Origin of the sequence: Variovorax sp. V213 (assembly GCF_041154455.1) — a bacterium.
Taxonomy (GTDB): Bacteria; Pseudomonadota; Gammaproteobacteria; order Burkholderiales; family Burkholderiaceae_C; genus Variovorax.
The window spans coordinates 3,689,012-3,743,161 of sequence record NZ_AP028664.1 but is presented as its reverse complement, the minus strand read 5'-3'; the positions used below and the strand labels follow the sequence as shown (position 1 = coordinate 3,743,161).

61 protein-coding genes (2 of these 61 only partly in view) are annotated in these 54,150 nt (G+C 66.6%); 32 read left to right on the top strand and 29 right to left on the bottom strand.

Annotated features, from left to right (window positions below; all coding sequences use genetic code 11):
* The 9 genes from ACAM55_RS17865 to ACAM55_RS17825 all read right to left on the bottom strand — a co-directional run.
* Positions 1-547: the 5' portion of a LysR substrate-binding domain-containing protein gene (locus ACAM55_RS17865; RefSeq protein WP_369652823.1), read on the bottom strand. Its footprint begins 407 nt before the window's first position; 547 of the gene's 954 nt are visible here — the first part of the coding sequence; it begins with the start codon at positions 545-547; its stop codon lies beyond the left edge, outside the window.
* Between the two features lie 193 nt (positions 548-740).
* Positions 741-881: an entericidin A/B family lipoprotein gene (locus tag ACAM55_RS17860; RefSeq protein ID WP_055804275.1), complete on the bottom strand. Its 141-nt coding sequence runs from the start codon at positions 879-881 to the stop codon at positions 741-743.
* A gap of 146 nt (positions 882-1,027) precedes the next feature.
* Positions 1,028-2,338 (bottom strand): citrate synthase, encoded by a 1,311-nt coding sequence (gene gltA, locus ACAM55_RS17855; protein WP_369652822.1) that lies wholly within the window; start codon positions 2,336-2,338, stop codon positions 1,028-1,030.
* 24 nt (positions 2,339-2,362) lie between these two features.
* Positions 2,363-2,686 (bottom strand): succinate dehydrogenase assembly factor 2, encoded by a 324-nt coding sequence (locus tag ACAM55_RS17850; protein WP_055804281.1) that lies wholly within the window; start codon positions 2,684-2,686, stop codon positions 2,363-2,365.
* An 18-nt stretch (positions 2,687-2,704) separates the two neighbouring features.
* Positions 2,705-3,406, bottom strand: coding sequence for a succinate dehydrogenase iron-sulfur subunit (locus ACAM55_RS17845; protein WP_012746572.1), 702 nt, complete (start codon positions 3,404-3,406; stop codon positions 2,705-2,707).
* A gap of 27 nt (positions 3,407-3,433) precedes the next feature.
* Complete coding sequence (gene sdhA, locus ACAM55_RS17840) at positions 3,434-5,242, bottom strand: succinate dehydrogenase flavoprotein subunit (RefSeq protein WP_012746573.1); 1,809 nt, start codon at positions 5,240-5,242, stop codon at positions 3,434-3,436.
* A gap of 7 nt (positions 5,243-5,249) precedes the next feature.
* Positions 5,250-5,615, bottom strand: a complete 366-nt coding sequence (gene sdhD, locus ACAM55_RS17835; protein ID WP_369652821.1) for a succinate dehydrogenase, hydrophobic membrane anchor protein — start codon at positions 5,613-5,615, stop codon at positions 5,250-5,252.
* 13 nt (positions 5,616-5,628) lie between these two features.
* Entirely contained in the window at positions 5,629-6,075 is a 447-nt protein-coding gene (gene sdhC / locus ACAM55_RS17830; RefSeq protein WP_369652820.1) for a succinate dehydrogenase, cytochrome b556 subunit, read from the bottom strand.
* 233 nt (positions 6,076-6,308) lie between these two features.
* The gene (locus ACAM55_RS17825; RefSeq protein WP_369652819.1) at positions 6,309-7,067 is read right to left on the bottom strand and encodes a GntR family transcriptional regulator; all 759 of its coding nucleotides are present in this window, start codon (positions 7,065-7,067) and stop codon (positions 6,309-6,311) included.
* Positions 7,068-7,251: 184 nt separating this feature from the next.
* Here ACAM55_RS17825 and ACAM55_RS17820 point away from each other — a divergent pair, with 184 nt between their 5' ends.
* The 5 genes from ACAM55_RS17820 (at position 7,252) to ACAM55_RS17800 (ending at position 13,262) form a co-directional block, all read left to right on the top strand.
* Positions 7,252-8,238, top strand: a complete 987-nt coding sequence (locus tag ACAM55_RS17820) for a malate dehydrogenase (RefSeq protein ID WP_369652818.1) — start codon at positions 7,252-7,254, stop codon at positions 8,236-8,238.
* A gap of 14 nt (positions 8,239-8,252) precedes the next feature.
* Positions 8,253-9,029 (top strand): trans-aconitate 2-methyltransferase, encoded by a 777-nt coding sequence (tam, locus tag ACAM55_RS17815; protein ID WP_369652817.1) that lies wholly within the window; start codon positions 8,253-8,255, stop codon positions 9,027-9,029.
* Positions 9,026-10,024, top strand: a complete 999-nt coding sequence (locus ACAM55_RS17810; protein ID WP_369652816.1) for a CoA ester lyase — start codon at positions 9,026-9,028, stop codon at positions 10,022-10,024. The genes tam and ACAM55_RS17810 overlap by 4 nt, the downstream gene beginning before the upstream one ends.
* Positions 10,025-10,055: 31 nt before the next feature.
* Positions 10,056-10,595 (top strand): hypothetical protein, encoded by a 540-nt coding sequence (locus ACAM55_RS17805; RefSeq protein ID WP_369652815.1) that lies wholly within the window; start codon positions 10,056-10,058, stop codon positions 10,593-10,595.
* A 78-nt stretch (positions 10,596-10,673) separates the two neighbouring features.
* Positions 10,674-13,262: a bifunctional aconitate hydratase 2/2-methylisocitrate dehydratase gene (locus ACAM55_RS17800; protein WP_369652814.1), complete on the top strand. Its 2,589-nt coding sequence runs from the start codon at positions 10,674-10,676 to the stop codon at positions 13,260-13,262.
* A 66-nt stretch (positions 13,263-13,328) separates the two neighbouring features.
* On the opposite strand, the gene ACAM55_RS17795 is transcribed toward ACAM55_RS17800, so the two are convergent.
* Positions 13,329-14,174, bottom strand: a complete 846-nt coding sequence (locus tag ACAM55_RS17795; protein ID WP_369652813.1) for a helix-turn-helix domain-containing protein — start codon at positions 14,172-14,174, stop codon at positions 13,329-13,331.
* A 132-nt stretch (positions 14,175-14,306) separates the two neighbouring features.
* Between ACAM55_RS17795 and ACAM55_RS17790 the strand changes: the two genes are divergently transcribed.
* The 7 genes from ACAM55_RS17790 (at position 14,307) to ACAM55_RS17760 (ending at position 22,128) form a co-directional block, all read left to right on the top strand.
* Complete coding sequence (locus ACAM55_RS17790; protein WP_369652812.1) at positions 14,307-14,720, top strand: hypothetical protein; 414 nt, start codon at positions 14,307-14,309, stop codon at positions 14,718-14,720.
* A 190-nt stretch (positions 14,721-14,910) separates the two neighbouring features.
* Positions 14,911-17,778: an aconitate hydratase gene (locus tag ACAM55_RS17785; protein ID WP_369652811.1), complete on the top strand. Its 2,868-nt coding sequence runs from the start codon at positions 14,911-14,913 to the stop codon at positions 17,776-17,778.
* Positions 17,775-18,233 (top strand): metallophosphoesterase family protein, encoded by a 459-nt coding sequence (locus ACAM55_RS17780; protein ID WP_369652810.1) that lies wholly within the window; start codon positions 17,775-17,777, stop codon positions 18,231-18,233. Before ACAM55_RS17785 ends, ACAM55_RS17780 begins: the two co-directional genes overlap by 4 nt.
* Positions 18,234-18,390: 157 nt before the next feature.
* Positions 18,391-18,699 carry a ferrous iron transport protein A gene (locus ACAM55_RS17775; protein ID WP_369652809.1) on the top strand — a complete coding sequence of 103 codons (309 nt, stop codon included), beginning with the start codon at positions 18,391-18,393 and terminating at the stop codon, positions 18,697-18,699.
* Positions 18,692-20,587: a ferrous iron transporter B gene (locus tag ACAM55_RS17770; RefSeq protein WP_369652808.1), complete on the top strand. Its 1,896-nt coding sequence runs from the start codon at positions 18,692-18,694 to the stop codon at positions 20,585-20,587. Before ACAM55_RS17775 ends, ACAM55_RS17770 begins: the two co-directional genes overlap by 8 nt.
* 63 nt (positions 20,588-20,650) lie before the next feature.
* Positions 20,651-20,938: a DUF6587 family protein gene (locus ACAM55_RS17765; RefSeq protein WP_369652807.1), complete on the top strand. Its 288-nt coding sequence runs from the start codon at positions 20,651-20,653 to the stop codon at positions 20,936-20,938.
* A gap of 5 nt (positions 20,939-20,943) precedes the next feature.
* Positions 20,944-22,128, top strand: a complete 1,185-nt coding sequence (locus ACAM55_RS17760) for an FAD-dependent monooxygenase (protein ID WP_369652806.1) — start codon at positions 20,944-20,946, stop codon at positions 22,126-22,128.
* A gap of 20 nt (positions 22,129-22,148) precedes the next feature.
* Here ACAM55_RS17760 and ACAM55_RS17755 read toward each other — a convergent pair whose 3' ends face one another.
* From ACAM55_RS17755 to ACAM55_RS17720, 8 genes are all read right to left on the bottom strand, one after another.
* Positions 22,149-23,399 (bottom strand): SMI1/KNR4 family protein, encoded by a 1,251-nt coding sequence (locus ACAM55_RS17755; protein ID WP_369652805.1) that lies wholly within the window; start codon positions 23,397-23,399, stop codon positions 22,149-22,151.
* A gap of 57 nt (positions 23,400-23,456) precedes the next feature.
* Positions 23,457-24,293 carry a tryptophan 2,3-dioxygenase gene (kynA, locus tag ACAM55_RS17750; RefSeq protein WP_369652804.1) on the bottom strand — a complete coding sequence of 279 codons (837 nt, stop codon included), beginning with the start codon at positions 24,291-24,293 and terminating at the stop codon, positions 23,457-23,459.
* Between the two features lie 16 nt (positions 24,294-24,309).
* Complete coding sequence (locus ACAM55_RS17745) at positions 24,310-24,795, bottom strand: hypothetical protein (protein WP_369652803.1); 486 nt, start codon at positions 24,793-24,795, stop codon at positions 24,310-24,312.
* Between the two features lie 13 nt (positions 24,796-24,808).
* The gene (gene kynU / locus ACAM55_RS17740; RefSeq protein WP_369652802.1) at positions 24,809-26,095 is read right to left on the bottom strand and encodes a kynureninase; all 1,287 of its coding nucleotides are present in this window, start codon (positions 26,093-26,095) and stop codon (positions 24,809-24,811) included.
* Between the two features lie 11 nt (positions 26,096-26,106).
* Positions 26,107-26,757 (bottom strand): arylformamidase, encoded by a 651-nt coding sequence (gene kynB / locus ACAM55_RS17735; protein ID WP_369652801.1) that lies wholly within the window; start codon positions 26,755-26,757, stop codon positions 26,107-26,109.
* A gap of 75 nt (positions 26,758-26,832) precedes the next feature.
* A complete protein-coding gene (locus tag ACAM55_RS17730) occupies positions 26,833-27,141 on the bottom strand; it encodes a YkgJ family cysteine cluster protein (RefSeq protein ID WP_369652800.1) in 309 nt (102 codons plus the stop codon).
* Positions 27,142-27,161: 20 nt separating this feature from the next.
* On the bottom strand, positions 27,162-28,097 hold the full coding sequence (argF, locus tag ACAM55_RS17725) for an ornithine carbamoyltransferase (protein ID WP_369652799.1): 936 nt from the start codon (positions 28,095-28,097) through the stop codon (positions 27,162-27,164).
* Positions 28,094-29,302: an aspartate aminotransferase family protein gene (locus tag ACAM55_RS17720; protein WP_369652798.1), complete on the bottom strand. Its 1,209-nt coding sequence runs from the start codon at positions 29,300-29,302 to the stop codon at positions 28,094-28,096. The genes argF and ACAM55_RS17720 overlap by 4 nt, the downstream gene beginning before the upstream one ends.
* A gap of 161 nt (positions 29,303-29,463) precedes the next feature.
* Here ACAM55_RS17720 and ACAM55_RS17715 point away from each other — a divergent pair, with 161 nt between their 5' ends.
* Complete coding sequence (locus tag ACAM55_RS17715; protein WP_369652797.1) at positions 29,464-29,793, top strand: DUF3579 domain-containing protein; 330 nt, start codon at positions 29,464-29,466, stop codon at positions 29,791-29,793.
* Between the two features lie 133 nt (positions 29,794-29,926).
* Here ACAM55_RS17715 and rpsT read toward each other — a convergent pair whose 3' ends face one another.
* Positions 29,927-30,241 (bottom strand): 30S ribosomal protein S20, encoded by a 315-nt coding sequence (rpsT, locus tag ACAM55_RS17710; RefSeq protein ID WP_007831346.1) that lies wholly within the window; start codon positions 30,239-30,241, stop codon positions 29,927-29,929.
* Between the two features lie 106 nt (positions 30,242-30,347).
* Here rpsT and murJ point away from each other — a divergent pair, with 106 nt between their 5' ends.
* The 6 genes from murJ to ACAM55_RS17680 all read left to right on the top strand — a co-directional run bounded on the left by murJ (position 30,348) and on the right by ACAM55_RS17680 (position 35,631).
* On the top strand, positions 30,348-31,901 hold the full coding sequence (gene murJ / locus ACAM55_RS17705) for a murein biosynthesis integral membrane protein MurJ (RefSeq protein ID WP_369652796.1): 1,554 nt from the start codon (positions 30,348-30,350) through the stop codon (positions 31,899-31,901).
* A 109-nt stretch (positions 31,902-32,010) separates the two neighbouring features.
* Entirely contained in the window at positions 32,011-32,862 is an 852-nt protein-coding gene (locus tag ACAM55_RS17700; RefSeq protein ID WP_369652795.1) for a SirB1 family protein, read from the top strand.
* On the top strand, positions 32,862-33,290 hold the full coding sequence (locus ACAM55_RS17695) for a bleomycin resistance protein (protein ID WP_369652794.1): 429 nt from the start codon (positions 32,862-32,864) through the stop codon (positions 33,288-33,290). The genes ACAM55_RS17700 and ACAM55_RS17695 overlap by 1 nt, the downstream gene beginning before the upstream one ends.
* A gap of 130 nt (positions 33,291-33,420) precedes the next feature.
* Complete coding sequence (locus ACAM55_RS17690; RefSeq protein WP_369652793.1) at positions 33,421-33,849, top strand: YciI family protein; 429 nt, start codon at positions 33,421-33,423, stop codon at positions 33,847-33,849.
* Between the two features lie 29 nt (positions 33,850-33,878).
* Positions 33,879-34,298, top strand: coding sequence for a YciI family protein (locus tag ACAM55_RS17685; protein WP_369652792.1), 420 nt, complete (start codon positions 33,879-33,881; stop codon positions 34,296-34,298).
* 16 nt (positions 34,299-34,314) lie between these two features.
* A complete protein-coding gene (locus tag ACAM55_RS17680; RefSeq protein ID WP_369652791.1) occupies positions 34,315-35,631 on the top strand; it encodes an RNA polymerase sigma factor in 1,317 nt (438 codons plus the stop codon).
* Positions 35,632-35,651: 20 nt separating this feature from the next.
* Here the strand turns inward: ACAM55_RS17680 and ACAM55_RS17675 are convergent, their stop codons facing one another.
* The 5 genes from ACAM55_RS17675 to purM form a co-directional block, all read right to left on the bottom strand.
* Positions 35,652-36,647, bottom strand: coding sequence for a GlxA family transcriptional regulator (locus ACAM55_RS17675; RefSeq protein ID WP_369652790.1), 996 nt, complete (start codon positions 36,645-36,647; stop codon positions 35,652-35,654).
* Complete coding sequence (locus ACAM55_RS17670) at positions 36,617-37,243, bottom strand: DJ-1/PfpI family protein (protein ID WP_369652789.1); 627 nt, start codon at positions 37,241-37,243, stop codon at positions 36,617-36,619. The genes ACAM55_RS17675 and ACAM55_RS17670 overlap by 31 nt, the downstream gene beginning before the upstream one ends.
* On the bottom strand, positions 37,240-37,824 hold the full coding sequence (locus tag ACAM55_RS17665; protein ID WP_369652788.1) for a cysteine hydrolase family protein: 585 nt from the start codon (positions 37,822-37,824) through the stop codon (positions 37,240-37,242). Before ACAM55_RS17665 ends, ACAM55_RS17670 begins: the two co-directional genes overlap by 4 nt.
* Positions 37,825-37,931: 107 nt before the next feature.
* Positions 37,932-38,996, bottom strand: coding sequence for an AI-2E family transporter (locus ACAM55_RS17660; RefSeq protein WP_369652787.1), 1,065 nt, complete (start codon positions 38,994-38,996; stop codon positions 37,932-37,934).
* A 41-nt stretch (positions 38,997-39,037) separates the two neighbouring features.
* Positions 39,038-40,078: a phosphoribosylformylglycinamidine cyclo-ligase gene (gene purM, locus ACAM55_RS17655; protein WP_369652786.1), complete on the bottom strand. Its 1,041-nt coding sequence runs from the start codon at positions 40,076-40,078 to the stop codon at positions 39,038-39,040.
* A 132-nt stretch (positions 40,079-40,210) separates the two neighbouring features.
* Here purM and hda point away from each other — a divergent pair, with 132 nt between their 5' ends.
* From hda to ACAM55_RS17630, 5 genes are all read left to right on the top strand, one after another.
* Positions 40,211-40,897, top strand: a complete 687-nt coding sequence (gene hda / locus ACAM55_RS17650; RefSeq protein WP_369656420.1) for a DnaA regulatory inactivator Hda — start codon at positions 40,211-40,213, stop codon at positions 40,895-40,897.
* 18 nt (positions 40,898-40,915) lie between these two features.
* Entirely contained in the window at positions 40,916-42,553 is a 1,638-nt protein-coding gene (pcnB, locus tag ACAM55_RS17645) for a polynucleotide adenylyltransferase PcnB (RefSeq protein ID WP_369652785.1), read from the top strand.
* Positions 42,550-43,200, top strand: coding sequence for a 2-amino-4-hydroxy-6-hydroxymethyldihydropteridine diphosphokinase (gene folK / locus ACAM55_RS17640; protein ID WP_369652784.1), 651 nt, complete (start codon positions 42,550-42,552; stop codon positions 43,198-43,200). The genes pcnB and folK overlap by 4 nt, the downstream gene beginning before the upstream one ends.
* Before the next feature lie 119 nt (positions 43,201-43,319).
* Positions 43,320-43,964 (top strand): DUF47 domain-containing protein, encoded by a 645-nt coding sequence (locus ACAM55_RS17635; RefSeq protein WP_021006205.1) that lies wholly within the window; start codon positions 43,320-43,322, stop codon positions 43,962-43,964.
* A 13-nt stretch (positions 43,965-43,977) separates the two neighbouring features.
* Positions 43,978-44,988, top strand: a complete 1,011-nt coding sequence (locus ACAM55_RS17630) for an anion permease (RefSeq protein WP_369652783.1) — start codon at positions 43,978-43,980, stop codon at positions 44,986-44,988.
* 27 nt (positions 44,989-45,015) lie between these two features.
* Here ACAM55_RS17630 and ACAM55_RS17625 read toward each other — a convergent pair whose 3' ends face one another.
* Both ACAM55_RS17625 and ACAM55_RS17620 read right to left on the bottom strand, forming a co-directional pair.
* Entirely contained in the window at positions 45,016-45,462 is a 447-nt protein-coding gene (locus ACAM55_RS17625) for an NINE protein (protein WP_369652782.1), read from the bottom strand.
* Positions 45,459-45,983, bottom strand: coding sequence for an N-acetyltransferase family protein (locus tag ACAM55_RS17620; protein WP_369652781.1), 525 nt, complete (start codon positions 45,981-45,983; stop codon positions 45,459-45,461). Before ACAM55_RS17620 ends, ACAM55_RS17625 begins: the two co-directional genes overlap by 4 nt.
* Before the next feature lie 183 nt (positions 45,984-46,166).
* On the opposite strand from ACAM55_RS17620, the gene rpsP reads away from it, so the two are divergent.
* From rpsP to hisC, 7 genes are all read left to right on the top strand, one after another.
* Positions 46,167-46,430 carry a 30S ribosomal protein S16 gene (gene rpsP, locus ACAM55_RS17615; protein ID WP_028259818.1) on the top strand — a complete coding sequence of 88 codons (264 nt, stop codon included), beginning with the start codon at positions 46,167-46,169 and terminating at the stop codon, positions 46,428-46,430.
* 16 nt (positions 46,431-46,446) lie between these two features.
* Positions 46,447-47,001, top strand: coding sequence for a ribosome maturation factor RimM (rimM, locus tag ACAM55_RS17610; protein WP_354398125.1), 555 nt, complete (start codon positions 46,447-46,449; stop codon positions 46,999-47,001).
* Positions 47,002-47,028: 27 nt separating this feature from the next.
* Positions 47,029-47,775 carry a tRNA (guanosine(37)-N1)-methyltransferase TrmD gene (trmD, locus tag ACAM55_RS17605; RefSeq protein ID WP_369652780.1) on the top strand — a complete coding sequence of 249 codons (747 nt, stop codon included), beginning with the start codon at positions 47,029-47,031 and terminating at the stop codon, positions 47,773-47,775.
* A gap of 133 nt (positions 47,776-47,908) precedes the next feature.
* Positions 47,909-48,283: a 50S ribosomal protein L19 gene (rplS, locus tag ACAM55_RS17600; RefSeq protein WP_028259815.1), complete on the top strand. Its 375-nt coding sequence runs from the start codon at positions 47,909-47,911 to the stop codon at positions 48,281-48,283.
* Positions 48,284-48,429: 146 nt separating this feature from the next.
* Positions 48,430-49,149 (top strand): CoA pyrophosphatase, encoded by a 720-nt coding sequence (locus tag ACAM55_RS17595; RefSeq protein WP_369652779.1) that lies wholly within the window; start codon positions 48,430-48,432, stop codon positions 49,147-49,149.
* A 49-nt stretch (positions 49,150-49,198) separates the two neighbouring features.
* Positions 49,199-50,200: a CobD/CbiB family protein gene (locus tag ACAM55_RS17590; protein WP_369652778.1), complete on the top strand. Its 1,002-nt coding sequence runs from the start codon at positions 49,199-49,201 to the stop codon at positions 50,198-50,200.
* Between the two features lie 17 nt (positions 50,201-50,217).
* Positions 50,218-51,306 (top strand): histidinol-phosphate transaminase, encoded by a 1,089-nt coding sequence (gene hisC, locus ACAM55_RS17585; protein WP_369652777.1) that lies wholly within the window; start codon positions 50,218-50,220, stop codon positions 51,304-51,306.
* On the opposite strand, the gene rsgA is transcribed toward hisC, so the two are convergent.
* From rsgA to ACAM55_RS17570, 3 genes are read right to left on the bottom strand one after another with little or no spacing between them, the layout of a single operon-like run.
* The gene (gene rsgA, locus ACAM55_RS17580) at positions 51,300-52,253 is read right to left on the bottom strand and encodes a ribosome small subunit-dependent GTPase A (RefSeq protein WP_369652776.1); all 954 of its coding nucleotides are present in this window, start codon (positions 52,251-52,253) and stop codon (positions 51,300-51,302) included. The genes hisC and rsgA overlap by 7 nt on opposite strands.
* Before the next feature lie 12 nt (positions 52,254-52,265).
* Entirely contained in the window at positions 52,266-52,616 is a 351-nt protein-coding gene (locus ACAM55_RS17575; RefSeq protein ID WP_369652775.1) for a 4a-hydroxytetrahydrobiopterin dehydratase, read from the bottom strand.
* 28 nt (positions 52,617-52,644) lie between these two features.
* On the bottom strand, positions 52,645-53,910 hold the full coding sequence (locus tag ACAM55_RS17570; RefSeq protein ID WP_369652774.1) for a M48 family metallopeptidase: 1,266 nt from the start codon (positions 53,908-53,910) through the stop codon (positions 52,645-52,647).
* 60 nt (positions 53,911-53,970) lie between these two features.
* On the opposite strand from ACAM55_RS17570, the gene orn reads away from it, so the two are divergent.
* Positions 53,971-54,150 carry the 5' end (the start) of an oligoribonuclease gene (gene orn / locus ACAM55_RS17565; RefSeq protein ID WP_369652773.1) on the top strand. It continues 417 nt past the right edge of the window, so 180 of the gene's 597 nt are visible here — the first part of the coding sequence; it begins with the start codon at positions 53,971-53,973; the stop codon falls past the right edge of the window.

Genomic DNA, 54,150 nt, shown 5'->3' with positions numbered 1-54,150 from the left:
CGGCGGGCACGATCAGCGTCAGCCGGTCGTGGCGGTAGGGCAGCGTCTGCAACTCGTTGGTGCCGCCCGGAACGTGGCAGATGCCGAGGTCGGCGGCGCCTTCCTGCACCGCGCGCACCACCTCGTTGCTGAGGTGCTCTTCCAGGTCGATCTTGATCGCGTCGTGCTCGCGCGTGAAGGCACCGAGATCCTCGGGGAGAAACTGCACGATGGCCGAGATGTTGGCATGCACCCGCACATGGCCGCGCACGCCCTCGGCGTATTCGCTGAGTTCGCCCTGCATCTTCTCGAGGCTGTAGAGCACCGAGCGCGCATGGTGCAGCAGGCTTTCGCCTGCGGGCGACAGATCGACTCCGCGTGCATGGCGGTAGAGGAGGGTGGTGCCCAGGGTCGCTTCCAGGTCCGACAGCCGCTTGCTGACGGCCGAGGCCGCGATGAATTCGCGTTCCGCCGCCCGACCGATACTGCCGAGCTCGCAAACGGCCACGAACAGCTGCAGCGACGTGAGGTCGATGCGCCGGGCGAAATTGCGTTCGGAAGTGCTCATGGGGCTTTGGACATCGCGTCTGGCGATGAGTTCTGCATTTTCCCTGGGTTTTGATGCATCTGCCATCGTCATGTGCGATGGGTTCGTTGCCCTGGGGCGACGAGTCCCGGCCGCCCCGCACGACAACACGCCCCGCGCCTCGCTTGGCAGCGAGGGGCGGGGCGTGCGTTGGTGTGCGCCGAAGGCCCGGTGCCTACTGGCGCTTCTTGGCGGCGTCCTCGACCTTTTCGCCACCCTTCTGGATGTCCTGGCCGGCACCCCTGAAGGTGTTGCAGCCACCCAGCGGGACGGCGAGTGCGAAAGCGACGGCGATCAGCGCGGCAATTTGCTTCATGACGGGTCTCCTGAAGGCGTTGAAAAAGGCGACCCGAAGCCGGGCCTCCAATGCACAACGTACCGATGCCGCGCCGCGGGCCCTGTCAGCCAAGACGCAAAAAAGCTGCCCGAGGGCAGCTTTCCAGGTTGAGCGGCGGGGCGCCTTCAGCGTTGGCCGATGGGCTTCACGTCGCGCTTGGGCGAGCCTTCGAACAGCTGGCGCGGGCGGCCGATCTTGTACTCGGGGTCGCCGATCATCTCGTTCAGCTGGGCAATCCAGCCGACCGTGCGGGCCAGCGCGAAGATCGCGGTGAACAGCGGCACCGGGATGCCGATGGCGCGCTGCACGATGCCCGAATAGAAGTCGACGTTCGGGTAGAGCTTGCGCGACACGAAGTACTCGTCTTCCAGGGCGATCTTTTCCAGTTCCTTGGCCAGCTTGAAGAGCGGATCCTGTTCCAGGCCCAGCTCGGTCAGCACTTCGTTGCAGGTTTCCTGCATCAGCTTGGCGCGCGGGTCGTAGTTCTTGTACACGCGGTGGCCGAAGCCCATGAGCTTGACGTTCGAGTTCTTGTCCTTGACCTTCTTGATGAACTCGCCGATCTTCTCCACGCCGCCTTCCTTCTGGATGTCGTAGAGCATGTTGAGCGCCGCTTCGTTGGCGCCGCCGTGGGCCGGGCCCCAGAGGCAGGCCACGCCGGCCGCAATGGCCGCGAAGGGGTTGGTGCCCGACGAGCCGCACAGGCGCACGGTCGAGGTCGATGCGTTCTGCTCGTGGTCGGCGTGCAGGATGAAGATGCGGTCGAGCGCGCGCTCGAGCACCGGGTTCACCTTGTACTCCTCGCACGGCGTGGCAAACATCATGTGCAGGAAGTTGCCTGCATAGCTCAGGTCGTTCTTCGGGTACATGTACGGCTGGCCGATCGTGTACTTGTAGGCCATGGCCACGAGCGTGGGCATCTTCGCGATCAGGCGGATCGCGGCGATCTCGCGGTGCTCGGGATTGTTGATGTCCGTGCTGTCGTGATAGAAGGCCGACAGGGCACCCACGAGGCCGGTCATGATGGCCATCGGATGCGCGTCGCGGCGGAAGCCGCGCAGGAAGAACTGCATCTGCTCGTTGACCATCGTGTGGTTGGTCACGAGCTTGGTGAAGTTGGTCTTCTTGGCCTGGTCCGGCAGCTCGCCGTACAGCAGCAGGTGGCAGGTTTCGAGGAAGTCGCAGTTGGTGGCGAGCTGCTCGATGGGATAGCCGCGATACAGCAGTTCGCCCTTGTCGCCGTCGATGTACGTGATGGCCGACTGGCACGCAGCGGTCGACATGAAACCCGGGTCGTAGGTGAACATGCCGGTCTGCGCGTACAGCTTGCGGATGTCGATCACGTCGGGGCCGACCGTGCCCTTGTAGATCGGCAGTTCGACGCTGTCACCACCGTTGCTGAACGACAGCGTGGCCTTGATATCGGAAGCTTTCATTTCGGGTTTCTTTCAGAGGAGTATTCAGGAGGGCGAAGAGGAAACGGAGGTTGCGGGACGCTGTGCGCCGTCGGTGCGCATCAACTGCAGCAGTTCGACCACCTCGGCCCCGGCCCATGCGGGCTCGGGCTCCTTTCTTCGCAGCAGAAGATCGAGGAGGTCGTTGTCCGACAGGTCCATCAGTGTCTCCATCGCTCCCGCCTGACCGTTGGTCATGTGGGATTCGTGCCGCTCGAAGAAGCGGGCGATGAACAGGTCGTTCTCTAGCAGGCCGCGCCGGCAGCGCCATTTCAGCTTGCTCAGCGCTCGTTCGCTGATCGGCTGTGCGAGTTCGGCGGCGGTTTGCATGGTTTCTCTAGCAAAAGTTCAGATGGCGCGGCGCACCATCAATTCCTTGATCTTGCCGATCGCCTTGGTCGGATTCAGGTTCTTGGGGCACACGTCGACGCAGTTCATGATCGTGTGGCAGCGGAACAGGCGGTACGGGTCTTCGAGGTTGTCCAGGCGCTCGGCGGTGGCTTCGTCGCGGCTGTCGGCGATGAAGCGGTAGGCCTGCAGCAGACCGGCTGGGCCCACGAACTTGTCGGGGTTCCACCAGAAGCTCGGGCAGCTGGTGGAGCAGCTTGCGCACAGGATGCACTCGTACAGGCCGTTGAGCTCGTCGCGCTCTTCGGGCGACTGCAGGCGCTCCTTCTCGGGCGGCACGTTGTCGTTCTGCAGGTACGGCTTGATCGAGTTGTACTGCTTGAAGAACTGCGTCATGTCCACGATCAGGTCGCGGATCACCGGCAGGCCCGGCAGCGGCTTCAACACGATCGTGCCCTTGAGCGTGAGCATGTTGGTCAGGCAGGCGAGGCCGTTCTTGCCGTTGATGTTCATCGCGTCGGAACCGCAGACGCCTTCGCGGCACGAGCGGCGGAACGACAGCGTGGGATCTTGCGCCTTGAGCTTCATCAGGGCGTCGAGCAGCATGCGCTCATGGCCGTCGAGCTCGATCTCGACCGTCTGCATGTAGGGCTTGGCGTCCTTGTCCGGGTCGTAGCGGTAGATCTGGAATGTGCGCTTCATCGTGAAACCTTGTGATGTTGTTCTTGTTTAGAACGTACGGACCTTGGGAGGAACGGAGTCGACCGTCAGCGGCTTGAGGTTGACGGGCTTGTAGGAGAGGCGGTTGTCCTGGCTGTACCAGAGCGTGTGCTTCATCCAGTTGGCGTCGTCGCGGCCGAGCGGTGCGACCGGGTCGTCGGCCGGGCGTTCGTAGTCTTCGACCGTGTGCGCGCCGCGGCATTCCTTGCGGGCGGCTGCCGAGACCATCGTGGCTTGCGCCACTTCGATCAGGTTGTCGACTTCGAGCGCTTCGATGCGCGCGGTGTTGAACACCTTGGACTTGTCCTTCAGGCCGATGGCGTTGACACGCTCGCGCACGGCGGCGATCTTGACCACGCCTTCGTCCATCGAGGCTTGCTTGCGGAACACGGCGGCGTGCTGCTGCATGACGGCGCGGATTTCGCCCGCCACGTCCTGCGCGTACTCGCCGCCGGTGGCTGCCTCGAGCCGGTTCAGGCGCTCCAGCGTGCGGTCGGCGGCATCGGCCGGCAGCGGCTTGTGCTCTTTCAGCTTGTCGTTGAACTCGACGATGTGGTTGCCGGCCGCGCGGCCGAACACCAGCAGGTCGAGCAGCGAATTGGTGCCCAGGCGGTTGGCGCCGTGCACGCTCACGCAGGAGCATTCGCCCACCGCATAGAGGCCGTTCACCACGGCGCTGTTCTGTTCGCCCTGCTGGACCACGACCTGGCCGTTGATGTTGGTGGGGATGCCGCCCATCTGGTAGTGGATGGTCGGCACGACAGGGATCGGCTCCTTGGTGATGTCGACGTTGGCGAAGTTGACGCCGATTTCGTACACCGAGGGCAGGCGCTTGTGGATGGTCTCGGCACCGAGGTGGTCGAGCTTGAGCAGCACGTAGTCCTTGTTGGGACCGCAGCCGCGGCCTTCCTTGATTTCCTGGTCCATCGAGCGCGAGACGAAGTCGCGCGGTGCCAGGTCCTTCAGCGTGGGCGCATAGCGCTCCATGAAGCGTTCGCCGTTGCTGTTGAGCAGGATGGCGCCTTCGCCGCGGCAGCCTTCGGTCAGCAGCACGCCGGCTCCGGCCACGCCGGTCGGGTGGAACTGCCAGAACTCCATGTCCTGCAGCGGAATGCCCGAACGCGCGGCCATGCCCAGGCCGTCGCCGGTGTTGATGAAGGCGTTGGTCGAGGCCTGGAAGATCCGGCCTGCGCCGCCGGTGGCCAGCAGCACGGTCTTGGCCTGCAGGATGTGCAGGTCGCCGGTTTCCATTTCGAGCGCCGTGACGCCGACCACGTCGCCTTCGGCGTCGCGGATCAGGTCGAGGGCCATCCACTCGACGAAGAACTGGGTGCGGGCTTCCACGTTCTTCTGGTAGAGCGTGTGCAGCATGGCGTGGCCGGTGCGGTCGGCCGCGGCGCAGGCGCGCTGCACGGGCTTTTCGCCGTAGTTGGCCGTGTGGCCGCCGAACGGACGCTGGTAGATCGTGCCGTCGGGGTTGCGGTCGAAGGGCATGCCGAAGTGTTCGAGCTCGTACACGACCTTCGGGGCTTCGCGGCACATGAACTCGATCGCGTCCTGGTCGCCGAGCCAGTCGGAACCCTTGATCGTGTCGTAGAAGTGGTAGTGCCAGTTGTCCTCGCTCATGTTGCCGAGCGATGCGCCCACGCCGCCCTGGGCAGCCACCGTGTGCGAACGGGTCGGGAACACCTTGGAGAGCACCGCCACGTTCAGGCCCGCGCGGGCCAGTTGCAGCGAGGCGCGCATGCCGGAGCCGCCGGCGCCGACGATCACGACGTCGAACTTGCGCTTGGTGATTTGTTCTTTTGTGTAGGTCATGGTGGGGTCAGATCTTCCAAAGCACTTGAATGGCCCAACCCGCACAACCGACAAGCCAGACGATGGTGAAAATTTGCAGGGCGAGGCGAATGCCGACGGGCTGGACATAGTCCATCCACACGTCGCGCATGCCAACCCACACGTGATAAAGCAGGGAAGCGATCACGGAGAAGGTCAGTACCTTCATCCACTGCGCGGCGAAGATGCCGGCCCAGAGGTCGTAGCCGATGGGGCCACGCGTGAAGATCAGCTGCGCGAGCAGGATGATCGTGAAGAGCGCCATCAGGCCGCCCGTGATGCGCTGGCTGAGCCAGTCGCGCAAACCGTAATGTGCACCGACGACGATGCGCTTGGAGCCGTAATTCACAGACATGGGTGGCTCCTTCTCAGTACAGGCCGAACAGCTTGGCGCCGAGCACCACGGTGAGCAAAACGCTCAGGACCAGCGTGACCAGGGCGGAGCTGTGTCCGAACTCCTTGGTGACGGCGGCGTGGCTCACGTCCATCCAGATGTGGCGCAGGCCGGCGATGAAATGGTGCAGGTAGGCCCAGATCAGCGCGAGGACCACCAGCTTCAGGAACCACCCCGGAACGAAACCAAGGCCGCTGCTGAAGGCGGCCTTGAACCTGGCGAACGAATAATCGGACGAGAGCGAGGTGTCGAACATCCAGATGATGAACGGCAGCAGCAGGAACATGATCACGCCGGCGACGCGATGCAGGATCGACACGATGCCGGCCGGCGGCAACCGGTAGGTCGTGAGATCGGTGAAGGCGTTGATGTTTCGGAATTCGCGGCGCGGTGGCCGGGGAGGGGTTGCAAGCTCTGACATTGGGGGAAGGCTTTCGTGGCTTGGTGGCTTGTTCTGATGTTCTGAGAGCGAACGCTTTTGTTTCTTCTGCGGAATGCAAACAACGCAAAATTCTATTGCAATGCACCATTGCCCGGCGGAGGAGCCCGTGTCGGGGCAGCGCTGCAGTCGGATGCTATTGAGTTCGTAGCGTGCTGCGCACGGCTCGCGGGCGCTTCGATGCGGGTCGGTCGTGAGGCCATCTGGATGCGATCTCAGCCGAGCTGGTTGCGGTAGTGGTGCGTATCGGTGCGATAGAGGCCGCGGCGCAATTCCATCGGCATGTCGTGGTACGTATGCGCCAGGCGCTCCACGCTGAGCAAGGGCATCTGCAACGACACGTCGAGCAGTGCCGCCTGCTCCGCATCGGGCAGCACGGCGCGGATCTTTTCTTCCGCGCGCACCATGCGCACGCCGAATTCGGTTTCGAACATCGCGTACATCGGGCCCGGCCAAGCCCTCAGCCGCTCGGCGGTCAGGCCCTTGAAGGGCGCGCCGGGCAGCCAGAGATCCTCGAGGATGGTGGGCACGCCGCCATAGGCGAGCACGCGCCGCACCTGCAGCACCGCATCGCCGGTGCGCAGGCCCAGCGCGCGCGCCACGTCGGCCGAGGCGCGCTGGCGGCGGCAATCGACGATGGTGCGTTCGGCAGGGCCCTCGGTGCTCGGGGTGCCGACATCGGGCACGAGCTTGAGGAAGCGGTATTGCACGTGCTGCTCGGCATGCGTGGCGACGAAGGTGCCCTTGCCCTGGCGGCGTACCACGAGGTTTTCGGCCGCGAGTTCGTCGATGGCCTTGCGCACCGTGCCCTGGCTCACGCGATAGCGCACCGCCAGGTCCATCTCGCTCGGAATGGGCTCGCCCGGCTTCCACTCGCCGGCCTGCAGGCTCTGCAGGATCAGTGTCTTGATCTGCTGGTAGAGCGGACTGAAGGAGGGCGTCGCAGATTCTTCGAGGACGGAGGGGGCATTCATGGCAGCGGTGGGGTGCGCCGTGGCGGACCCTCCGAGCATATCTTATATAAGACATAAGACGACGCTCATCGAATCGGCTTAAAATGCGGGCCGGCCTGCGCCGCGGGAAGGATTCCCGCCCTGCAGGACCATCGGCGCCCCGCGCGCCCGCCGATACCGTTTCACTACCTTCTGGAGTCTTCCCATGAGCAAAAAGCCCGTCCGCGTTGCCGTCACCGGTGCCGCCGGTCAAATCGGTTACGCCCTGTTGTTCCGTATCGCGTCCGGCGAAATGCTCGGCAAAGACCAGCCGGTCATCCTTCAGCTGCTCGAAATCCCCGACGAGAAGGCCCAGAAGGCCCTCAAGGGCGTGATGATGGAGCTCGACGATTGCGCCTTCCCGCTGCTGGCCGGCATGGAAGCCCACGGCGACCCGATGACCGCCTTCAAGGACGCCGACTACGCCCTCCTGGTCGGTTCGCGTCCGCGCGGTCCGGGCATGGAGCGTGCCGAGCTGCTGGCGGTCAACGGCGCGATCTTCACCGCGCAGGGCAAGGCGCTGAACGCCGTTGCCAGCCGCAACGTCAAGGTGCTGGTGGTCGGCAACCCGGCCAACACCAACGCCTACATCGCGATGAAGAGCGCCCCTGACCTGCCGCGCAAGAACTTCACCGCCATGCTGCGCCTGGACCACAACCGCGCCGCCAGCCAGATCGCTGCCAAGACCGGCAAGCCCGTGGCCGACATCGAGAAGCTCGTCGTGTGGGGCAACCACTCGCCCACGATGTACGCCGACTACCGCTTTGCCACCATCAACGGTGACAGCGTCGCCAAGATGATCAACGACCAGGAATGGAACGCCAACACCTTCCTGCCGACCGTCGGCAAGCGCGGCGCGGCCATCATCGAAGCACGCGGCCTGTCGTCGGCTGCCTCGGCCGCCAACGCCGCCATCGACCACATGCGCGACTGGGCCCTGGGCACCAACGGCAAGTGGGTCACCATGGGCATTCCGTCGGACGGCCAGTACGGCATTCCGAAGGACACGATGTTCGGCTTCCCGGTCACCTGCGAGAACGGCGAGTACAAGCTGGTCGAAGGTCTCGAGATCGACGCCTTCAGCCAGGAACGCATCAACAAGACCCTGGAAGAGCTGCAAGGCGAACAAGCCGGCGTTGCGCACCTGATCTAAGCAGATTGGCCGGCATGCTCGACTGGAACCCCGCGCTCTACCGTCGCTACGAGAACGAGCGCACCCGACCCGCACAGGAACTCCTGGCGCGGGTGCCGTTGCCGGAGGCCGTCCGCGTGGCCGACCTCGGCTGCGGGCCGGGCAATTCCACCGAGCTGCTGGTCCATCGGTTCCCGAAGGCGCACGTCGTCGGGACCGACAACTCCGAAGCCATGCTGGCCAGTGCGCGCGAGCGCCTGCCGCAGGCGCGCTTCGAGTTGAGCGACATCGCGACCTGGGCGCCGCAAGAAGCGCCCGACCTCATTTATGCCAACGCGGCCCTGCAATGGGTGCCGGACCACCAAAAGCTGATCCCGCGCCTGTTCGCTGCGCTGGCCCCGGGTGGCGTGCTTGCCATCCAGATGCCCGACAACCGCGAAGAGCCCACGCACCGCCTGATGCGCGCCGTGGCGGCCGAGGCCCCATGGGCCGAGCCCATCGGCGATGCCGACCGGCTGCGCACGCTGCTGCTTCCGCTCGGCGGCTACTACGACCTGCTGGCGCCCGATGCGGCCAAGGTCGATGTGTGGCACACCATCTACCAGCACCCCATGGCCGATGCCGCGGCCATCGTCGAATGGGTGCGCGGCACGGGCCTGAAGCCTTTCGTCGACCGGCTGCCGGCCGACCTGCGGGCCAGCTATCTGGCCGAGTACGAGCGCCGCGTGGACGAGGCCTATCCGGCCCGTACCGACGGCAAGCGATTGCTGGCCTTTCCGCGCATGTTCATCGTGGCGCAGAGAAAAGCATGACGAAGTCCGTTCATCCCGGCGAAGTGTTGCTCGGCGCGCAGGCCGGGGCCGTGACGCTGCCGGTGTGCGACCATTACAGCGGCGTCGAAGCGCGCATGAAGAAGAGCCTGGCGCTGCAGGCCGAGATGGCCGACGAATTCGGCGCCTGCGTGTTCGACGTCACCCTCGATTGCGAAGACGGCGCTCCCGTGGGCGGCGAGGCGGAACATGCCGCGCTCGTGACCGAACTCGCGCTGGCGGCCAGGCCCGGCATGCGCGTGGGCGTGCGCGTCCATCCGGTCGATCACCCGGCGTTCGCGGGCGACGTGATCACCATTGCGGGCGGCGCCGGCCACAGGCTCAGCCACCTGATGGTGCCCAAGGTCGAGTCCGTGGCCGACGTGGTGCAGGCGGTGGCGGCACTCGAGGCCGCGGATGCCGACGCGCTGCCGCTGCACGTGCTCATCGAATCGCCGCTGGCCGTGCACAACGCGTTCGAGATTGCGGCGCATCCGCGCGTGCAATCGCTGAGTTTCGGCCTGATGGATTTCGTTTCCGCCCATGCGGGCGCCATTCCCGCCGATGGCATGGGGGCCGTCGGCCAGTTCACGCACCCGCTGGTGGTGCGCGCCAAGCTGGCCATCGCATCCGCGGCGCATGCGTACGGCAAGGTGCCGTCGCATTGCGTGGTTACCGAGTTCAAGGACACCGACGCCATGCGCATGGCAGCCCGCAAGGCGGCCACCGAATTCGGCTACACACGCATGTGGAGCATTCATCCGAACCAGATCCGGCCCATCCTCGAGGCTTTTGCGCCGGACGAGGCGCAGATTCAAATTGCCACAAAAATCATTACAAATGCGGCCCTCGCAAATTGGGCGCCGACCCAAATCGATGGCACATTGCACGACCGCGCGAGCTATCGCCATTTCTGGCAAGTGCTGACGCGTGCCCACGCAACAGGGCGCGTGTTGCCTCCAGAGGCAAAAGCCTGGTTTGCACTCGCGGCCTCCTGAAACTCCTGAATCCAGCCTCAAGGAAACACCCATGAAGAAAATTGTTCTGATCGCAGCCCTGGCCCTGGCGCTCCCGTTTGCCGCCTCGGCGCAGACCACGCCCGCCAAGGCCGAAGCCAAGAAGGCGCCGCCCAAGAAGCAGGTCACCCGCAAGGCCGCCAAGGCCGTCGAGGAAGTCACGCCCATCGCCGATGAAACCAATATCGTGCTGACCGACGCCGACCTCGAAGTCGCCAAGCGCGTTTCGCTCGGCAAGGCCCAGTGCGAACTCGGCGCCGACGTGACCGTGGCGGCCGACGAGAAGAAGCCCGGCTTCTTCAACGTGACGACCAAGGGCCTCAAGTACCGCATGCACCCGGTCGAAAGCCGCACCGGCGCCATCCGCCTCGAAGACCCCCGCGCTGGCGCCATGTGGCTGCAGCTGGGCAACAAGTCGATGCTGATGAACCAGAAGGCCGGTCTGCGCATTGCCGACGAATGCCAGACGGCCGAGCAGGTCGCGTTTGCCGAAGAAATGAAGAAGAACCCGCCGAAGAGCCTGTTCGAAGGCGCTGACGCAGCCAAGAAGTAAGAGTCCCGCAAAGGGGTGCGGCGCGGCTCTTGCTTGCCGTACCGCACGCCCGCCAGCCCAGTTTCCGGAGAAAAGAAGATGTTGCAAGCCTACGTTGACCATGTTGCCGAACGCGCCGCGCTCGGTATTCCGCCGCTGCCATTGAGCGCGAAGCAAACCGCCGAAGCCATCGAGCTCCTCAAGAGCGCGAATGCCAAGGACGGTGCTTTCCTGCTCGATCTGCTCACCTATCGCGTGCCCGCCGGCGTCGATGACGCGGCCAAGGTCAAGGCGAGCTATTTGGCAGCCGTGGCTCACGGTACCGAGAAGAACGCGTTCATCTCGCGCGCCCGTGCCACCGAATTGCTCGGCACCATGCTCGGCGGCTACAACATCAGCCCGATGATCGACCTGCTCGACGACGCCGAAGTCGGCGCCGTGGCGGCCGAAGGCCTGAAGAAAACCCTGTTGATGTTCGACCAGTTCCATGACGTCAAGGAAAAGGCCGACAAGGGCAACGCCAACGCCAAGGGCGTGCTGCAGAGCTGGGCCGACGCCGAATGGTTCACCAGCCGTCCCGAAGTGCCCGAGAGCATCACGGTCAGCATCTTCAAGGTGGCCGGTGAAATCAACACCGACGACCTCTCTCCCGCACCCGACGCCACCACGCGTCCCGACATTCCGATGCACGCCCTGGCGATGCACAAGAACGCCCGCCCCGGCATCGTGCCCGAAGAAGACGGCAAGCGCGGCCCGGTGAAGTTCATCGAAGACCTGCGCGCGCGCGGCCACCTCGTGGCCTATGCCGGCGACGTGGTCGGCACCGGCTCTTCGCGCAAGAGCGCCACCAACTCGGTGCTCTGGTTCACCGGCGAAGACATTCCCTTCGTGCCCAACAAGCGCTTCGGCGGCGTCTGCCTCGGCGGCAAGATCGCTCCCATCTTCTACAACACCATGGAAGACTCGGGCGCGCTGCCCATCGAGCTCGACGTGAGCCAGATGAACATGGGCGACGTGGTCGAACTGCGTCCCTACGACGGCAAGGCTTTCAAGGACGGCAAGGTCATCGCCGAGTTCAAGGTCAAGAGCGACGTGCTGTTCGACGAAGTGCGCGCCGGCGGCCGCATTCCGCTGATCATCGGCCGCGGCCTCACGGCCAAGGCGCGCGAAGCGCTGGGCCTGCCGGCTTCGACGCTGTTCCGCCTGCCGCAAAGCCCGGTCGACACCAAGAAGGGCTTCTCGCTCGCGCAGAAGATGGTCGGCCGCGCCTGCGGCCTGCCCGAAGGTCAGGGCGTTCGCCCGGGCACGTATTGCGAACCCAAGATGACCTCGGTCGGCTCGCAGGACACCACCGGCCCGATGACGCGCGACGAGCTGAAGGACCTGGCCTGCCTGGGTTTCTCGGCCGACCTCGTGATGCAGTCGTTCTGCCACACGGCGGCGTACCCGAAGAAGGTCGACGTCAAGATGCACCACGAACTCCCCGAGTTCATGGCCAACCGCGGCGGCGTTTCGCTGCGCCCCGGCGACGGCGTGATCCACAGCTGGCTCAACCGCCTGCTCACGCCCGACACCGTCGGCACCGGCGGCGACAGCCACACCCGTTTCCCCATCGGCATCAGCTTCCCCGCGGGCTCCGGCCTGGTGGCCTTCGCGGCCGCCACCGGCGTGATGCCGCTGGACATGCCCGAATCGGTGCTCGTGCGCTTCAAGGGCAAGATGCAGCCCGGCGTCACGCTGCGCGACCTGGTCAATGCCATTCCGCTGTACGCCATCAAGAGCGGCCTGCTCACGGTCGAGAAGAAGGGCAAGAAGAACATCTTCTCGGGCCGCATCCTCGAAATCGAAGGCCTGCCCGACCTGAAGGTCGAGCAAGCCTTCGAACTGAGCGACGCCTCCGCCGAACGCTCGGCCGCCGGCTGCACGGTGCACCTGAACAAGGAGCCGATCATCGAGTACATCAACAGCAACATCACGCTGATGAAGTGGATGATTGCCGAGGGCTACGCCGACGCCCGCACGCTGGCCCGCCGGATCGCCGCGCAGGAAGCCTGGCTTGCGGACCCGCAGCTGCTCAAGGGCGATGCCGACGCCGACTACGCCGCCGTCATCGAGATCGACCTGGCCGAGATCCACGAACCCATCGTGGCCTGCCCGAACGACCCTGACGACGTGAAGACGCTGAGCGACGTGGCCGGTGCGGCCATCGACGAAGTGTTCATCGGTTCGTGCATGACCAACATCGGCCACTTCCGCGCAGCGTCGAAGCTGCTCGAAGGCAAGCGCGACATCCCGGTCAAGCTGTGGATTGCGCCGCCCACCAAGATGGACGCGCAGCAACTCACCGAAGAAGGCCACTACGGCGTGTTCGGCAATGCCGGTGCGCGCACCGAAATGCCGGGCTGCTCGCTGTGCATGGGCAACCAGGCACAGGTGCGCGAAGGCGCCACGGTGATGTCGACCAGCACCCGCAACTTCCCCAACCGACTGGGCAAGAACACCAACGTGTACCTGGGCTCGGCCGAACTGGCCGCGATCTGCTCGCGCCTCGGCCGCATCCCCACGCGGGAAGAGTACATGGCCGCGACGGGCGTGCTCGATGCGTCGAGCGCCCAGATCTACCAGTACCTGAACTTCGACAAGATCGACGACTACAAGACCGAAGCGAACGCCGCGGCCGTGGCCTGATCCGCGCGCAGCTTTCGCAATCAGAAGAAGAGCCCCGCTTCGGCGGGGCTTTTTCATGTGCGGCGCTCAGCCGGCCGGCGGTGCGGCGAGTGCAGCGAGCGCCGCGGCCGTCTGCGCATCCGCCGGAAAGAACGACTCTACCGCCAGCTCCTGCAGCGTGACGTCCACCGGCGTGCCGAAGATGGTCGTGGTGCTGATGAAGCTCAGCACACCGTTCGGCGTGGCCAGTTGAAAGGGCACCACGACACCCGAGAGGTCGGTGTCCGCGGCGGGTGTGTCATGGCTCACCTGGGGCGTGGGGTAGGCCTCGAGTTCATCGTGCAAGGCCTGCAGCACCGTGTCGCCGGTGGCGGCAATCTGCTGCTGCAATCGTTCGAGCAGATGGGCGCGCCACTGCGCCAGATTGGCAATGCGCGAGGCCAGTCCGTCGGGGTGCAGGCTCAGGCGAAGCACGTTGATGGGCGGCTTCACCAGTTCGGGCGCGGCGCCGGCCATCAGCATCGGCACCAGTGCGTTGTGCGCCACCAGGTTCCAGTGCCGGTCGACCGCCAATGCGGGAAACGGCTCATGGCCCTTCAGCACCAGGTCCACTGCCCGGCGTGCCGACGCCATGGCAGGGTCGTCGAGCGAGCGCTGCCTGTACATCGGCGCGAAGCCCGCCGCCACCAGCAGCGCATTGCGCTCGCGCAGCGGCACGTCGAGCCGTTCGGCCAGGCGCAGCACCATTTCGCGGCTGGGCGCGGCGCGGCCGGTTTCCACGTAGCTCAGGTGACGGGTCGAGACCTCGGCTTCCTGCGCCAGGTCGAGCTGGCTCAACCGGCGGCGGGTGCGCCAGTGCCGCAGGTGCACGCCGAACGGGTCGCGTGCGCCGGGCTGGCTGGCCTTGGACGAGTGGGTGCGGGAAGTGTTCATGGGCCCGATTCTGGCGTGGCGCCGGGGCCGCGCCATGACCTCCCAGGTTATCGACCGTGTGCGCACCCTTCGGAATCATTGGCCCCAACGCGGCAGGACAGGCTTGCGGCGTAACCACCGAAGGAGATTCTCATGTCCGTCTTTGCATCCTCCCGCTTCCTGCCCAACGTGATGTGGGCCGACGCGGCCTCCTGTGCCGCGACCGGTGCGCTGCAGGTCGCGTTCACCGGCGCGCTCGCAAGGCTGACCGGATTGCCGGCACCGCTGCTTCTGGGAACGGGCGCGTTCCTGCTGGCCTATGCAGCCGCCGCAGTCTTCATGGCCAACCGCCGCACGCCGCCTCGCACGCTGATCGGCCTCGTGGTGGTCGGCAACTTCGGCTGGGCCGTGGGGTGCGTCGCGCTTCTGATGAGCGGCATGTTCGCAGTCACCGCGCTGGGCATGGCGTGGGTGCTGGCGCAGGCCCTCTGCGTGGTCGTGCTGGCCGAACTGCAATGGACCGGCCTGCGCCGCACCCGCGGCGGTGCGGACATGGCGCTGGCATGAAAGACCTTGCGCTTGTTCGGGAAACACCGTGCAGCCGGCCTTGCCGGCCCACGGTGTTGCTCCCGATAGGGGTGGGCGAAGCGACACGAAATGCCCGAAGCCTGGGCGCGACCATAGTCCCCGACTACAACAATTGACATTGATCCCCGCTATCCTTGAGGTGCTTCCACGAACTAACAGGAGTTCCTCAATGGCCAAAGCACCGGCACACGCCTTTGCGTCCACCCTCAAGACCTTCAAGACCGCATCGGGAAAATCCGGCAAATACTGGTCGCTCAAGGAACTGGCCAAGCAATATCCCACCATCGACCGCCTGCCTGTTTCCATCCGGGTCGTGCTCGAGTCGGTGCTGCGCAACTGCGATGGGCAGAAGGTCTCGCCCAAGCACGTGGAAGAGCTGGCCCATTGGTCGCCCAACGCAGAGCGCACGGATGAAATTCCTTTCGTCGTGACCCGCGTGGTGCTGCAGGACTTCACCGGCGTACCGCTGTTGGCCGACCTGGCCGCAATGCGCAGCGTGGCCGCCAAGCTCGGCAAGTCGCCCAAGACCATCGAGCCGCTGGTGCCGGTCGACCTGGTGGTCGACCACTCGGTGATGGTCGACTACTACGGCACGCCCAAGGCGCTCGACCTGAACATGAAGCTGGAGTTCCAGCGCAACAACGAGCGCTACCAGTTCATGAAGTGGGGCATGCAGGCCTTCGACACCTTCCGTGTCGTGCCGCCGGGCTTCGGCATCGTGCACCAGGTCAACCTCGAATACTTTGCGCGCGGCGTCTACAAGAGCGCGAGCGACAACGCCGAAGTTCCCACCTACTACCCCGACTCGCTGGTGGGCACCGACAGCCACACCACCATGATCAACGGCGTGGGCGTGGTCGGCTGGGGCGTGGGCGGCATCGAAGCCGAGGCCGCCATGCTGGGCCAGCCGGTGTACATGCTGACGCCCGACGTGGTGGGCTTCGAGCTCACCGGCAAACTGCGCGAAGGCGTCACGGCCACTGACCTGGTGCTGTTTGTCACCGCGATCCTGCGGGCCGAAAAAGTGGTGGGCAAGTTCGTCGAATTCTTCGGCCCCGGCGCCGCCTCTATCGCCGTGCCCGACCGCGCCACCATCGGCAACATGGCGCCAGAATACGGCGCCACCATGGGCTTCTTCCCGGTCGATGAAATGACCGTGGCGTATTTCGAAGGCACGGGCCGCACCAAGGAGGAGGTGGAGCTCTTCGAGGCCTACTACAAGGCGCAAGGCCTGTTCGGCATGCCCGCTCCGGGCGACATCGACTACACCAAGATCGTCAAGCTCGACCTCGGCACCGTGTCGCCGAGCCTCGCGGGCCCGAAGCGGCCGCAGGACCGCATCGACCTGGGCCACTTGTCGACTAAGTTCTCCGAACTCTTCAGCAAGCCCAACGACGCCAACGGCTTCAACCAGCCGCCCGAGCGGCTGAAGCTGCGCTATCCACTGACCACGAACGGCCCCGGCGACGACGAGGAAACCGCCCCCCCGCCGCCGGGCGCACCGCGCGACGTGGTCGAGATGGTGGCCAACCGGTCGACCAAGGCGGCCGCCCACGTGAGCGCCACCGCGCCCTCGTCGCCCAAGGACGGGGTGACCATCGGCAACGGCGACGTGCTGATCGCGGCCATCACCTCGTGCACCAACACCTCCAACCCGAGCGTGATGCTCGCGGCCGGCCTGCTGGCCAAGAAAGCGGTGGAGGCTGGCCTCACGGTCAAGCCGCACGTCAAGACCTCGCTCGCGCCCGGTTCCCGCATCGTCACCGAATACCTCGAGAAGGCGGGCCTGCTGCCGTACCTCGAAAAGCTCGGCTTCTACCTCGCAGGCTACGGCTGCACCACCTGCATCGGCAATGCCGGCGACCTGACGCCCGAGATCAACGACGCCATCACCAAGAACGACCTCGTCGGCGCGGCCGTGCTCTCGGGCAACCGCAATTTCGAGGCGCGCATCCACCCGAACCTGAAGGCCAATTTCCTGGCCTCGCCTCCGCTGGTGGTGGCTTTTGCCATTGCCGGCAACGTGATGGTCGACCTCATGACCGAGCCCGTGGGCAAGGGCAAGAACGGCAAGAACGTCTACCTGGGCGACATCTGGCCGACACCGAAGGAGATCGACCAGAACCTGCGCTACGCGATGAATGCCAAGTCGTTCCGCGAGAACTACGACAAGGTCAAGAGCGACCCCGGCAAGTTCTGGAGCAGCATCGAGGGCACGGCGGGCCAGGTCTACGACTGGCCCAAGTCGACCTACATCGCCGAGCCGCCGTTCTTCGCCGACTTCAAGATGGCGCCGCATGCGTCGGACGCGGGCTTCAAGGGGGCGCGCGTCATGGCGCTCTTCGGCGACTCGATCACCACCGACCACATCTCGCCGGCCGGCTCCATCAAGGAAAGCTCGCCAGCGGGCATCTGGCTCAAGGCGCATGGCGTGGCCAAGGCCGACTTCAACAGCTATGGCTCGCGGCGCGGCAACCACGACGTGATGATGCGCGGCACCTTTGCCAACGTGCGCATCAAGAACCTGATGATTCCGCCGGACGCCAACGGCACGCAGGAAGAGGGCGGCGTCACGCTGTTCCAGCCGGGCAACCAGAAGATGTTCATCTACGACGCCGCCATGAAATACATGGAACAGGGCGTGCCGACGGTGGTCTTCGGCGGCGAGGAATACGGCACCGGTTCGTCGCGCGACTGGGCCGCCAAGGGCACGCAGCTGCTGGGCATCAAGGCCGTGGTGGCGCGCAGCTTCGAGCGCATCCACCGCGCCAACCTGGTCGGCATGGGCGTGCTGCCGCTGCAGTTCCGGGGCGCCGACTCGTGGCAGACACTGGGCCTCAAGGGCGACGAAAAAATCGACGTGGTGATCGGCGGCCAGCTCAAGCCGCAGATGGACGTCAAGCTGGTCGTGCACCGCGCCGACGGCTCGCACCAGGAGGTGACGGTGCGCCTGCGCATCGACACGCCGATCGAGGTTGACTACTACAAGCACGGCGGCATCCTGCCGTTCGTGCTCAGGCAACTGCTCGCGGCTTGATTCGCGTCGGCCTCATTTCCGACACGCACGGCCTGCTGCGCCCGCAGGCCGTGGCAATGCTGCAGGGCAGCGACTTCATCGTGCATGGCGGGGACATCGGCGATGCGGGCATCCTCAACGTGCTGAAGGCCATCGCGCCGCTGACGGTGGTGCGGGGCAACAATGACCGTGAGCCGTGGGCAGCCGGGATTCCGGAAACGGAATTCCTGCAGGTTGCCGGGGTGCTGGTCTATGTAATACACGACCTGTCGCAGATCGACATAGACCCTGCGGCTGCGGGCGTCCAGGTGGTGGTGTCCGGCCATTCCCACAAGCCGAAAGTCGAGGAGCGCGGCGGCCTGCTCTACGTCAATCCGGGCAGCGCCGGGCCGCGCCGCTTCAAATTGCCGATTGCCGTCGCCGAACTCATCGTCACGGACAACGCGGTCACGGCGCGAATCGTCGAACTGGCTTGAGCATTGAGTAGCGCGGCACCAGGAGGCCTGAATTCGCGCGGGAAAAGGGCAGAGCCCGCGTGGTCAAAGGGATATGGTCAGGTTTCTGCGATTGAGAATTGATAGCATCTAGCTTTTGCTCAATTGGCGCGTTCGGATCCCGACGCACTTTCTTACCGTGCAAACCAACAAATTCGGCGCCGCGCCGGCATCTTCCGGCCTGCGGCTCGACCAGCTTCCCGACAACCAGTGGGCCACCGTGCTCGACGTGGCCCGCCCGGACGGCGCGGACGACCGCGACCTCGTCCTGCGCCTGACCGAGATCGGCTTCGTGCCCGGCGAAGCCGTGCGCATCGTGGCCAGCGGCCTTCCGGGGCGCGAGCCCCTGGCGGTGCGGCTGGGCCACACCACTTTTGCATTGCGCCGCCACGAGGCCGCGCTGATTCACGTGGCGCCGGGCGTGCCGGAAGGCGCACGCCATGGTTGAAGCCGTCATCCAGGGGCCGGGGCGCCTCGCGGCCACCGCACAGCCGGGGCGCATTGCGCTGCTGGGCAATCCCAACTGCGGCAAGACGGCGCTCTTCAACCTGCTCACCGGCAGCCGCCAGAAGGTGGCCAACTACGCCGGCGTGACGGTCGAGCGCAAGGAAGGCTTGCTGCGCACCGCATCGGGCCGCCGCGTGTTCGTGCTCGACCTGCCGGGCGCCTACAGCCTCAACGCGTTGAGCGCGGACGAAGCCGTGACGCGCGACGTGGTCACCGGCAAGAGCAGCGAGCCGTTGCCCGACCTGCTGGTGTGCGTGACCGACGCCACCAATCTGCGGCTCAACCTGCGGCTCGTGCTCGAGGCCAAGCGCCTCGGGCTGCCGATGGTGGTGGCGCTCAACATGACCGACATGGCGAAGAAGCAGGGCATTGCCGTCGACACGGCCGTGCTCTCGCGCGAATTGGGCGTGCCGGTCGTCGAGACCGTCGGCGTGCATTCGGGCGGCGCGCAGGGGCTGCTCGAGGCGCTCGATTCGCCCGTGGCCGCCGCCGCACCGCAGCCCTGGCAGGCGCCGGGGCTCGACGATGTGCTGGCCACGCAGCGCGAAGTGCGCCGCATCCTCGGCATCGCGGTGCGCGAGCCGGTCGGCAGCCTGGCCACCAGCGACCGCATCGACCGCGTGGTGATGCACCCGGTGTGGGGCATGCTGGTGCTTGCGGCCACGATGTTCCTGATGTTCCAGGCGGTGTTCAGCTGGGCCAATGTGCCGATGGACGCCATCAAGGCGGGCACCGAGGGCCTCGGCACTCTGCTCAAGGCCCACATGCCCGAAGGCATGCTGCAGAGTCTGCTGGTCGATGGCGTCATTGCCGGCGTGGGCGGCGTGATCGTGTTCCTGCCGCAGATCCTGATCCTGTTCCTGTTCATCCTGGCGCTCGAAGATTCGGGCTACCTGCCGCGGGCCGCATTCCTGCTCGACCGCGTGATGGGCACCGTGGGGCTTTCGGGCCGCTCCTTCATCCCGCTGCTGTCGAGCTTTGCCTGCGCCATTCCCGGCGTGATGGCCACGCGCACCATCAGCAACTGGCGCGACCGCATCACCACCATCATGATTGCGCCGCTCATGACCTGCTCGGCGCGCCTGCCGGTCTATGCGTTGCTGATCGCGGCCTTCATTCCGGCGCGCACCGTGGGCGGCGTGTTCAACCTGCAGGGCGTGGTGCTGTTCGCGCTGTACGTTTTCGGCATCGTCTCGGCGATGGCGGTGGCCTGGGTGATGAAGCGCTTCCGCGACAACCAGCAGCATTCGCCGCTGATGATGGAGCTGCCCGCGTACCGCTGGCCCAACGTGCGCAACCTGGCGCTGGGGCTCTACGAGCGGGCCTGGATCTTCATCCAGCGCGTGGGCACGATCATCCTCACGCTCACCATCCTGCTGTGGTTCCTGTCGACTTTTCCGTCGCCGCCCGAGGGCGCCACGGGGCCCGCCATCCAGTACAGCCTGGCCGGCATGATCGGCCGCGGGCTCGAACACATCTTTGCGCCCATCGGCTTCAACTGGCAGATTTCAATCGCGCTGGTGCCGGGCATGGCGGCGCGCGAAGTGGCGGTGGGCGCGCTCGGCACGGTGTATGCGCTCTCGGCCACCGGCGACGACGTGGCGGGCCAGCTCGAGCCGCTGATCGCGGGCAGCTGGTCGCTCGCCACCGCGCTCTCGCTGCTGGTCTGGTACGTGTTCGCCCCGCAGTGCATCTCGACGCTGGCGGCGGTCAAGCGCGAAACCGGATCATGGAAGTACGTCTGGATCATGGCCGGCTACCTGTTCGCGCTGGCCTATCTGGCGTGCTTCATTACCTACCGCGTGGCGGTGGCCCTGGGCGCCGGATGATCTGCCGCAAGTCTTGCACGATGTTTCTAGGTTAGTCTCGAACGCGCGTCGGAGTAAACGGAAATGACACAGCAACTGATCGTCGGATTGATTGTCGCGGCCGCCGCGTTCTACGCGGTCTGGCGCTGGATGCCTGCGGGCTGGCGGCGCAGCGCGGCACGCAAGCTCGCGACGGGCACGCACCGTGCCGGGCTGGTCGACCAAGAGCGCGCCGACCAGCTGGCGGCCTCGCTGGCCAAGACCTCGGGCTGCGGCTCCTGCGACAGCTGTGGCAGCTGCGGCCCCAAGGCAGCCGACAAGAAGGAATCCGACGAAGCCGGCCGCGGCGCGCTGTCCACGCACAGCCGCTGAGGCCGATGCCCGCACACATCCTCGTCGTCGGGGGCGGCATCGGGGGGCTTGCCAGCGCGCTGGCGATCTCCAGGAGCCGCCACCGTGTCGATGTCTTCGAGCAGGCGGCCGCGTTCGGTGAGATCGGCGCCGGCATCCAGATCGGCCCCAACGTCACGCGGCGCCTCCACCAGCTGGGCCTGGCCGATGGCCTTGCGACCATGGCCGTGTGCCCCGATGCATTGGTGGTCCAGAGCGCCGGCAGCGGCGCCGAACTGGCCCGCCTGCCACTGGGCGACGCCATGCGCCGCCGCTACGGCGCCCCTTATCTTTGCGTGCACCGCGCCGATCTGCATTCGCTGCTGCTCGAAGCCGTGCGCGCGCGCGGCACAGGCACCCTGGTGACCGATGCGCACATCGCGCAGGTCGAGGTCGGCGACGATCTCGTGTGCGTCTCGAGCAGTGGCGCACGGGCCTGGGAGGGCGAGGCGCTGGTCGGTGCCGACGGACTCTGGAGCGTGGCGCGCCAGCGGCTCGAATCGCCATCGGCGGCTGAGCCGCCCCGCGTCACGGGCCACACGGCCTGGCGCGGGATCGTCGCCCAGGCCGACTTGCCGCAGGCGCTCCGGCGCCAACGGATCGACGTGTGGCTCGGTCCGCGCCTGCACGCCGTGGCCTACCCGGTGCGCGGTGGCGCGTGGCTCAACGTGGTCGTCATTGCCGAAGCCGCACCGGCCGGCGATGCGCGCGACTGGGACCAGGCCAGCAGCCTTGCCGCGCTGCAGCAGGCCACGGGCCGCAGCGGCAGCGGCCTGCAAGCCCTGCTCGAAGCCATGCCCGGCTGGCGCGCCTGGACCCTCAGCGACCGTCCTCCGGTGGCCTCTGCAGCCGACATGGCGCACGAGCGCATCGCGTTGGTAGGCGATGCCGCGCATCCGATGGTGCCCTACCTTGCGCAGGGCGCGGGCATGGCCATCGAGGACGCGGTGGCCTTGGCCGAAGCACTCGGCGAAGGCGGGGCGGCCGAGGTGCCGGCCGCCTTTGCCCGCTATGCCGAGGCACGCTGGCAGCGCAACGCCATGGTGCAGGCAAGGGCTCGCCGCAACGGGCAGGTCTTTCATGCCACCGGCCCCATGCGTTGGGGCCGCGACCTTGCGATGCGCGCGCTGGGCGCGCGGCTGCTGGACCAACCCTGGCTGTACGGGGGCTGACGGACGCCTTCGCCCAGCCCTCAGAGCTTGAATGTCTGCAGGTGCTCGATGCGCTCGGCCAGGCCCTCGGCACCGAGGTAGTGGCCATGGGAGCCGTCGCGAACCTCGAGCAGCGTGGCCTCGAGTTCGGCCAGCATCGCATCGCGTTCGGCAAGGAATGCGGACTGCACGTCGATGCCGGCTTGCGCGCAGGCATCGGCGATCAGGTGCGCGCTCGCCGGCGCACCGCAGGCCGCGCAATTGACGATGGCGGTGACGCTGGGCTCCGCCCCGTTGGCGAGCAGTGCGCTCGTGAGTTCGGGCGAAATCTGGCCGTCGATGTTGCGCAGGGCGTCGGCCGCCACCGGTGCACCCGCGCGCACCAGCGCCATGGCCGCGGCGAAGGCATCCTTGCCGATGGCCACGTCGGTGGCCAGCGCGCTGCCTTGCTGCGGGCCGTCGAAGCTCACACCCGCGGCCGCGAGCTCGGCCACCAGCTCCGCGTCGTCGGTGGCCAGTGCATGGTGCAGCGCCGCGCGTGCCGTGACCGGCAACCGGCGCAGCGTTCCATCCGCCAGCGGCATGCGCCAGTCGAGCACGGCGCGGCAATAGAAGGCCACCAGCTTGTCCATCAGGTCGAGGCCCAGGCCGTGGTCCTGGTGCCGGTCGTCGAGGTACTGGAGCAGGGCCTGGCCCGAGAAATAGTCGCTCGTGGGCGCCAACGGGTTTTCGTCGAGGTGCAGGGCCGCGAAGGCGCCGCGAAGATCGGGTGCGATGGTGCTCACGCTGTCTTCGTGCAGCGCATGCGTCCAGGCCGGCGGCAGTCCTTGTTTCCATGCGGTGATGTGCCCGTGCTGGGGGCCGGGCTCGACCACCGCGTAGACGCGGTCGAGGTACTCGAAGCCGCCGAAGGGCAGGTGCGTGAGCTTGCCGCTCCAGGGGCGGCCTTCTTCTTCGGCGGCCTCTGCGGCCAACTCCTGTTCATGCCCGATCCAGCCCTGCAGATCGCGATAGCCGTCGCTGCCGTCCCAGAACAGCTCCGACCAGCTGACGGATTCCACGTTGCCGTTCATCAGCAGCGACAGGTCGTAGTCGAGCCGGCCGCCGGCCGTTTGCCGCCACAGCGTGGCCAGGGCCTCGGGAAGAGGCCCCGCGCATTGCGCTTCGATCGCGGCGATGCGCGGCTCGGCCATGGGCGGTTGCGCATCGAAGATCACGCGGTCCGCGAACAGGACCACGCCGTGTTCGCGCAGGGTTGCAAGCTCTTCGAGCGAGAACTGGACTTCGTTCATGGCAGTGCCTCCGTTGTTGCCAATGTAGCGGTTTGTGCAAACGAGGCAACAACCGCATCAAAGATCGGTGCGCAGCTTCCAGATTTCGGGGAACAGCACCACGTCGAGCATCTTGCGCAGGTAGCTCACGCCGCCCGTGCCGCCGGTGCCGCGCTTGAAGCCGATCACACGCTCGACTGTGGTCACATGGCGAAAACGCCAGAGGCGAAAGGCGTCTTCGAGGTCGGTAAGTTTTTCGCCGAGCTGGTACAGGTCCCAGTGGTCGTGCGGGTTGCGGTACACGATGAGCCAAGCCGCCTCGACGCCGTCGCTGGCCTCATAGGGCTGGGTCCAGTCGCGCTCCAGATGATCGGCGGGCACCGGAAGGCCGTGGCGCGCGAGCAGCTTCAGCGACTCGTCATACAGCGAAGGCGACCGGTAGGCCGCGTCGACCTGTGCCAGCAGATCGACCCGGTGCGCGTGCGGCTTGAGCATCGCGGCATTCTTGTTGCCGAGCGCGAACTCGATGCAGCGGTATTGCGCGCTCTGGAAGCCGCTGGAGTTGGCCAGGTAGGGGCGCATTGCCGTGTATTCGGGCGGCGTCATGGTCGAGAGCACGGTCCATGCGCTTACCAGCTGTTCCATGATGCGGCTCACGCGCGCGAGCATCTTGAAGGCGTCGGACAGCTTCTCTTGCGCGATGCAGGTGGTGGCGGCGCGCAGCTCGTGCAGCATGAGCTTCATCCAGAGTTCGCTGGTCTGGTGCTGCACGATGAACAGCATCTCGTCGTGCGCGGGCGAGAGCGGATGCTGCGCGTTGAGGATCTCGTCCAGGTGCAGGTAGTCGCCGTAGCTCATCGACTTGCTGAAGTCCAGCTGCGCCTTCTCTTCGTGAACGATTTTTTCGGTGCTCATGATGTTTGCTGGCCGGTCATCGCGAGACCACGGCGGTGTAAGAGGGGCGACCCGGGATCGAGTCTTTCCGGGGGTAGACGAAGCGCACGACATCGGTCTTGCGTTTGAAGTCCTGGTAGGTCTCGCCGCCGGGAATGCGACCCTTTTCGGCAGGGGCATAGCCCGCGGCGCGAACCTCCTTGACCAGCCGGTCGAAGGCGGCCTTGTCGGTCAGCGAGAGCTCGACGCTGTTTTCGCTGGCGCGGCTTTCGACATAGGTGGACTTCATGAGGCGGATGTTCTGGTCGTCGACCATCTTTTCGTACTCGATCATGCTGACCTCGTCGGTCACCGTCCTGTCGGCGTAGGAGAAGCCCTGGGCCTTGACCTGTTGCCGGAAGGCGTCGGGCGTGAGCGCGGCCAAAGCCTTGAGCTGGTCCAGCGTGAAGTTCGGCTGCTGCGCGAAGGCCGGTGCGGCCAGCATCAGGAGCGATGCAAAGATGGCGATCAATCGGTGTTTCATGGGGAGATGCGGCTCAGGTCACTGCGTTCTTGCGGTTGAATTCTTCGCGCTTCCACTCGCCCGATTCGAGCACCTGCACCAGGTGCTCGACGGAGTTCCACACGTCCTCGAAGCCGATGTAAAGCGGCGTGAAGCCGAAGCGCAGGATGTCGGGCATCTGAGAATCGCCGGCGCGGTAGTCGCCGATCACGCCGCGCGCGATCAGCGCCTGCACGATGGCGTAGGCGCCTTCATTGCGGCTCAGGCACACCTGCGAGCCGCGCTGTGCGTGTTCGCGCGGCGTGACCAGCGAGAGCCCCTGGCCCGCGCAGCGCTCTTCAACGAGCTTGATGAAGAGGTCGGTGAGTGCGAGCGACTTGGCGCGCAGCGCGGCCATGGCGCCTTGATCCTTGTCGAATGCTTCGGCGGCAAGCACGGTGTCCAGGCCGCATTCCAGCCCCGCCAGCGCGATGATCGGTTGCGTGCCGCAAAGGTAGCGGCCCACGCCCGGTGCGGGCCGGTAGTGCGGCGTGAACTCGAAGGGTGCCGCATGGCCCCACCAGCCCGACAGCGGCTGCTCGAATTGGCCCGCATGCCGCGTATGGACCCATGCGAAGGCGGGCGCGCCCGGCCCGCCATTCAGGTATTTGTAGCCGCAGCCGATGGCGTAGTCGGCATTGCTGTCGTTGAGCGCGACCGGCACGGCGCCGGCGCTGTGCGCCAGGTCCCATACGGTCAGCGCGCCAGCGGCATGCGCCGCGGCGGTGATGGCCTTCATGTCGTGCATGGCGCCGGTGCGGTAGTTGACGTGCGTGAGCATCAGCACGGCCACTTCGTCGGTCAGCACCGAATCCGGGCCTTGCAGTTCGCCCGCATCGATCAGCTTGAGCGTGAAGCCGCGCTGCCGGCAAAGCGATTCGGCGATGTAGAGGTCGGTCGGGAAGTTGCTGCGCTCGCTGACCACCAGCTTGCGGCCACTGTCTTTTTGCTGCGAGAGCGCCGCGAACAGCACCTTGTAGAGATTCACCGAGGTGCTGTCGGTGCACACCACTTCGCCGGGCGCGGCGCCGATCAGCCGGGCCACCTTGTCGCCCAGGCGCTGCGGCAGGTCGAACCAGCTCGCGGTGTTCCACGAGCGGATCAGGCCTTCGCCCCATTCCTGGGTCACCACTTCGGCGATGCGCGCCGGTGCGGCCGTGGGAAGCACGCCGAGTGAATTGCCGTCGAGGTAGATCACGCCTTCCGGCAGTGTGAATTGGTCGCGCAGCGAGCGCAGCGGGTCTTGCGCGTCGAGCGCGCGGCAGTCGTCAAGAGTCGTCATGGGGGCGGGTTTCAGCGTGAAAGTTCGCGCAGCACGGCGCGAACCGGGGAGGCATCGGCGCTGACCAGCTTGAGCGGCAGCGCGATGAGTTCGTAATCGCCCTCGGGCACGTCGTCGAGCACGAGGTTCTCGAGCACGCGCAGGTCGAGGCGGCGGATGCGCTGGTGGCTTTCCAGCGTCTTGCTGTCGGCCGGGTCGATGCTGGCGGTGTCGATGCCGATGAGCTTCACGCCCATGGCCGCCAGGCGCTCGATGGTGGCCGGCGCGTAGGCCGCGAGTTGCGGGTCCCAGCGGTCGACGGGCATGGCGCTGTAGGTGCGCACCAGCACGCGCGGCGGCAGTTGGCTGGTGATGGCGTGCGCGATGTGCTCCCACTCGATCAGCGGGCCCTTGGCAATCGCATGGATCACGCGGCAAGGGCCGATGAAGGGCGCCAGGTCCACCAGGCCGATGGTCTGGCCTTCGGGGTCGTAGTGCAGGGGCGCATCGGCATGCGCGCCGACATGCGGAGAGAGCTTGATCTCGCTGACGTTGACCGGGCAACCCGGTGAAATGGTCGCTGCCCACCGCTGCTGGTAGGGCGTATCTCCGGGAAACACCGGCGTGCCTGCATGCACGGGCGGTGAAATGTCCCAGATGCGTTGCGGATGTGATGAAGCCATGGCGCGAAGTTAGCGCCCGACGAGGGGTCGTGGTGTCGGTTATTTCCAACACCATGCGTGACGAGATGAACCGGCTCAGTGATCGAGCGGCGGCAGCCCGTGCCGCGAGCGCGCCCGTTCGCAGGCGTCGCTGCCGGCCTGCAGCTCGTGGCACGGGTTGGGGCGCCATTCGTAGATGCCGCAGGCCACGGTGTGGCCGATCTTGCCGGTCAGCGCCGCGCAGCGCATCGGCGTGTGGTCGGTGCCGCGCATGCGGCAAAGCGCATCGTTCACCTCGACCGCGAGGCCCGAGGGCACGCGCCCGCCGTTGTCGTCGAGTTCATGCACGCTGAAGTCGACGCGGTAGCTGGCGCAGCAGGCGCCGCATTGCTGGCAATGGGACACGCGGCCGCGCCTTCAACTGCTCAGAGCTTGCCCAGGAGCAAAAACTCCATCAGTGCCTTTTGCGCATGGAGCCGGTTCTCGGCCTCGTCCCACACCACCGACTGCGGGCCGTCGATGACTTCGGCCTGCACTTCCTCGCCGCGGTGCGCGGGCAGGCAGTGCATGAAGAGGGCGTCGGGCTGGGCGATGCGCATCATGTCTTCATCGACGCACCAGTCGGCGAAAGCCTTGCGGCGCGCCTCGTTCTCGGACTCGTAGCCCATGCTGGTCCAGACGTCGGTGGTCACCAGGTCGGCGCCGCGGCAGGCTTCCATCGGGTCCTTGAAGACCTGGTAGCTGTCGGCCGAGCGCAGGCCCGCCACCGACTGGTCGACCTCGTAGCCGCTGGGCGTGCTCACGTGCACCTTGAAGCCCAGGATTTCGCTCGCCTGCAGCCAGGTGTTGGCCATGTTGTTGCCGTCGCCCACCCAGGCCACGGTCTTGCCCTGGATCGAGCCGCGATGCTCGATGTAGGTAAAGATGTCCGCGAGGATCTGGCAGGGGTGGAACTCGTTAGTCAGGCCGTTGATCACCGGCACGCGCGAATGCGCGGCGAAGGTGTCGATCTTGGTCTGCTCGTAGGTGCGGATCATCACGATGTCGACCATGCGGCTGATGACCTTGGCGCTGTCCTCGATGGGCTCGGCACGGCCGAGCTGGCTGTCGCCGGTGGTCAGGTGCACCACGCTGCCGCCGAGCTGGTACATGCCGGCCTCGAAGCTCACGCGGGTGCGCGTGCTGGCTTTCTCGAAGATCATGGCCAGCGTGCGGTCGGTCAGCGGCTGGTGCTTCTCGTAGGTCTTGAACTTCTTCTTGATGATCGCCATGCGATCGAAGAGGTAGGCGTATTCGTCGGCCGTGAAGTCCGAGAACTGCAGGTAGTGGCGGATGGCGTTGGGCGTGGCGGCGGTCGTCATTGCGCTGTGGGCTCCGACAGAAAGGTTTTCACCAGGGGCGCGAGAATGGCGACGATTTCGTCAGCCTCGGCAATGCTCAGGATGAGCGGCGGCACGAGGCGGATCACCTTGTCGGCCGTGACGCTCAGCAGCAGGCCGGCGTCGCAGGCGCGGTTCAGGATCACGCCGCAGGGGCGGTCGAGCTCGATGCCCAGCATCAGGCCCTGGCCGCGGATTTCCTTCACGCCCGCGAGGCCGCCGATTTCGCGCTCCAGCGCGCTCTTGAGGTGCTCGCCCACCACGGCCGCGTTCTCGAGCAGCTTGTGCTCTTCCATGATGCGGATGGTCTCGATGCCGGCACGCATCGCGAGCGGATTGCCGCCGAAGGTGGTGCCATGGTTGCCCGGGCCGAAGATGTTGGCGGCCTTGGGGCCGGCCACCACGGCGCCGACCGGCACGCCCGAGCCCAGGCCCTTGGCCAAGGGCATCACGTCGGGCTTGATACCGGCCCACTGGTGCGCGAACCACTTGCCGGTGCGGCCCATGCCGCATTGCACTTCGTCGATCATCATGAGCCAGTCGCGCTCGTCGCACAGGGCGCGCACCTGCTTCAGGTATTCCCAGCGCATCGGGTTGATGCCGCCTTCGCCCTGGATCGTTTCGAAGAACACGGCGACCACGTTGGGGTTGCCTTCGGTGGCTTTCTTGAGCGCCTCGATGTCGTTCAGCGGTACGCGGATGAAGCCCTCGACCAGCGGGCCGAAGCCGGCCTGCACCTTCGGGTTGCCGGTGGCCGACAGGGTGGCGATGCTGCGGCCGTGGAAGGCGGCTTCGTACACCACGATCTCGGGCCGCTCGATGCCCTTGTCGTGGCCGAACTTGCGCGCGAGCTTCAGGGCAGCCTCATTGGCCTCCAGGCCGGTACAGCAAAAGAAGACGTTGGTCAGCCCCGAGAGCTCGGTCAGCTTGGCGGCCAGCTGCTCCTGGCCCGGCACGTGGTAGTAGTTGGAGCTGTGGATCAGCTTGCTGATCTGGTCCTGCAGCGCGGGCACCAGCTCGGGGTGGTTGTGGCCCAGCGTGTTCACGGCAATGCCCCCGAGGCCGTCGAGGTAGGCCTTGCCCGTGGTGTCCCAGACTCGGCAGCCCTGGCCGTGCGACAGCGCGATCGGCAGGCGACCGTAGGTGTTCATGACGTGGGGCGAGGTGGGCTGGGCGGTAGCGCTCATTCGGGTTCTCCAGAAAGGGAACCGCGGATTCTAGGCGTGCGCCAAGGCGGCTTCATTGAGGATTCCGCATCACAGCAATGCCCCCTGCCCGGAAGGCAAAAGTGGGGCGGATAGAATCGCTTGTTGCACCGCAGCACCCGCTCCGGGCGCCTCATTCAACGATGATTTCCCCCACTGCCAAAGAAATCTTCATCCAGGGCATCACCCGTGATGGCCGGACTTTTCGACCCAGCGACTGGGCCGAGCGGCTGGCCGGCGTGATGTGCTCTTTCCGGCCCGGCGGCGCGTATCCGGGAAGCCATTTGAGCTATTCGCCCTGGTGCATTCCAACCACCATCAACGGGGTCAAGTGCGTGGTCGTGAACCGCGCCTTGCGCGATGCCGAGCCCATGGCCTGGGACTTCTGCGTCAATTTTGCGCGGGACAACGATTTGCAGGTGGCCGAAGCCTGCCTGGTGCCCGACGCGCCGGCCGCGCCACTCAAAACCTGAGCCAGCGCTTCCGGTTCCAGGAAGCGATCGGACATGAAAAAACCGCCCGAAGGCGGTTTTTTACACTTTGCTGCAGCGCACCCCGATCAAACGGCGGACCGGAGAATTCCGATCCGGGCTTGCCTGACAGGTGTCAGGCGGCGGCCTTTTCAGGCGCGAGGGCAAGGGCCTTGACCTTCGCCGACAGGCGGCTCTTGTCGCGAGCTGCCTTGTTCTTGTGGAAGATGCCCTTGTCGGCGACGGTGTCGACGATGCTCTGGGCCTTCGCGAAGAGTTCGCTTGCCTTGGTCTTGTCGCCGGCCAGGACGGCCTTTTCGACATTCTTCACGGCGGTGCGGTATTTGGAGCGCAGCGAGGTGTTCGCAGCGTTGAGCTTGGTGTCCTGGCGGACGCGCTTACGGCCGGAGGCGAGGCGCGGGTTCTTTTTCTTGGGCTTGGCGGATGCCATGATTTAGTTCCTTAGGTGTCTGAGGATGATGCAGCAAAGCCCTCCATTATAGGCCGGGTTGCCTTTTTCGCCGAATCGGGGGCTTGGCGGGCCCTACACTCGCCCCGTGTCCCTGCTCAAATCCGCTTCCACCGTTTCCCTGCTGACGCTCGCATCGCGGATCACGGGCCTCGTGCGCGACGTGCTCTTCGCCTCGGTATTCGGCGTCAGCGCCCTGACCGATGCCTTCAACGTCGCGTTCCGCATTCCCAACCTGTTTCGGCGGGTTTTCGGCGAAGGCGCCTTCAGCCAGGCTTTCGTGCCGGTGCTCGCAGCGCGCAAGACCGAAGCCGGCGAAGAGGGCGCCAAGGCGCTGATCGACCACGTCGCCACGCTGCTCACGTGGGCGCTGGTGGTCCTGTGCGTGGCCGGGGTGGTCGGCGCCCCCTGGATGGTGTGGGCAATGGCCAGCGGGCTGGCGGGGTTCGATGCGGCCGTGGTCATGACGCGGTGGATGTTCCCTTACATCGGCTTCATGTCGCTCGTGGCGCTGGCGGGCGGCGTGCTCAATACCTGGCGCAAGTTCGCGGTGCCGGCCGCTTCGCCGGTCTTGCTGAACCTTTCGCTCATTCTTGCCATCGTGGCGGGCGCGCCGCTGTTCAGGCGCTACGGCATCGAGCCCATCTATGCGCAGTGCGCCGGCGTGCTGGTCGGCGGGGTGCTGCAACTGGCGCTGCAAGTGCCGGCCCTTCGCGCCCTGGGCCTCATGCCGCGCATCGGCGCCAGCTGGACGGCGCTGCGCACCGCCTGGACCGATCCCACCACGCGCAAGGTCATGAGGCTGATGCTGCCCGCCCTGCTGGGGGTGAGCGTGGCGCAGATCTCTCTGCTCATCAACACCCAGATCGCGTCGCACCTTGCCACGGGCAGCGTCACCTGGGTGGTCAACGCCGACCGCCTGATGGAGTTTCCCACCGCCATGCTGGGCGTTGCGCTCGGCGTCGTGCTGATGCCGCAGCTGGCCGGGGCGCGCGCCGCCAAGGATGACGAGCGGTACTCGGCCATGCTCGACTGGGGGCTCCGGCTGGTGGTGCTGCTCTCGGCGCCTTGTGCCATCGCCCTTTTGCTTTTCTCGCAGCCGCTGGTGTCGGTGCTGTTCCACAACGGTGCCTACGGCGACGAGGACGTGAAGCGCACCACGCTCGCACTCATGGGCTACGGCGTCGGGCTGGTGGGCATCGTGGCCATCAAGGTGCTGGCGCCGGGGTATTACGCCAAGCACGACATGCGCACGCCGGTGATCATTGCCGTATCGGTGCTCGTGCTGATCCAGGTGCTCAATGTCTTCCTGGTGCCGGTGCTGCAGCACGCCGCGCTCACGCTGACCATCGGCATCGGCGCGGTGGTCAATGCGATCTGGCTCCTGGTGGGGCTGATCCGCCGCGGCAACTACAAACCCGAGCCGGGCTGGGGCAAGTTCATCCTGCAGGTGGCGGCGGGCACGCTGGTATTGGCCGCCTTGCTGGCCTGGGGCTCGCACTATTTCGACTGGATCGGCCTGCGCGCCCAGCGGCTGCACCGCATCGGGCTGCTGGCCGCGCTGATCGCGGGCGCCGGGCTGCTGTATTTCGCCGTGCTGGCGGCCGTGGGCGTGCGGCTGCGCAGTTTCATGCGCCGGTGAGGGGCCCGAGACGCAGCCCGGTGGGAGCTTGCGCAACAGGGTTGTTTGCAAATTGTGCAAGCTGAAAACACCGCCTTGACGCTCCCCGAATGCTCCTCTACAAAGACACATGACGTTCAGCTTCCAGGTTCCCACCGCACTGGCTTATTTCGAGTCGCTGGTGCAGAGCGACGACCACTTTCCGCTGCTCGAGGCGGCCGCCAGCCTTGCGCAGGACGAATACCCCGACCTCGACGTGCAGCAGGTGCTCGGCGACGTCGACCAGTTGCTTGCGCGCCTGAAGCGTCGGCTGCCGGCCGATGCCGCACCGCTGGCCCGGCTGCGTGCGCTCAACCAGTTCTTCTTCAACGACCTGAACTTCGGCGGCAACGTCAACGACTACTACGACCCCGACAACAGCTACCTGAACGCCGTCTTGCGCACGCGCCGCGGCATTCCGATCTCGCTGGCGGTGCTGTGGATGGAACTGGCGCAGGGCCTGGGGCTGCAGGCGCGGGGCGTCGGCTTCCCGGGCCACTTCATGCTCAAGGTCACGTTGCCCAAGGGGCAGGTGGTCATCGACCCCTTCACCGGCAAATCGCTCTCGCGCGAAGAACTGGGCGAGCGGCTCGAGCCGTACAAGCGCAGCAACGGGCTGGTCGGCGATTTCGACGTGCCGCTGGGCCTGTACCTGCAGCCGGCCAGTTCGCGTGAAATCATCGCGCGCATGCTGCGCAACCTGAAGGAAGTGCACCGGGCCCAGGAGGACTGGCAGCGCGCCATCGCGGTGCAAGACCGCCTGATTGCGCTGCTGCCCAACGCCTGGGGCGAATACCGCGACCGCGGCATCGCGCATGCCGAGCAGGGCAACACCGCAGCCGCGGTGCGCGACCTCGAAACCTACCTGGCGCACGTGGAAGACGCGCTCGACGTCGACGCCATTGCCGAGCGGGTGGCCGCGTTGCGGCGGGCAGCCAACTGATGAACGCCAGAGACGGCGTGGCCGCTGCACCCGATCTCGGCACGCTGCACGAATTCCACGGTGTGCAGCCGGTGCTGCCGGTGTCCGACGTCACGCGCGCCGCGCGCTGGTTCCGGGACGTGCTGGGCTTCGAACTCGATTTCATCGCCGGCGAGCCGCCCAGCTATGCGCGGGTCAAGAAGGGCGACCGCAGCTACGGCGATCCGGTCTATCTGCGGCTGTGGCAGTGCAACACGCGCGGCACGCCGCCCTGGCGCGGCGAAATCGTGATCCACGTGGGCAAGGACGTCGATGGCCTGCACGCCGCCTACGTCAAGCGCGGAGTGACGGTGGTCGAGCCCCCGGCCTCCCAACCGTGGGGCCTGCGCGAATTCGCGATCCGCGAACCGGATGGACACATCCTGCGTTTCTGCGGCTATTTGCCCTGAGTTTCTGATACAAAAAATTACAAATAGATCGGCGCGCACGTGTCGATCCGTCTTTCGCTCGTCCGACGTGTGAACAGGAGCACGTGGTTTTTGCGGCTCCCCAACCCCATCGACCTTCAGGAGAAACGACATGCGATTCATGGTTCTGGTCAAGGCCAACAAGGATTCCGAAGCCGGCGTGATGCCCAGCACCGAAGTGCTCACCGCCATGGGCAAGTTCAACGAGGAACTGGTCAAGGCCGGCGTGCTGCTGGCGGGCGAAGGGCTGCATCCGTCCTCCAGGGGCGCCCGCGTGCGCTGCGAAGGGCTGAAGCGCACCGTGATCGACGGCCCCTTCGCCGAGACGAAGGAACTGCTCGCGGGCTTTTGGCTGCTGCAGGTCAAGTCGAAGGAAGAAGCCATCGAATGGATCAAGCGCAGCCCGTTCCAGGAGGGCGAGATCGAGATCCGCCAGGTCTTCGAAGCCTCCGACTTCGGCGACTCGATGACGCCCGAACTGCTGGCGCAGGAAGAGCGCCTGCGCGCGGAGGCCGAGGGCCGCGCCAAGGCCGGCAACTGATGAGCCGGCCGCATCCAAGGAGACCCACCATGCGATTCATGCTGCTGATGATTCCCCACGGCTATGAAACGGCCGCGCCCGGCACCATTCCCGACGACGTCGATGCGGTGGCGGCCATGATGGCCTACAACGAGTCGATGCAGAAAGCCGGCGTGCTGATCAGTTGCGACGGCCTGCATCCGCCCTCGATGGGCGCGCGCGTGAGCTTTCCGGGCCGCAAGCCCAAGGTGATCGATGGCCCTTTTGCCGAAGCCAAGGAAGTGCTCGGCGGCTTCTGGATCATCGACGTGCCTTCGCGCGCCGACGCCATCGAATGGGCCACGCGGTGCCCCGGCAGCGAGAACGAGGTCATCGAGGTCCGCCAGATCCAGGAGATTGCCGACTACCCGCCCGATGTGCAGGCCCTGAGCACCGAATTCGCGTCGATGCAGACGGTCAAGAAAACGTAGACATGAGGGCCATCCGATGAGTCCCCGCGTGGCCGAGGCGAAGGCCCGCGCCGACGAGGCCGCGGTCCACCGCAGCATCGAGGCGGTGTGGCGCATCGAATCCGCGAAGATCATCGCCGCGGTGGCGCGGATGGTGCGCGACGTGGGCCTGGCGGAGGAACTGGCCCAGGACGCGCTGGTTTCCGCCCTCGAGCAATGGCCCGAATCGGGTGTGCCCGACAACCCCGCGGCCTGGCTCACCGCGGTTGCCAAGCGCCGCGCCCTCGACCGTCTGCGACATGGCCAGCTGGCGGAGCGCAAGGCACCCGAGATCGGCCGCGAGCTCGATGCGCAGCACGAAATGGCGCAATCCGATTTCGCCGAAGCGGCGGATGCGGCCATCGACGACGACATCGGCGACGACCTGCTGCGGCTGGTGTTCACCGCCTGCCACCCGGTGCTTTCGACCGAGGCGCGCGTGGCGCTCACGCTGCGGCTGATGGGCGGCCTCACGACCGATGAAATTGCGCGGGCATTCCTGGTGCCCGAAGCCACCGTGGCGCAGCGCATCGTGCGGGCCAAACGCACGCTGCTCGAAGCCCGCGTGCCCTTCGAGGTACCGCGCCGGCATGAGCTCGAGGCGCGGCTCGCGTCGGTGCTCGAGGTGCTCTACCTGATCTTCAACGAAGGCTACTCGGCCACCGCCGGCGACGACTGGATGCGCCCCGCGCTGTGCGACGAAGCAATGCGCCTGGGCCGCATCGTGGCCGAGCTGATGCCCGACGCCTCGGAGGTGCACGGCCTCGTGGCGCTGATGGAAATCCAGGCCTCCCGAACGGCCGCGCGCGTGGGCCCTTCGGGCGAGCCGGTGCTGCTGCTCGAGCAGAACCGCGCGCGCTGGGACCAGATGCTGCTTCGCCGCGGCCTGGCCGGACTGGCGCGCGCGGAAGCGCTGGTCGGCGCTCTTGGCCCCTATGCGCTGCAGGCCGCCATTGCCGCCTGCCATGGCCGAGCGCGCACCGCGGAAGAAACCGACTGGCCTCGCATCGCCGCGCTGTACGACGCGTTGGCGCAGCTGTCGCCTTCACCCATCGTCGAACTGAACCGCGCCGTCGCGCTCTCGATGGCCTTCGGCCCGGCCGCTGGGCTCGAAGTGGTGGATGCGCTCGTGGGCGAGCCGGCATTGCAAAACTATCACCTGCTCCCGGCGGTGCGCGGCGACCTGCTCTTCAAGCTCGGCCGCCGCGACGAGGCCCGCAGGGAATTCGATCGCGCCGCCTCGCTCACGCGCAACACCCGCGAGAAGACGTTGCTGCTGGCGCGCGCCCGGGCGTGCACCGTGCCGGAAAGCTGATTCTCGGAGCCTCTGCGGCGCTAGGCTTTCGACAGCGATGTGGAAGCGGATGGCGAGCCGGGCAGCCCGAACTGATGCCATGCGCGCCGCAGCTGCGTGTCCGATCCGAAGCCCGAGATTTCCGCCGCCCGCGTCACGCTCGCGCCCGAGGCCAGCGCGAGCTGGGCCGCCGCCAGCCGCAGCCGGCGCAGGTAGGCCAGCGGCGCCACGCCCGCATGCTCGACGAACAGCCGCGTGAGGTGGCGCGCCGAGGTGTGGGCCACTTCGGCCATCCGGGGCACGCTCCAGTCGGCCTGCGGTTGCTCGCTGACGGCGTCCTGCACCCGGTGCAGCGCGGCATGCAAATGGTTGCGGTAGGCCAGGAAGGGCGAAAGCTCCGGGTCGTGCGGGCCGCGCCGCTGCGCCACCACCATGGTCTGCGCCACCTGGGCGGCCAGGGGCTCGCCGCATACATCCGCGATGCGGTGCAGCACCAGGTCGATGCCGGTCGTGACGCCCGCGCTGCTGTAGACCGGCGGATCGATGACGAACACGCGGTTGGCCACCACGTCGCAGCGCGGCTCTACTGCGCGCAGCTCGTCCAGGTGGTGGTGGTGCGTGGTGACGCGCCGGCCCGCGAGCGCACCGGCATGCGCGGCGAGCAGGGCGCCCGCGCAGACCGTGACCAGCTCGAGACGGCCGCGCTCGAAGCGCTGCCTGCGCAGCCAGTGCAGAAGGTCCTGGGTTTCGGCATTGTCGACAGAGATGGAGTCGCCGGGCAGCCCGACCAGCACGATCCAGGCCGGACCGCTCCATTGCGCCGGCAACGGCGCGAGATTGGCGAGCGCCACGCCCACGGAACCGATCGACGTGGGGCGCGGGCTTGCGAATTCGATCTCGAAGCGCTCGGGCTGGCCTGCTGCGCGCAGCCGCTGGTTCGCGATGCGCAGCGCCTCCGCGGGGCCGGCCCAGTCGAGCACCAGGCTGCCCGGCAGGAGCACGAACACTACGCGGATGGGCTGCTGCCGGAGGTCCATGCGTAATCCATCTGGCGCGCGGTGCGTTCGGCCAGCGCGCGGCCGGACAGCCTTTCGACCAGGTACAGGCTCATGTCGATGCCGGCGCTGATGCCTGCGGAGCTGACCACGCGGCCGCTGTCGATCCAGCGCTCGCCTTCGCGCACATCGAGCGAGGGGAACTGCTCGCGCAGGTCAGCAATGTCTTCCCAATGGGTGGTGACGGCCTCGTGCGTGACCACGCCGCTTTTGCCGAGCAGGAAGACGCCGGTGCAGACCGAGGCAACCACTTGTGCACCGGCCGCGCAGTCGGCGATCCAGCGCAGCGTGGCGGGGCTCGCCATCGGGGCATCGACCACGCCGCCGGGCACGATCAGCACGTCGGCACCCGGGTTCGTGGCCAGGTCATGGTCGGCCAGCAGCCGCAGGCCGGCGCGGGCCTGCACGGGCTGGCGGCCGTTGCTCGACAGCGCCACGGACGCGACCTCGAACGGGGCTTGTGTGCCGGCATCCATCCGCTGGCTGACGCGGCTCGCGGTGGTGAACACCTCGAAGGGCCCCGCGAAATCGAGTGCCTCGACGCCGTCGTAGGCGAGGATCCTTACGCGCAAGGTCATGCCGCCACGCTTTCGTGGGTCCTGGCGCCGGCACGCTGCAGCGCCCGCGCCACGCTGCAGACGGTGGCAAAGCGGCCGTCCAGCACGGCCGCGGTGCGTGCCTTGATGTCGGCTGCGGCCAGCGGCCGGCTGTCGGGCTGCACCATGTCGAAGGTCAGCGTGGCGTCGGTCACGTAGTCGACCTCCCAGCCCAGGTCGGAGGCGTGGCGCGTGGTGGTTTCGCAGCATTGCTCGGTGCGGATGCCGCTCACGATCAGCCGGCCGATGCCCTGCTGCGTGAGCCAGACGTCGAGGCCGCTGTTGACCAGTGCGCTGTGGCGGTGCTTGGTGAAGGTGGCCGCGGCCTCGAACGGTGCCAGGCCCTCGATCGGGCGCACGAAGCCCGATTCGATGGCGAACGGGTTGACCGCCGTTGCGGGGTTGTCGACATGGAAGACGCGCACGATCGGGAGACCGGCGGCCGAGCAGCCTTCGATCAGCGCGTTCTGCGCGGCAAAGTAGGGTTGCGCAACATCTTCGGACCAGTACGGGCGCTGGCGAAACGATTCCTGCGCATCGATCACTATCAGACAGGATTTCATGGGGTTGGCTCGAAGGGCGGAGTGAATGATGCCGCCTATTCTTCAGTGCCGCCAGCCCGCGGTCCGCGCCAAAGCAGACCAGAATCGATCAAATCAGGACATGAGTGCTAGACGAGCTCGGCGGCCTGCAGCTCTTTCTTGAGGTACGCGTAGAAAAGCGGCGCCGCCACCAGCCCGGCCGGGCCGAACACCGCTTCGGCCACGAACATGACGGCCAGCAGTTCCCACACCCGCATCTGCGTGCGGCTGCCGACCACCTTGGCGTTGATCACGTACTCGGCCTTGTGAATGACGATAAGAAAAACAAGGCAGGCGAGTGCCGTGATCGGCGACACCGAGAGCGCCACCAGCGTGATGACCGAATTGCAGACCAGGTTGCCCACGATGGGCACCAGGCCCGCCACGAAGGTCAGCGTGATCAGCGCCGGCGTGTAGGGCAGGTGGGGGCCCCAGAGCGGCATCAGGAACAGCAGGAAGATGGCGGTCAGCAGGGTGTTGAAAGCCGCGATCCAGAACTGCGCGGCAACGATCTGGCGAAAGGCCTCGCCGAAGATGCTGATGCGCCGATACAGCTGCGCAGCCAATGGCCGGTGCCGCAATGGCGGCGGCGCAATGGCGGCCAGCCCGCCCACGATGAGTCCGACGTAGGCGAACAGCAGCCCGCCCAGCCACGCCCGGCCTGCCAGGGCCAGCGAACCGGCCTGCGCCCGCAGGTAGTTGGCCACCACGCGTTGCACTTCGGCCGCGCCTTCGGGCAGGTAGACCGCGATTTCCGGGGGCAGCTTGAGCCGCAGCTCGAGCACGGTGCGCGCCGTGTAGTCGAGCAGGTCGCGGTACTGGTCGGGCGCATCGAGGATGTACTCGCGTGCCTGCGACAGGCCCAGCGAAATCAGCGCAAGGGGGGCCAGCAGCACCAGCGTGACCGCCAGGACCCGGGCCGGCACGCTGACACGGCCTGGCGGCAGTCTCAGCCGCGCCAGGCCATTGCCGATCAGGCGTGTGAACCAGCGCGTGGCCAGAAAACCGATGCACACGCACAAAAGGCCGGGCAGCAGGTGCTCCCACATCACCAGCAGCAGGGCAGCCGGCATCAGGAGGTAGCTGGCCAGCACCACGTTGCGCGAGGCAGGCTGGGGCTTGGTGTCGATGGTTACGAGGGTTGGTTTGGACATCAGGGTCCGGGTGCTGCGCGCGCGAGCCTCGGAGGGAAAGATCAGCCGACCACCACGGCGGCACCCGCGCCGCGCTCGGCGATGGTGCCGATTTCATACACCGACTCGCCCGCCGCGCGCAGCGTGGCGGCACAGGCGGCGGCTTCGGCCGCGTCGATCACCACCACCATGCCGATGCCGTTGTTGAAGGTGCGGTTCATCTCGATGTCGTCGATGCCCGCCACCTTCTGCAGCCAGGCGAAGAGCTCGGTCTGCGGCCAGCTGCCCTTCTTGAGGCGGGCCGCCGTGCCTTCGGGCAGCACGCGCGGAATGTTCTCGAGCAGGCCGCCGCCGGTGATGTGGGCCAGCGCCTTGATCGGGTGCCTGGCCAGCGCTTCGAGCACCGGCTTCACGTAGAGGTGGGTGGGTTCCATCACGGCTTCGCGGAAAGGCTTGCCGTCGAGCGTGGCGGGCAGGTCTGCACCCGCGCGCTCGATCACCTTGCGCACCAGGCTGAAGCCGTTGGAATGCACGCCGGCCGAAGCCAGGCCCAGCACCACGTCGCCGGGCTTCACGTTCTGGCCGGTGAGGATCTTCGACTTTTCGACCGCGCCGACCGCAAATCCCGCCAGGTCGTACTCGCCGGCCGGGTACATGCCAGGCATTTCGGCGGTTTCGCCGCCGATCAGCGCGCAACCGGAGATTTCGCAGCCGCGTGCGATGCCGCCGATCACGGCCGCGGCCGTGTCCACGTCGAGCTTGCCGCAGGCGAAGTAGTCGAGAAAGAAGAGGGGCTCGGCGCCCTGCACCAGCACGTCGTTGACGCTCATGGCCACCAGGTCGATGCCGACCGTGTCGTGCATGTTCCATTCAAAGGCCAGCTTGAGCTTGGTGCCCACGCCGTCGGTGCCGCTCACCAGCACCGGCTCCTTGTAGCGCTTGGGCACCTCGAACAGCGCGCCGAAGCCGCCGATGCCGGCCAGCACTCCTTCGCGAAGGGTCTTCTTGGCGAGGGGCTTGATACGGTCTACCAGGGCGTCGCCGGCATCGATATCGACACCGGCATCCTTGTAGCTGAGCGGGGTGGGCGTGGTGGAAGTCATGGTCGGACGGTGTCGAGAAAGGGGCGGGAAGGAGACGAAGAGGTAGGGGCGCCGGTAACCGAAGCGGCCGGGCCGATAGAATTCCTCACGATTTTAAGGGCCCTCCGGGCCCCCTCCATGAACCTTCCCGGGATGAAACAGCTCGCGCTCGATATCGGCATTGCGACGGGCCCCAGCTTCGACGCTTTTTTTGCCGGCCCGAACGAGGCGGCGCTGCGGCACCTGCAACTGTGGGTGGGCGGCGCCGGCCCATCGGTGCCTCACTCTCCCGTGCCGACCTATCTGTGGGGCGAAAGCGGCAGCGGCAAGAGCCATCTGCTCGAATCGGTGCGTGTCGCACTGCGCGAGCAGGGCGCGAGCGTGGGCTGGCTGCATGCCGGCCTGCTGGAGCCGCCCGAGTTCGACGAGCGCTGGGGCGCCGTGCTGCTCGACGATGTACACCTCTACACCGCGGTGCAGCAGCACGCGGCCTTCAACTGGTTCGTCAACGCGCAGACCCTACAGCGCGGCGTGGTGGCCGCGGGCGCCCTGCCGCCGGCCGACCTGCCGCTGCGCGAAGACCTTCGCACCCGGCTGGGCTGGGGCCATGTGTTCCACCTGCAGGTGCTGAGCGAAAGCGAACGCCGCGCGGTGCTGCGGCAGGCGGCCGACGCGCGCGGCGTCATGCTGTCGGACGACGTGCTCGACTACATGCTGCACCGCTTCAGCCGCGACCTGGGCAGCCTCATGGAGCTGCTCACGCAGCTCGATGGCTATGCCCTGCAGACACAGCGCGCGATCACGATCCCGCTGATCCGATCCATGCTCGAAAACGAATAAGAAGAGCTTCAACCAACAATGATCAAGAAATTCATCGACAAGCTGCTGGGCAAATCCGCCGGCGGCACGCAGGGCAAGAGCCGTTTCGGCAAGCGCCAGGAGGTGCCGGCCGAGGTTCACAAGATCGATCCAGCCCTGGTCGACGAACGCGCGAAGAACGTCGTCACCACGCTCCAGCAAGCCGGCTACGAGGCCTACGTGGTGGGCGGCGCGGTGCGCGACCTGCTGCTGGGCCTGCGTCCGAAGGACTTCGACGTGGCCACCAACGCCACGCCCGAGCAGGTCAAGTCGCTGTTCAGGCGCGCCTTCATCATCGGGCGGCGCTTTCGCATCGTGCACGTGGTGTATGGGCGCGGCCGCGAGCACGAGGTGATCGAAGTCTCGACCTTCCGCGCCTACATGGACAACGCCGCCGCCGAGCAGGTTGCCGGCAACGAGCGCACCAGCAAGGGCGAGCTCGCAAGCATGAAGCACGCGGTGGATGCCAGCGGCCGCGTGCTGCGCGACAACGTCTGGGGTCCGCAGGAAGAAGACGCGGCGCGCCGCGACTTCACCGTGAACGCCATGTACTACGACCCGGCCAACCAGATCGTGGTCGACTATCACAACGGCATCAAGGACGCGCAGAAGCTCACGCTGCGCATGATCGGCGACCCGGCCACGCGCTACCGCGAAGACCCGGTGCGCATCATCCGCGCGATCCGTTTCTCGGCCAAGCTCGCGGCGCTCGGTTTCAAGATGGAAGCCAAGACCGCCGCCCCGCTGGTCGAGTCAAGCAAGCTGCTGGCCGACGTGCCGCAGAGCCGCCTGTTCGACGAGATGCTCAAGCTGCTGCAGACCGGCCACGCCATAGCCACGGTCGAGCAGCTGCGCAAGCTGGGCCTGGTCACGGGCATCTATCCGCTGCTCGACGTGGTGGTGGAGCGCGCCGACTCGCCGTTCGTGAAGGCGGCCCTGCAGGACACCGACCGCCGCGTGGGCGAAGGCAAGCCCGTGGCGCCCAGCTTCCTCCTGGCCTGCGTGCTGTGGGCCGATGTGCGCGACGGCTGGGCCCAGCGCATCGAGGGCCGGCACGGCCAGCGCCCGCAGCCCCCGTTCCCGGCGCTGCAAGATGCCATCGATGATGTGTTCAACGCCCGCATCGGCGACGTGTCGGGGCGCGGCAAGCTGGCCGCCGACATGCGCGAGATCTGGATGATGCAGCCGCGCTTCGACAAGCGCACCGGCTCCACGCCCTACAGCCTGGTCGATCAGGCGCGTTTCCGCGCCGCCTTCGACTTCATGCGCCTGCGCGCCGACGTGGGCGAGGTCAGCGAGGCCATTGCCGAGTGGTGGCAAGAGTTCAGCACGGCCGACGAAGTGCGCCAGCAAGACCTGCTGGAACAGGTGCGCGACGAGCAGAAGACCCGCCAGCGCGTGCGCACACGCGACCCGGTGGCGCCGAAGCCGCGCGGCGAGCCGGTGGCGCGCCAGCACCAGGCCGACGCCGAACTGCGGCAGGACGACGAGGCCGAGGTCGAAGTCGATGCCGGCGCCGTGCCGCCCGATGGCGAAGCGGCCGCGCCGCGCAAGCGCCGCCGTCGCCGCAAGCCGCGCACCGGAGGTGGCGGCGGTGGCAGTGGCGGCGAGGGCGGCGGGAGCGCCGCAGCCGAATGAGCGCACCGAACCGGCCGAAGGACGGCAAGAGCGGCGGCGGTCAGAGCCGGCCGCCATCGCGTGGCGGTCCATCATCGAAGCCGAAGAGCGGCGGACCTGCGCCCGCGCGGCGCGCGCCCAGCCGGCCTGCGGGCAAGGCGGGGGCTGCGGGTGCGCCCGCACGCCGCACGCGCGAGGACTACCCGACCGTGCAGGCCTTCGTCGCCATCGGCGCCAACCTGGGCGACGCACAGGCGGCGGTGAAAGCGGCCATGGACGCCATCGGCACCATCGAACGCACCGTGGTCACGGCGCGCTCGTCGCTCTACCGCAGCGCACCGGTCGATGCGGCCGGGCCCGATTTCATCAATGCGGTGGTGGCCGTGCGGACCGGGCTCACGGCCGAGGCATTCCTGGCCGAGCTGCACCTGCTCGAAGAGCAGGCCGGCCGCGAACGGCCGTTTCCCAACGCGCCGCGCACGCTCGATCTCGACCTGCTGATGCACGGCAACGCGATCAAGGACACGCCCGCGCTGAGCTTGCCGCACCCCCGCATGCGCGACCGCGCCTTCGTGCTCAAGCCGCTGGCCGAGATCGCCCCCGACAAGGTGCCGCGCGCGGCACTCGCCCGCGTTTCCTCGCAGGTCATCGAGCGAATCCGCGACTGAGCCGGGCAGGGTCCGGAACCCTGCCGGACCGGCCGGCTTCGCTCCGCCCATTACACTTGCGCGGTTTTTCATGACGTTGTCACACATTTGTGGCAGCCGCGAACCCAGGAGAGAGCGCCATGTTCGGCAAGCTGCTGCCCCGCGAGGGGAATTTTTTCGAGATGTTCAACCAGCACGCCGAGCGCATCGTCGAAGCGGCGCGGGCGTTCGAGCAACTCGTGGCCAATTACAACGACGTGCATCTGCGGGAGCAATACAACCGCGACGTCGACAACGCCGAGCGTGCGGCCGACCGCGTGACGCATGACGTCAACCGGCTGATCCACAAGACCTTCATCACGCCCATCGACCGCGAGCAGATCCACAAGCTCATCAACACGATGGACGACGTGGCCGACCTGATCCAGGACTCGGCCGAGACCATGGCGCTGTACGACGTGCGGCACATGACCGACGAGATCGTGCGCCTCACTGCCCTGAGCGTGAAGTGCTGCGACCGCCTCAAGGACGCCGTCAAGTTCCTCGGCAAGATCGCCGACCCGGCCGTGGCCGAGGCCACGCTCAAGACCTGCGAGGAAATCGACCGTCTCGAGTCGGACGCCGACCGCGTGATGCGCAGCGCCATGAGCAAGCTGTTCCGCGAGGAGCCCGACGTGCGCGAGGTGATCAAGCTCAAGGCAATCTACGAGTTGCTCGAGACGATCACCGACAAATGCGAGGACGTGGCCAATGTCATCGAGGGCATCGTCCTCGAGAATTCCTGAGCGGTAGCAATCGATGGCAACGGTTCAGGTCGCCCTCTGGGTGGTGATGGTGCTGGTCGCGCTCGCGATCCTGTTCGACTTCATGAATGGCTTCCACGACGCGGCGAACTCGATCGCCACCGTGGTGTCGACCGGCGTGCTCAAACCAGGACACGCCGTGCTGTTCGCAGCCTTCTTCAACCTGATCGCGATCTTCATCTTCCACCTGAGCGTGGCGGCCACGGTCGGCAAGGGCATTGCCCAGCCCGGTGTGGTCGATGTGCATGTGGTCTTTGGCGCGCTCGTGGGCGCCATCAGCTGGAACCTCGTGACCTGGTACTACGGCATCCCGAGCAGTTCGTCGCACGCGCTGATCGGCGGCATCGTGGGGGCCGTGATCGCGAAGACTGGTACCGGCGGCCTCGTGGCCACCGGCATCTGGAAGACCGTGGCTTTCATCTTCGTTTCGCCGTTTCTCGGATTCGTGCTGGGCTCGATGATGATGGTGCTGGTGGCCTGGGGCTTCCGGCGCGCCACGCCATCCCGCGTCGACCGCTGGTTCCGGCGGCTGCAGCTGGTTTCGGCCGGGGCGTACAGCCTGGGCCACGGCGGCAACGATGCGCAGAAGACCATCGGCATCATCTGGATGCTGCTGATCGCCACCGGCTATGCCTCGGCCGCCGATGCGAGCCCGCCCACCTGGACCATCGTGAGCTGCTATGCCGCGATCGCGCTGGGCACCATGTTCGGCGGCTGGCGCATCGTGAAGACCATGGGCCAGAAGATCACCAAGCTCAAGCCCGTGGGCGGCTTCTGCGCGGAGACCGGCGGCGCGCTCACGCTGTTCCTGGCCACCGCGCTGGGCATCCCTGTCTCGACCACCCACACCATCACCGGCGCCATCGTGGGCGTCGGCTCCGCGCAGCGTGCCAGCGCCGTGCGCTGGGGCGTGGCGGGCAACATCGTCTGGGCCTGGATCTTCACGATCCCGGCATCGGCCTTTGTCGCCGCCATTGCGTATTGGCTCAGCCTGCAGATTTTCTGATCTGCCCAGCCTGAGGGCGCGCAGCAGCTACTGGGAGATCTTCCGGCCTTCCTCGACCTGGTGTTCGAAGTAGCGCTGGAAGCTGAACACGATGCTGGCCATCAGCACCGTGGTGCCGAAGAGGAGCGCCAGCACCACGGCGCCAATGGTGGCCCAGTTCGTGCGGCCCGGGGCGGCGTCCGGCGGCGCACCTGCGTTGAAGCGGGCGTTCCACTTCTCGGGCGTCATGAGGCCGTAGATGATGGCCATCAGCGCGCATCCGGCGATGGTGAAGCCCAGCAGCGGAATCAGCACCCAGCTCCAGCCGTCGTCCAGGCCGTACATGCGCGCGCGCTCGATACCGTAGAGGCCGAGCGCCGTGGGAATGGGCAGCAGCCAGCCGAGCCAGTCGCCCATGCCGCGAAGGTAGAAGCGGTGCAGGCCCAAGGGGCCGCCCAGGAAGGAGAGCCAGGCGGCAATGGTCTTGTTTTTCATTCGGGTTTGGTGGTGCTGCCTTCGCCGAGCACCTTTTCCATCAGGACCACGTCGCGCCATTCGCCGAACTTCCAGCCGCAGTCCTTGAGCACGCCCACCTGCGTGAAGCCCTGGCTGCGATGAACGCCCACCGAGCCCGCGTTGGCCGAGTCGCCGATCACGGCGATGAGCTTGCGCACGCCCACCGCCTCGGCGGCCTGCGAGAGGGCCGCCAGCAGCTGGCCGCCCAGGCCCCGGCCGCGTGCGGCTTCGGAGATGTAGATCGAGTCTTCGGCCGAAAAGCGGTAGGCCGGGCGCGGCTTGAACCAGTTGCAGTAGGCAAAACCCAACACCTCGCCATTTTCTTCGGCAACGAGGTAGGGCAGGTTCTTGCCGAGCACGTCGGCGCGCCGCGCGGCCATGTCGGCGGCCGAGGGAGGCTCGGTTTCGAAAGTGCCGGTGCCGTTCAGCACGTGATGGGCGTAGATGGCCGTGAGGGCCGCGACATCTTCGTCGCGGCTGGGGCGGATGGTGAGGGTCATGCAGAGGGAAAACGGATGGCGCAAGCGCGGAAATTCGGAGAAAACGCGGGTCGGGCTATAATCGCAGGCTTTTCAGCGTGTCGCTGGCCGGGTGGCCATGTCGCGTGTCTCGACGTTGAAAGAACACTGTGAGCGGGCTTCTTGTTTAGAAAACGGGCTTGCTGCACCACCCAAGGATAAATCATGGTCGTCATTCGACTCTCCCGCGGCGGCTCCAAAGGCCGTCCGTTCTTCAACATCGTCGTGTCGGACAAGCGCGTTCGCCGCGATGGCCGCTTCATCGAGCGCCTGGGTTTCTACAACCCGATCGCCAAGGAAAACGAAGAAAGCATCCGCATTGCCCAGGACCGCCTGGCCTACTGGAAGAGCGTGGGCGCACAAGCTTCGCCCACGGTCCTGCGCCTGATCAAGCAAGCCGCTGCCGCGGCTCCCAAGGCAGCTGCCTAAGCTGTCCGGCACGGCGATGTTGCCCGCACTCGAAGCCGCCGAATTGCCGGCGGATGCGATCGAGGTAGGACGCATCGCCGATGCATGGGGCATCAAGGGCTGGTTCAAGGTCCTGCCCCACAGCGCCCAGCCAGAGGCGCTTTTTTCTTCCAAGCGCTGGTTCCTGCAGGCTCCCGGAGCCTCGGCAACCGCAGCTTTCCGGCTCGCGATCCGCGAAGCCAAAGAACATTCCGACTGCATCGTCGCCTCGTCCGAAGATGTGCCCGACCGCAATGCCGCCGAGGCACTGCGCGGCGCGCGCGTTTTCGTGCCGCGCTCGAGCTTTCCGACGGCCGGCGACGACGAGTACTACTGGGTCGATCTGATCGGCCTTTCGGTGGTCAACCGCGAAGGCGTGGCGCTCGGCACGGTGCGCGAGCTGCTCGCCACGGGCCCGCAGACCACGCTGGTGCTCGCGGCCGAAGAAGACGGCAAGGCCATCGAACGCATGGTGCCCTTCGTCTCGGTCTTCATCGACAAGGTCGACCTCGCAGGCCGCCTCATCACGGTCGACTGGCAGCCTGAATACTGACTAGGCTACTGACCAGGCCTCGCGCGCATGCGCTTCGACGTCCTCACGCTCTTTCCCGAACTGTTCGCGCCCTTCATGGCCAGCGGCGTGACGCGCCGTGCCTACGAGTCGAAGCAGGTCGAGGTCGTGCTCTGGAATCCGCGCGATTTCGCGCAGGGCAATTACAAGCGCGTGGACGACCGGCCCTTCGGCGGCGGTCCCGGCATGGTGATGATGGCCGAGCCACTCTCGGCCTGCCTCGATGCGGCGCTGGCCGCGCGCGGCTCTCCGGCGCCGGTCGTGCTGTTTTCTCCCATCGGCGAGGCATTGCGTCACGAAGCGGTCGAGCGCTGGTCTGCCAGCGAAGGTGCGGTGCTGGTCTGCGGCCGCTATGAAGGTATCGACCAGCGCTTCATCGATACGCGCGTGACGCACCAGATCAGCCTCGGCGACTTTGTTCTCTCCGGCGGCGAGATCCCGGCGATGGCGCTGCTCGATGCGGTGGCACGGCTGCAGCCCGGTGTGCTGGGCGACGAAGCCAGCCACGTGCAGGACAGCTTCAATCCTTCGCTCGACGGCTTGCTCGATTGCCCGCACTACACGCGGCCCGAGCAATGGAACGGGCAGGGCGTGCCGGCGCCGCTGTTGTCCGGGCACCACGTGCAGATCGAGCGCTGGCGGCGCGACCAGCGGCTCGCCATTACCGCCGCGCGGCGTCCCGACCTGATTGCCGCCGCGCGCGCTGCCGGCCGCTTGAGCAAGGCCGATGAGACGGCGCTGAAAAAAAAGCTATAATCTTCGGTTCCCCGATCCTCTGCCCGGCCGCGCCTGGCCTTGTTGTGATCCTTTGTTGCCCTCGGCGATCAAGGAGCAATGAAACCAAAGGCGCCTTTTGTGTAGCGCGAGCACGATCGAATATCAGGAAATCATGAACCTCATCGAAACCCTCGAGCAGGAAGAAATCGCCCGCCTCGGCAAGAAGATCCCCGATTTCATGCCCGGTGACACGGTCATCGTCAGCGTGAGCGTCGTCGAAGGCACCCGCAAGCGCGTGCAGGCCTACGAAGGCGTCGTGATCGCCAAGCGCAATCGCGGCCTCAACAGCGGCTTCACGGTGCGCAAGATCTCCAGCGGCGAAGGCGTGGAGCGTACGTTCCAGACCTACAGCCCGCTGATCGCCGGCATCGAAATCAAGCGCCGCGGCGATGTCCGCCGCGCCAAGCTGTACTACCTGCGCGACCGCAGCGGCCGTTCGGCACGTATCAAGGAAAAGCTGCCGGGCAAGTCGCAGGCTGCCAAGTAAGCCGCTTCCTGCCGTGCAAAAAAGCCGCCGCTCTGGCGGCTTTTTGCGTTGTGCACCGTGCACGTTTCTTGCGAAAAGACAGCACGGCTTTTTTACGCTCTACTCCTTCACTGAAACTCTCTCACTTGACCGATTCCGCCGCCCCCATGCCATTTGCTCCCGTCGAACCCGTCAATGCCGTGGTGCCCCCCACGCTGCTGTCGATCGACCCGCGCAAGGCGCCGGTGGTCGGCGGCCCCGATGGCCTGCCCGCCGTCGCACCCGCGCAGCTGACGACCGAAGCCCTGCGCAGGCGCTTTGCCACGCCGCCGGAGTGGGCGCCCGAGTTGCGCCGCGAACCGCGCCTGATCGACCGTGCGCCGGCGCAGGCAGCCGTGCTGGTGCCCATCGTGCAGCGGCCGCAAGGCGCAACCGTGCTGCTGACCGAACGTACCGCGCACCTGTCCAATCATTCGGGGCAGGTCGCGTTCCCGGGCGGCCGTGTCGATCCCGAGGACGCGAACACCGCGGCGGCAGCATTGCGCGAAGCCTGGGAAGAAGTGGGCCTGTCGGCCCGGTTCATCGAAGTGCTTGGAAGCCTTCCGACCTACACGACCGTCACGTCGTTCATCGTGACGCCCGTCGTCGCGCTGGTGGAGCCCGACTTCGAGCTCACCATCAATCCCCACGAAGTGGCGCTGGCCTTCGAGGTGCCGCTGGCCTGGCTCATGGATCCGGCCAACCACCGCCGCCATACGGTGCCCGCGCCCGACGGCACCCACCGCGAGTGGTACTCGATGCCCTACCAGGACGGCGCCGAAGAGCGCTTCGTCTGGGGCGCCACCGCAGGCATGCTGCGCAACCTCTATCGCTTCCTCAGCGCCTGACCTCGGCCCGGGCCGGGGCCCTCGCAAGCTCTCTCGCTATCATCGAAGGATGAGCTTCTTTGCCATCCTGTGTGCGTTGCTGATCGAGCAGGTGCGCCCGCTCGCCTCTCGCAACCCGGTGTACGGCGGCGTGCTGGCGTGGACGCGCTGGACCAGCCGCAACTTCGATGCCGGCAAGCCGCATCACGGATGGGTCGCGTGGGCCCTTGCGGTGTTCGTGCCCACCTTGTTGACGCTGGGCATCCACTGGCTGCTGGTGTTCACGCTCGGGCTGCCGTTCGCCGTGCTCTGGAGCATTGCGGTGCTCTACGTCACGCTCGGGTTTCGCCAGTTCAGCCACCACTTCACGGACATTCGCGACGCGCTCGACGAAGGCGACGAGCCGCTCGCGCGTTCGCTGCTGGCGCACTGGCAGGGTGTCGATGCGGCCGACCTGCCGCGCAGCGAAATCGTCCGCCACGTGATCGAGCATTCGGTGATCGCGGCGCATCGCCACGTGTTCGGCGTGCTGGCGTGGTTCTCGATACTCGCCGCCCTGGGCCTGGGGCCGGCCGGTGCGGCGTTCTATCGCATGAGCGAATTCGTGTCGCGCTACTGGATGCACAAGAACGGCGCCGCCATACAGCCTTCGAGCGTCTCGGTGCAGCGGGCCGCGGAGCGCGCCTGGCACGCGATCGACTGGCTGCCCGCGCGCATCACCGCACTGGGCTTCGCCGTTGTCGGGAGCTTCGAAGAGGCCATCGATTGCTGGCGCAACGACGCGCGGCGCTTCCCGAGCGAGAACGACGGCGTGATCCTTGCGGCGACCTCGGGCGCGGTCAACGTGCGCCTGGGGGGCGGTGCATTGAGCCCCATTCCGATCACCGATCCGCTGCCGCGCGCGCAGGCCGGCGATTCGATGGACGACGGCCGCCGGCCCGACAGCGGCAGCACGCCGGGCCGCGAGCCCGAGCCCGGCCACCTGCGCAGCGTGGTCGGCCTGGTCTGGCGCTCGGTGGTGATGTGGATGGTGCTGCTGGCCCTGCTCACGTTGGCCCGGCTGCTCGGCTGAGAAAGCCCCGAAACGCCATGGCCACCTCCGTACCGGCTTTCTGGAGCCCGCGCATCGGCGCGCTCGAACCCTATGTGCCCGGCGAGCAGCCGCGCATCGCCAACCTCGTCAAGCTCAACACCAACGAGAACCCGTACCCGGCGTCGCCGCGCGCCATCGACGCCATCCAGCAAGCGGCAGCGAGCGGCCTGGAGCGCTACCCCGACCCGACCTCGCTCGCCGTGCGAGAGGCGGTGGCGCGGCGCCACGGGCTGCAAGCCGACCAGGTGTTTGCGGGCAACGGTTCGGACGAGGTGCTGGCGCACGCCTTCTTCGCTTTCTTCCAGCAGGCCGAGCCGTTGCTGATGCCCGATGTGAGCTACAGCTTCTACCGGGTCTATGCGCAGCTCTATGGCATTGCATGCGAACTGCTGCCCGTCGATGAGGGCCTGCGCATCGATGTCGATGCCATGGCAGCCCGTGTCAGCGGCGGCTGTGCCGGCCTCGTGATCGCCAATCCGAATGCACCCACGGGCATTGGGCTGCCGCTCGCGCGCATCGAGCAGCTGCTCGCGGCATGCCCCGGGCGCGTGGTGCTGGTGGACGAGGCGTATGTCGATTTCGGCGGCGAGAGTGCGCTGCCGCTGGTCGGCAAGTATCCGAACCTGCTGGTGGTGCAGACCTTGTCCAAGTCGCGCTCGCTGGCGGGTTTGCGCGTCGGCTTTGCCTGCGGCCAGGCGCATCTGATCGATGCGCTGGTGCGCGTCAAGGACAGCTTCAATTCCTATCCGCTCGACCGGCTCGCCACGGCGGGCACGGTGGCAGCGCTCGAGGACGAAGACTGGTTCAAGACCACGCGCGACAAGGTCGTCGACACCCGCGAAGGGCTCAGCCTGCAGCTCGAAGACCTGGGCTTCGAAGTGCTGCCTTCCCAGGCCAACTTCGTATTTGCGCGCCATCCGAAGCGCGACGCGGCCGAACTCGCGGCGCAGCTGCGCGAGCGCGCAGTGCTGGTGCGGCATTTCAGGCAGCCGCGCATTGCGCAGTACCTGCGCATCAGCATCGGCACGCGGGAGCAGTGCGGGGCGCTGGTGCAGGCACTCGAATCGATCCTGGGCGTTCAGTAGCGCGACTGGCTCAATTCGGCGAAGAGCTCGCCATAAATCTTGTAGCGCGTTGCGCTGATCGGCCCCGGCCTGGCGGGCGAATCCACATTCGCGATCACGCCGCAGCCCGGCTCGTGCAGGTGGGTGCAGTTGTAGAACTTGCAGTCGTTGGCGTGCTCGGCAATGTCTGGCATCAGGCTCGCAAGCTGCATCGGCGCGATGTGGTTCAAGCCGAATTCCTGGAAGCCGGGCGAGTCGATCAGGCCGGTGGTGCGCGCTTCGTCGATCCAGTACCAGGTGGTGCTGGTGGTCGTGTGCTTGCCTGAGTTCAACGCCTGCGAAATCTCTTGCGTCAGCACGGTCGCGCCCGGCACCAGCAGGTTGGTCAGGGTGCTCTTGCCCGAGCCGGAGGGTCCGAGCACGAGGGTCGACTTGCCGGCAAGCAATTTCATCAGCGAGGCATAGTCTGCTTCGCCCGACGCCTTCAGCGACAGCGGCAGCACGCCGTGATGCATGCGGCGATAGGGCGCCAGCTTGTTCCATGCGCGCGCGAAGGGCTCGACCAGGTCGCTCTTGTTGAGCGCGATGATCGGAGTGATGCGCTCGGCCTCCGCCGCAATCAATGCGCGCGCCAGCTGGTGCTCGGAAAACTCCGGCTCGGCCGCGATCAGGATCAGCACATGGTCGAGGTTGGCGGCAAACGACTTGGTGCGGATCTCGTCCTGCCGGTAGAAGAGGTTGCGCCGCGGCACGACCTCTTCGATGGTGCCTTCGTCCTCCGTGGCCTGCCAGCGCACGCGGTCACCGACCACGGCCTGGCTCTTCTTGCCGCGCGGGTGGCAGATCAGCCGCTCGCCAGTCGGTGTTTCGACAAGGCAATGACGCCCATGGCTGGCAACAACGAGACCATCGTGGAGTGTCTTCGCAGCTGTGGCTGCAAAGGCAGTGGCGCGGCCCGGTTTAGCCACGGGCGTGTTCCGTCATGCGGTGGGGCCCGCAACCAGCGCGTCCGCCTGGCGCGCGCACTCGAAGTCGGTGACCGACAGTCCGCCCACGTCGTGCGTGTTGAAGCGCACGGCGCAGCGGTTGTAGTGCACCGACAGGTCCGGGTGATGGTCTTGCGTGTGGGCAATGAAGGCCAGCGCATTCACGAAAGCGATGGTCTCGAAGTAGTTGGCGAAGGTGAAGGTCTTCTCGATGGCAACGTTGGCACCGTCGCCACTGAGCTTCCACCCGTCGAGCTTGGCGAGACCGGACACGATCTCGGTGGCGCTCAGCGCGTGGCGGGGAGGAATGCTCTTCCAGTCTTTGGGCTTGAACATGCTGCTCATGGTCTTGGCTTCCGGGGCAAGTATTTTTTCAGGCCGCCACCATGCGCGCGAGGCGCTCGGAGGCCGGAGGGTGGGAATAGTAGAACTTGACGAACACCGGGTCGGGCGTGAGCGTCGACGCGTTGTCCTGGTAGAGCTTGAGCAGCGCTGCCGACAGGTCGGCGCCGCTGGTCTGCGCAATGGCATACGCATCGGCCTCGAACTCGTGCTTGCGCGACAGCCGGGCGGGCAGGGGTGCGACGAAGAAGCCGAACACCGGAACCGCCAGCATGAACAGCAGCAGCGCGAGCGCATTGTTCGGCGCCGTGGCCGTCATGCTGGGCTGCACGCCCAGCCCCGTGTAGAACCAGACCTGGGTCGACACCCAGCCCAGCAGCGCGAAGCCCACCAGGCTCAGTGCGAACATCGCCGCGAGCCGCTTCACGATGTGGCGGTGCTTGAAGTGGCCGAGCTCGTGCGCGAGCACGGCTTCCACTTCGCTTGCGTTGAGCTGGCGCAGCAGCGTGTCGTAGAACACCACGCGCTTGCTCGCACCAAAGCCCGTGAAGTACGCATTGGCGTGGGCGCTGCGCGTGCTGCCGTCCATCACGAACAGGCCCTTGGCGGCAAAGCCGCAGCGCTTCATCAAGGCCGTGACGCGGTCCTTGAGGTCGGGGTCGTCGAGCGGCTTGAACTTGTTGAACAGCGGTGCAATGAACGTGGGGTAGATCAGCATCCCCAGCAGGTTGAATCCCATCCACACGGCCCAGGCCCAGAGCCACCACGTGGTGCCCGCGGTGCCCATGAGCCAGAGGATCAGCGCGGCGATCGGCAGCCCGATCGCCGCACCGAGCAGCGTCGACTTGAGCGTGTCTGCAAGCCAGAGGCGAAGGGTCATCTTGTTGAAGCCGAAACGCTCTTCGAGCCTGAAGGTCTGCCAGAGCGTGAAAGGCAGCTCGAGCAGGCCGCCGATGACCGCGAACGCGGCCAGCAGGGCCAACTGCTGCACCATGCCGCCGCCGAGCCACGCCAGCAACAGCCTGTTGAGCACGTCGAGCCCGCCCAGAAGCGTCCAGCCCAGCAGCAATGCGGTACTCCAGGCCATCTCGACCAGGCCGAAGCGCGCCTTGGCGATGGTGTAGTCGGCCGCCTTCTGGTGTGCGGCGAGGCTGATGGTGTGTTCGAAAGCGGCCGGCACGGCGCCGCGGTGCCGCGCCACGTGGCGCACCTGCCGCGAGGCGAGCCAGAACTTCACGAGCAGGCCCGCGACCAGTGCAGAGGCGAAGGCAATGGTGAAGATGAGCGAATAGGACATATGAGCGTCGAGTTTAGCCCTCGGGTCCGGCCGGTGCAGACCTTCGACGACAATCCAGCGATGCCCGAATCCCTCGACCCCACGACCGCCACAGCCACGCCCGTCCTGAAGAAAAGCGACCAGAACCTGGTCTGGCTCGACTGCGAAATGAGCGGCCTCGACCCGGAGAAAGAACGCCTGCTCGAGATTGCCGTGGTCGTTACCGGCCCCGACCTCACGCCTCGCATCGACGGCCCCGTG

Bases quoted from the DNA above. Each gene is read 5' to 3' on its own strand.
- sdhD (WP_369652821.1), bottom strand. From the start codon at position 5,615: ATGTCTGTGAATTACGGCTCCAAGCGCATCGTCGTCGGTGCACATTAC.
- ACAM55_RS17685 (WP_369652792.1), top strand. From the start codon at position 33,879: ATGCGATTCATGCTGCTGATGATTCCCCACGGCTATGAAACGGCCGCG.
- ACAM55_RS17805 (WP_369652815.1), top strand. From the start codon at position 10,056: ATGAAGAAAATTGTTCTGATCGCAGCCCTGGCCCTGGCGCTCCCGTTT.
- purM (WP_369652786.1), bottom strand. From the start codon at position 40,078: ATGACTTCCACCACGCCCACCCCGCTCAGCTACAAGGATGCCGGTGTC.
- ACAM55_RS17570 (WP_369652774.1), bottom strand. From the start codon at position 53,910: ATGTCCTATTCGCTCATCTTCACCATTGCCTTCGCCTCTGCACTGGTC.
- tam (WP_369652817.1), top strand. From the start codon at position 8,253: ATGCTCGACTGGAACCCCGCGCTCTACCGTCGCTACGAGAACGAGCGC.
- ACAM55_RS17745 (WP_369652803.1), bottom strand. From the start codon at position 24,795: ATGAAACACCGATTGATCGCCATCTTTGCATCGCTCCTGATGCTGGCC.
- ACAM55_RS17660 (WP_369652787.1), bottom strand. From the start codon at position 38,996: ATGTCCAAACCAACCCTCGTAACCATCGACACCAAGCCCCAGCCTGCC.
- ACAM55_RS17675 (WP_369652790.1), bottom strand. From the start codon at position 36,647: ATGGACCTCCGGCAGCAGCCCATCCGCGTAGTGTTCGTGCTCCTGCCG.
- ACAM55_RS17860 (WP_055804275.1), bottom strand. From the start codon at position 881: ATGAAGCAAATTGCCGCGCTGATCGCCGTCGCTTTCGCACTCGCCGTC.
- ACAM55_RS17590 (WP_369652778.1), top strand. From the start codon at position 49,199: ATGAGCTTCTTTGCCATCCTGTGTGCGTTGCTGATCGAGCAGGTGCGC.
- ACAM55_RS17665 (WP_369652788.1), bottom strand. From the start codon at position 37,824: ATGAAATCCTGTCTGATAGTGATCGATGCGCAGGAATCGTTTCGCCAG.
- ACAM55_RS17800 (WP_369652814.1), top strand. From the start codon at position 10,674: ATGTTGCAAGCCTACGTTGACCATGTTGCCGAACGCGCCGCGCTCGGT.
- ACAM55_RS17695 (WP_369652794.1), top strand. From the start codon at position 32,862: ATGAACGCCAGAGACGGCGTGGCCGCTGCACCCGATCTCGGCACGCTG.
- kynU (WP_369652802.1), bottom strand. From the start codon at position 26,095: ATGACGACTCTTGACGACTGCCGCGCGCTCGACGCGCAAGACCCGCTG.
- sdhA (WP_012746573.1), bottom strand. From the start codon at position 5,242: ATGACCTACACAAAAGAACAAATCACCAAGCGCAAGTTCGACGTCGTG.
- ACAM55_RS17720 (WP_369652798.1), bottom strand. From the start codon at position 29,302: ATGAGCGCTACCGCCCAGCCCACCTCGCCCCACGTCATGAACACCTAC.
- ACAM55_RS17810 (WP_369652816.1), top strand. From the start codon at position 9,026: ATGACGAAGTCCGTTCATCCCGGCGAAGTGTTGCTCGGCGCGCAGGCC.
- pcnB (WP_369652785.1), top strand. From the start codon at position 40,916: ATGATCAAGAAATTCATCGACAAGCTGCTGGGCAAATCCGCCGGCGGC.
- ACAM55_RS17765 (WP_369652807.1), top strand. From the start codon at position 20,651: ATGACACAGCAACTGATCGTCGGATTGATTGTCGCGGCCGCCGCGTTC.
- ACAM55_RS17825 (WP_369652819.1), bottom strand. From the start codon at position 7,067: ATGAATGCCCCCTCCGTCCTCGAAGAATCTGCGACGCCCTCCTTCAGT.
- hda (WP_369656420.1), top strand. From the start codon at position 40,211: ATGAAACAGCTCGCGCTCGATATCGGCATTGCGACGGGCCCCAGCTTC.
- rpsP (WP_028259818.1), top strand. From the start codon at position 46,167: ATGGTCGTCATTCGACTCTCCCGCGGCGGCTCCAAAGGCCGTCCGTTC.
- ACAM55_RS17680 (WP_369652791.1), top strand. From the start codon at position 34,315: ATGAGTCCCCGCGTGGCCGAGGCGAAGGCCCGCGCCGACGAGGCCGCG.
- rimM (WP_354398125.1), top strand. From the start codon at position 46,447: ATGTTGCCCGCACTCGAAGCCGCCGAATTGCCGGCGGATGCGATCGAG.
- ACAM55_RS17690 (WP_369652793.1), top strand. From the start codon at position 33,421: ATGCGATTCATGGTTCTGGTCAAGGCCAACAAGGATTCCGAAGCCGGC.
- kynA (WP_369652804.1), bottom strand. From the start codon at position 24,293: ATGAGCACCGAAAAAATCGTTCACGAAGAGAAGGCGCAGCTGGACTTC.
- ACAM55_RS17770 (WP_369652808.1), top strand. From the start codon at position 18,692: ATGGTTGAAGCCGTCATCCAGGGGCCGGGGCGCCTCGCGGCCACCGCA.
- rplS (WP_028259815.1), top strand. From the start codon at position 47,909: ATGAACCTCATCGAAACCCTCGAGCAGGAAGAAATCGCCCGCCTCGGC.
- rpsT (WP_007831346.1), bottom strand. From the start codon at position 30,241: ATGGCATCCGCCAAGCCCAAGAAAAAGAACCCGCGCCTCGCCTCCGGC.
- ACAM55_RS17785 (WP_369652811.1), top strand. From the start codon at position 14,911: ATGGCCAAAGCACCGGCACACGCCTTTGCGTCCACCCTCAAGACCTTC.
- hisC (WP_369652777.1), top strand. From the start codon at position 50,218: ATGGCCACCTCCGTACCGGCTTTCTGGAGCCCGCGCATCGGCGCGCTC.
- ACAM55_RS17630 (WP_369652783.1), top strand. From the start codon at position 43,978: ATGGCAACGGTTCAGGTCGCCCTCTGGGTGGTGATGGTGCTGGTCGCG.
- gltA (WP_369652822.1), bottom strand. From the start codon at position 2,338: ATGAAAGCTTCCGATATCAAGGCCACGCTGTCGTTCAGCAACGGTGGT.
- ACAM55_RS17670 (WP_369652789.1), bottom strand. From the start codon at position 37,243: ATGACCTTGCGCGTAAGGATCCTCGCCTACGACGGCGTCGAGGCACTC.
- ACAM55_RS17595 (WP_369652779.1), top strand. From the start codon at position 48,430: ATGCCATTTGCTCCCGTCGAACCCGTCAATGCCGTGGTGCCCCCCACG.
- trmD (WP_369652780.1), top strand. From the start codon at position 47,029: ATGCGCTTCGACGTCCTCACGCTCTTTCCCGAACTGTTCGCGCCCTTC.
- argF (WP_369652799.1), bottom strand. From the start codon at position 28,097: ATGACGACCGCCGCCACGCCCAACGCCATCCGCCACTACCTGCAGTTC.
- ACAM55_RS17575 (WP_369652775.1), bottom strand. From the start codon at position 52,616: ATGAGCAGCATGTTCAAGCCCAAAGACTGGAAGAGCATTCCTCCCCGC.
- folK (WP_369652784.1), top strand. From the start codon at position 42,550: ATGAGCGCACCGAACCGGCCGAAGGACGGCAAGAGCGGCGGCGGTCAG.
- sdhC (WP_369652820.1), bottom strand. From the start codon at position 6,075: ATGTCAGAGCTTGCAACCCCTCCCCGGCCACCGCGCCGCGAATTCCGA.
- ACAM55_RS17845 (WP_012746572.1), bottom strand. From the start codon at position 3,406: ATGAAGCGCACATTCCAGATCTACCGCTACGACCCGGACAAGGACGCC.
- ACAM55_RS17755 (WP_369652805.1), bottom strand. From the start codon at position 23,399: ATGAACGAAGTCCAGTTCTCGCTCGAAGAGCTTGCAACCCTGCGCGAA.
- kynB (WP_369652801.1), bottom strand. From the start codon at position 26,757: ATGGCTTCATCACATCCGCAACGCATCTGGGACATTTCACCGCCCGTG.
- ACAM55_RS17700 (WP_369652795.1), top strand. From the start codon at position 32,011: ATGACGTTCAGCTTCCAGGTTCCCACCGCACTGGCTTATTTCGAGTCG.
- ACAM55_RS17715 (WP_369652797.1), top strand. From the start codon at position 29,464: ATGATTTCCCCCACTGCCAAAGAAATCTTCATCCAGGGCATCACCCGT.
- ACAM55_RS17820 (WP_369652818.1), top strand. From the start codon at position 7,252: ATGAGCAAAAAGCCCGTCCGCGTTGCCGTCACCGGTGCCGCCGGTCAA.
- ACAM55_RS17760 (WP_369652806.1), top strand. From the start codon at position 20,944: ATGCCCGCACACATCCTCGTCGTCGGGGGCGGCATCGGGGGGCTTGCC.
- ACAM55_RS17635 (WP_021006205.1), top strand. From the start codon at position 43,320: ATGTTCGGCAAGCTGCTGCCCCGCGAGGGGAATTTTTTCGAGATGTTC.
- ACAM55_RS17850 (WP_055804281.1), bottom strand. From the start codon at position 2,686: ATGCAAACCGCCGCCGAACTCGCACAGCCGATCAGCGAACGAGCGCTG.
- ACAM55_RS17790 (WP_369652812.1), top strand. From the start codon at position 14,307: ATGTCCGTCTTTGCATCCTCCCGCTTCCTGCCCAACGTGATGTGGGCC.
- ACAM55_RS17795 (WP_369652813.1), bottom strand. From the start codon at position 14,174: ATGAACACTTCCCGCACCCACTCGTCCAAGGCCAGCCAGCCCGGCGCA.
- ACAM55_RS17620 (WP_369652781.1), bottom strand. From the start codon at position 45,983: ATGACCCTCACCATCCGCCCCAGCCGCGACGAAGATGTCGCGGCCCTC.
- ACAM55_RS17625 (WP_369652782.1), bottom strand. From the start codon at position 45,462: ATGAAAAACAAGACCATTGCCGCCTGGCTCTCCTTCCTGGGCGGCCCC.